Annotated in this window: 41 protein-coding genes and 4 pseudogenes (1 of these 45 only partly in view); 22 read left to right on the forward strand and 23 right to left on the reverse strand. The window is 56.9% G+C overall.

Features of this window, described 5'->3' with window-relative positions; translation table 11 throughout:
* The 4 genes from rfbA to FP026_RS03255 all read right to left on the reverse strand — a co-directional run.
* Positions 1 to 72: the 5' portion of a glucose-1-phosphate thymidylyltransferase RfbA gene (gene rfbA / locus FP026_RS03240; RefSeq protein ID WP_149633201.1), read on the reverse strand. It extends 816 nt beyond the left edge of the window; the window shows 72 of its 888 coding nt (coding positions 1-72); its start codon is at positions 70 to 72; its stop codon lies beyond the left edge, outside the window.
* An 82-nt stretch (positions 73 to 154) separates the two neighbouring features.
* Positions 155 to 1,057 (reverse strand): dTDP-4-dehydrorhamnose reductase, encoded by a 903-nt coding sequence (rfbD, locus tag FP026_RS03245; protein WP_149633202.1) that lies wholly within the window; start codon positions 1,055 to 1,057, stop codon positions 155 to 157.
* Positions 1,054 to 2,121 carry a dTDP-glucose 4,6-dehydratase gene (gene rfbB, locus FP026_RS03250; protein ID WP_149633203.1) on the reverse strand — a complete coding sequence of 356 codons (1,068 nt, stop codon included), beginning with the start codon at positions 2,119 to 2,121 and terminating at the stop codon, positions 1,054 to 1,056. The genes rfbD and rfbB overlap by 4 nt, the downstream gene beginning before the upstream one ends.
* 177 nt (positions 2,122 to 2,298) lie before the next feature.
* Positions 2,299 to 7,155, reverse strand: a complete 4,857-nt coding sequence (locus FP026_RS03255) for an FkbM family methyltransferase (RefSeq protein WP_210247953.1) — start codon at positions 7,153 to 7,155, stop codon at positions 2,299 to 2,301.
* Between the two features lie 333 nt (positions 7,156 to 7,488).
* Here FP026_RS03255 and FP026_RS03260 point away from each other — a divergent pair, with 333 nt between their 5' ends.
* Complete coding sequence (locus tag FP026_RS03260) at positions 7,489 to 8,349, forward strand: sulfotransferase family 2 domain-containing protein (protein ID WP_149633204.1); 861 nt, start codon at positions 7,489 to 7,491, stop codon at positions 8,347 to 8,349.
* Positions 8,350 to 8,620: 271 nt separating this feature from the next.
* Here the strand turns inward: FP026_RS03260 and FP026_RS03265 are convergent, their stop codons facing one another.
* Positions 8,621 to 10,804, reverse strand: coding sequence for a TonB-dependent siderophore receptor (locus tag FP026_RS03265; RefSeq protein ID WP_149633205.1), 2,184 nt, complete (start codon positions 10,802 to 10,804; stop codon positions 8,621 to 8,623).
* A gap of 298 nt (positions 10,805 to 11,102) precedes the next feature.
* On the opposite strand from FP026_RS03265, the gene FP026_RS03270 reads away from it, so the two are divergent.
* The 6 genes from FP026_RS03270 (at position 11,103) to FP026_RS03295 (ending at position 21,473) form a co-directional block, all read left to right on the forward strand.
* The gene (locus FP026_RS03270; protein ID WP_149633206.1) at positions 11,103 to 12,005 is read left to right on the forward strand and encodes an alpha/beta hydrolase; all 903 of its coding nucleotides are present in this window, start codon (positions 11,103 to 11,105) and stop codon (positions 12,003 to 12,005) included.
* A gap of 252 nt (positions 12,006 to 12,257) precedes the next feature.
* Complete coding sequence (bcsN, locus tag FP026_RS03275) at positions 12,258 to 13,241, forward strand: cellulose biosynthesis protein BcsN (RefSeq protein ID WP_149633647.1); 984 nt, start codon at positions 12,258 to 12,260, stop codon at positions 13,239 to 13,241.
* Between the two features lie 60 nt (positions 13,242 to 13,301).
* Positions 13,302 to 15,491: a UDP-forming cellulose synthase catalytic subunit gene (gene bcsA, locus FP026_RS03280; protein WP_149633207.1), complete on the forward strand. Its 2,190-nt coding sequence runs from the start codon at positions 13,302 to 13,304 to the stop codon at positions 15,489 to 15,491.
* Entirely contained in the window at positions 15,491 to 18,016 is a 2,526-nt protein-coding gene (locus FP026_RS03285) for a cellulose biosynthesis cyclic di-GMP-binding regulatory protein BcsB (RefSeq protein ID WP_149633208.1), read from the forward strand. The genes bcsA and FP026_RS03285 overlap by 1 nt, the downstream gene beginning before the upstream one ends.
* Positions 18,013 to 19,062, forward strand: a complete 1,050-nt coding sequence (locus FP026_RS03290; RefSeq protein ID WP_149633209.1) for a glycosyl hydrolase family 8 — start codon at positions 18,013 to 18,015, stop codon at positions 19,060 to 19,062. The genes FP026_RS03285 and FP026_RS03290 overlap by 4 nt, the downstream gene beginning before the upstream one ends.
* Entirely contained in the window at positions 19,053 to 21,473 is a 2,421-nt protein-coding gene (locus FP026_RS03295) for a cellulose synthase (RefSeq protein WP_246665223.1), read from the forward strand. Before FP026_RS03290 ends, FP026_RS03295 begins: the two co-directional genes overlap by 10 nt.
* Before the next feature lie 94 nt (positions 21,474 to 21,567).
* On the opposite strand, the gene FP026_RS30720 is transcribed toward FP026_RS03295, so the two are convergent.
* From FP026_RS30720 to FP026_RS03350, 12 genes are all read right to left on the reverse strand, one after another.
* On the reverse strand, positions 21,568 to 23,505 hold the full coding sequence (locus tag FP026_RS30720; RefSeq protein ID WP_149633210.1) for a M10 family metallopeptidase: 1,938 nt from the start codon (positions 23,503 to 23,505) through the stop codon (positions 21,568 to 21,570).
* Positions 23,506 to 23,647: 142 nt separating this feature from the next.
* Positions 23,648 to 24,958: an HlyD family type I secretion periplasmic adaptor subunit gene (locus FP026_RS03305; protein ID WP_149633211.1), complete on the reverse strand. Its 1,311-nt coding sequence runs from the start codon at positions 24,956 to 24,958 to the stop codon at positions 23,648 to 23,650.
* A complete protein-coding gene (locus tag FP026_RS03310; RefSeq protein ID WP_281408568.1) occupies positions 24,955 to 26,706 on the reverse strand; it encodes a type I secretion system permease/ATPase in 1,752 nt (583 codons plus the stop codon). Before FP026_RS03310 ends, FP026_RS03305 begins: the two co-directional genes overlap by 4 nt.
* Before the next feature lie 651 nt (positions 26,707 to 27,357).
* The gene (locus tag FP026_RS03315) at positions 27,358 to 28,491 is read right to left on the reverse strand and encodes an acyltransferase family protein (RefSeq protein WP_188112482.1); all 1,134 of its coding nucleotides are present in this window, start codon (positions 28,489 to 28,491) and stop codon (positions 27,358 to 27,360) included.
* A 194-nt stretch (positions 28,492 to 28,685) separates the two neighbouring features.
* Positions 28,686 to 28,817, reverse strand: a complete 132-nt coding sequence (locus FP026_RS30725) for a hypothetical protein (protein WP_281408569.1) — start codon at positions 28,815 to 28,817, stop codon at positions 28,686 to 28,688.
* 840 nt (positions 28,818 to 29,657) lie between these two features.
* The gene (locus tag FP026_RS03320; protein ID WP_149633213.1) at positions 29,658 to 30,866 is read right to left on the reverse strand and encodes an acyltransferase family protein; all 1,209 of its coding nucleotides are present in this window, start codon (positions 30,864 to 30,866) and stop codon (positions 29,658 to 29,660) included.
* A gap of 291 nt (positions 30,867 to 31,157) precedes the next feature.
* On the reverse strand, positions 31,158 to 32,210 hold the full coding sequence (locus FP026_RS03325; RefSeq protein WP_149633214.1) for a hypothetical protein: 1,053 nt from the start codon (positions 32,208 to 32,210) through the stop codon (positions 31,158 to 31,160).
* 538 nt (positions 32,211 to 32,748) lie between these two features.
* Complete coding sequence (locus tag FP026_RS03330) at positions 32,749 to 33,666, reverse strand: SMP-30/gluconolactonase/LRE family protein (protein WP_149633215.1); 918 nt, start codon at positions 33,664 to 33,666, stop codon at positions 32,749 to 32,751.
* Between the two features lie 34 nt (positions 33,667 to 33,700).
* Positions 33,701 to 34,651 (reverse strand): ABC transporter permease, encoded by a 951-nt coding sequence (locus FP026_RS03335; protein ID WP_149633216.1) that lies wholly within the window; start codon positions 34,649 to 34,651, stop codon positions 33,701 to 33,703.
* On the reverse strand, positions 34,648 to 35,592 hold the full coding sequence (locus FP026_RS03340) for an ABC transporter permease (RefSeq protein ID WP_149633217.1): 945 nt from the start codon (positions 35,590 to 35,592) through the stop codon (positions 34,648 to 34,650). The genes FP026_RS03335 and FP026_RS03340 overlap by 4 nt, the downstream gene beginning before the upstream one ends.
* Entirely contained in the window at positions 35,589 to 37,052 is a 1,464-nt protein-coding gene (locus tag FP026_RS03345) for a sugar ABC transporter ATP-binding protein (protein WP_432444091.1), read from the reverse strand. The genes FP026_RS03340 and FP026_RS03345 overlap by 4 nt, the downstream gene beginning before the upstream one ends.
* A 107-nt stretch (positions 37,053 to 37,159) precedes the next feature.
* Complete coding sequence (locus FP026_RS03350) at positions 37,160 to 38,176, reverse strand: ABC transporter substrate-binding protein (protein ID WP_149633219.1); 1,017 nt, start codon at positions 38,174 to 38,176, stop codon at positions 37,160 to 37,162.
* 298 nt (positions 38,177 to 38,474) lie between these two features.
* On the opposite strand from FP026_RS03350, the gene FP026_RS03355 reads away from it, so the two are divergent.
* From FP026_RS03355 to FP026_RS03365, 3 genes are all read left to right on the forward strand, one after another.
* A complete protein-coding gene (locus FP026_RS03355) occupies positions 38,475 to 39,713 on the forward strand; it encodes a GAF domain-containing sensor histidine kinase (protein ID WP_149633220.1) in 1,239 nt (412 codons plus the stop codon).
* Positions 39,710 to 40,441: a response regulator transcription factor gene (locus FP026_RS03360; protein WP_149633221.1), complete on the forward strand. Its 732-nt coding sequence runs from the start codon at positions 39,710 to 39,712 to the stop codon at positions 40,439 to 40,441. The genes FP026_RS03355 and FP026_RS03360 overlap by 4 nt, the downstream gene beginning before the upstream one ends.
* Before the next feature lie 101 nt (positions 40,442 to 40,542).
* Positions 40,543 to 42,072, forward strand: a complete 1,530-nt coding sequence (locus FP026_RS03365; protein ID WP_149633222.1) for a UxaA family hydrolase — start codon at positions 40,543 to 40,545, stop codon at positions 42,070 to 42,072.
* 12 nt (positions 42,073 to 42,084) lie between these two features.
* Here FP026_RS03365 and FP026_RS03370 read toward each other — a convergent pair whose 3' ends face one another.
* A complete protein-coding gene (locus tag FP026_RS03370; protein ID WP_149633223.1) occupies positions 42,085 to 43,080 on the reverse strand; it encodes a GntR family transcriptional regulator in 996 nt (331 codons plus the stop codon).
* Positions 43,081 to 44,007: 927 nt separating this feature from the next.
* Between FP026_RS03370 and FP026_RS03385 the strand changes: the two genes are divergently transcribed.
* The 3 genes and pseudogenes from FP026_RS03385 to FP026_RS03395 all read left to right on the forward strand — a co-directional run.
* On the forward strand, positions 44,008 to 45,174 hold the full coding sequence (locus FP026_RS03385; RefSeq protein WP_246665224.1) for a hypothetical protein: 1,167 nt from the start codon (positions 44,008 to 44,010) through the stop codon (positions 45,172 to 45,174).
* Positions 45,175 to 45,526: 352 nt separating this feature from the next.
* A pseudogene (locus FP026_RS03390) lies at positions 45,527 to 45,780 on the forward strand (type II toxin-antitoxin system VapB family antitoxin).
* A pseudogene (locus tag FP026_RS03395) lies at positions 45,780 to 45,950 on the forward strand (PIN domain-containing protein); the annotation flags it as partial. The pseudogenes FP026_RS03390 and FP026_RS03395, both read left to right, overlap by 1 nt.
* 351 nt (positions 45,951 to 46,301) lie before the next feature.
* Here FP026_RS03395 and FP026_RS03400 read toward each other — a convergent pair.
* Positions 46,302 to 46,496 (reverse strand): annotated as a pseudogene (locus tag FP026_RS03400) (TraC family protein); the annotation flags it as partial.
* Positions 46,497 to 46,752: 256 nt separating this feature from the next.
* Between FP026_RS03400 and traA the strand changes: the two are divergent.
* From traA to FP026_RS03425, 4 genes are all read left to right on the forward strand, one after another.
* Entirely contained in the window at positions 46,753 to 50,100 is a 3,348-nt protein-coding gene (gene traA / locus FP026_RS03405) for a Ti-type conjugative transfer relaxase TraA (protein ID WP_149633226.1), read from the forward strand.
* Positions 50,097 to 50,408, forward strand: a complete 312-nt coding sequence (locus FP026_RS30895) for a hypothetical protein (RefSeq protein WP_432444096.1) — start codon at positions 50,097 to 50,099, stop codon at positions 50,406 to 50,408. The genes traA and FP026_RS30895 overlap by 4 nt, the downstream gene beginning before the upstream one ends.
* Positions 50,389 to 51,375, forward strand: a complete 987-nt coding sequence (locus FP026_RS03420; RefSeq protein WP_149633227.1) for a GlxA family transcriptional regulator — start codon at positions 50,389 to 50,391, stop codon at positions 51,373 to 51,375. Before FP026_RS30895 ends, FP026_RS03420 begins: the two co-directional genes overlap by 20 nt.
* A gap of 90 nt (positions 51,376 to 51,465) precedes the next feature.
* On the forward strand, positions 51,466 to 51,813 hold the full coding sequence (locus FP026_RS03425; protein ID WP_149633228.1) for a DUF488 domain-containing protein: 348 nt from the start codon (positions 51,466 to 51,468) through the stop codon (positions 51,811 to 51,813).
* Positions 51,814 to 51,888: 75 nt separating this feature from the next.
* Here FP026_RS03425 and FP026_RS03430 read toward each other — a convergent pair whose 3' ends face one another.
* Positions 51,889 to 52,164, reverse strand: a complete 276-nt coding sequence (locus tag FP026_RS03430; protein WP_149633229.1) for a DUF6522 family protein — start codon at positions 52,162 to 52,164, stop codon at positions 51,889 to 51,891.
* A gap of 74 nt (positions 52,165 to 52,238) precedes the next feature.
* Between FP026_RS03430 and FP026_RS30475 the strand changes: the two are divergent.
* Positions 52,239 to 52,400: pseudogene (locus tag FP026_RS30475) on the forward strand (hypothetical protein); the annotation flags it as partial.
* Here FP026_RS30475 and FP026_RS03435 read toward each other — a convergent pair.
* Together FP026_RS03435 and FP026_RS03440 are read right to left on the reverse strand one after the other, a co-directional pair.
* Positions 52,360 to 53,502 (reverse strand): HPP family protein, encoded by a 1,143-nt coding sequence (locus FP026_RS03435; protein ID WP_188112483.1) that lies wholly within the window; start codon positions 53,500 to 53,502, stop codon positions 52,360 to 52,362. The pseudogene FP026_RS30475 and the gene FP026_RS03435 sit on opposite strands and share 41 nt — an antisense overlap.
* A gap of 52 nt (positions 53,503 to 53,554) precedes the next feature.
* Positions 53,555 to 54,460 carry a LysR family transcriptional regulator gene (locus FP026_RS03440; RefSeq protein ID WP_149633231.1) on the reverse strand — a complete coding sequence of 302 codons (906 nt, stop codon included), beginning with the start codon at positions 54,458 to 54,460 and terminating at the stop codon, positions 53,555 to 53,557.
* Positions 54,461 to 54,574: 114 nt separating this feature from the next.
* Here FP026_RS03440 and FP026_RS03445 point away from each other — a divergent pair, with 114 nt between their 5' ends.
* A complete protein-coding gene (locus FP026_RS03445; RefSeq protein WP_149633232.1) occupies positions 54,575 to 55,306 on the forward strand; it encodes a 5-formyltetrahydrofolate cyclo-ligase in 732 nt (243 codons plus the stop codon).
* 90 nt (positions 55,307 to 55,396) lie between these two features.
* Positions 55,397 to 55,756: a hypothetical protein gene (locus FP026_RS03450; protein WP_149633233.1), complete on the forward strand. Its 360-nt coding sequence runs from the start codon at positions 55,397 to 55,399 to the stop codon at positions 55,754 to 55,756.
* A 197-nt stretch (positions 55,757 to 55,953) separates the two neighbouring features.
* Here FP026_RS03450 and FP026_RS30095 read toward each other — a convergent pair whose 3' ends face one another.
* Positions 55,954 to 56,103, reverse strand: coding sequence for a hypothetical protein (locus tag FP026_RS30095; protein ID WP_188112508.1), 150 nt, complete (start codon positions 56,101 to 56,103; stop codon positions 55,954 to 55,956).
* 194 nt (positions 56,104 to 56,297) lie between these two features.
* Between FP026_RS30095 and FP026_RS03460 the strand changes: the two genes are divergently transcribed.
* Together FP026_RS03460 and FP026_RS03465 are read left to right on the forward strand one after the other, a co-directional pair.
* A complete protein-coding gene (locus FP026_RS03460; RefSeq protein ID WP_246665225.1) occupies positions 56,298 to 56,933 on the forward strand; it encodes a hypothetical protein in 636 nt (211 codons plus the stop codon).
* A 19-nt stretch (positions 56,934 to 56,952) separates the two neighbouring features.
* Complete coding sequence (locus tag FP026_RS03465; RefSeq protein WP_246665226.1) at positions 56,953 to 57,444, forward strand: DUF7674 family protein; 492 nt, start codon at positions 56,953 to 56,955, stop codon at positions 57,442 to 57,444.
* Positions 57,445 to 57,671: the final 227 nt, after the last annotated feature.

The raw sequence follows: 57,671 nt of genomic DNA on the forward strand, positions 1-57,671 counted from the left end.
TGCGAGCGTCACCGGATAAAGGCGCGTTCCCGACCCGCCTGCAAGTATGATGCCTTTACGTGCTTTCTTCATGGTTTAGCGTCTCGTCTTCATTCCGTCCATGTCCACTCGGCCCATCGATCATGACCCGCGCCATTATAATATCTCTCAGTCATCAATTCGCTGCAGGCCGCAACTTGGCAACAACGTCGCTGACGCCCTCCTGCCATGGCGGCAGGGTCACTTCGAAGCGCTGCGTAAGCTTTGCGCAATTGAGCCTTGAGTTGGCCGGGCGCTTTGCAGGAGTTGGATATTCTGAGGTCGAAATCGGCTTGAGCGCATCAAGGGAAAGGGTCAGCTTAAAGTTTGCGGCCGAAGCCTCGCCAAGGATATGCACCGCATAGCCATGCCACGATGTGTTGCCTTGTGCGGTCAAATGGTAGGTCCCCGACAGGTCCTCTGATGCCTGCGAACCAACCATGCGCTCTACGACCGAGCGCGTGACATTGGCGATAAGGGCTGCCGACGTCGGCGCGCCCACCTGATCGGCAACAACATTCAGCGTGTCTCTCTCCTGCGCAAGCCGAAGAATGGTCTTCAGGAAATTGCTACCGTGATGGCCATAGACCCAGCTTGTCCGTAGGATCATATACGCAGCCCCGGCCGCGCGCACGGCCTCCTCGCCTCGCCACTTGCTTTCGCCATAGACGGATTGCGGATTGACCGCATCCTCCTCCACATACGGAGCCGCTTTCGAGCCGTCGAAGACGTAATCGGTCGAGTAATGTACAAGCAAGGCGCCATTGTCCGCCGCCCAGCGCGCCATGATCCCCGGTGCTGCGGCATTGACCGCCATCGCTTGCTCAGCGTCGCTCTCGGCGCGATCCACGGCCGTGTAAGCTGCTGGATTGACGATGATGCGTGGCTTGTGCTCCTGGAGTGCTGCCAAGATACTCGCCTCCCTGGCAAGATCCATCTCCCCACGGGTGACCGCTACCACAGTCCCCAAGATCGGAAGCGAGCGCTGCAGTTCGAAACCGACCTGCCCATTGGCGCCCGTAACCAGAATCCTGCTCACGGTTGCACCTCATATTGCCTGTCGACCCATTCACGATAGGCGCCGCTGGTGACGTTGCCCACCCAATCCTGATTGGCGAGATACCACTCGATCGTCTTGCGAATGCCGGTCTCGAAGGTTTCGTCAGGTTTCCAGCCGAGCTCGCGCTCCAGCTTGCGCGCATCGATCGCGTAGCGACGATCATGGCCTGGCCGATCTTTTACGAAGACGACCTGATCGCTGTAGCGGCCGCCATCCACCTTCGGCTGCAGCTCATCAAGGATCGCGCAAATGGTGTGAACGACATCGAGATTGGGCTTTTCATTCCAGCCGCCGACATTATAGGTCTCACCAACCTTCCCGGCCTCCAGCACGCGGCGGATGGCGCTGCAATGATCCTTCACATAGAGCCAATCCCTGATCTGCAGGCCGTCGCCATAAATGGGAAGGCTCTTGCCCGAGAGCGCATTCAGGATCACCAGTGGGATCAGCTTTTCGGGGAAGTGATAAGGTCCGTAATTATTGCTGCAATTCGTCGTCAATACCGGCAAGCCATAGGTGTGATGCCAGGCGCGAACTAGATGGTCTGACGCCGCCTTGCTGGCGGAATAAGGACTGTTTGGCTCATAACGATTGAGCTCGCTGAACGGCGCATCATCCTTGGTCAAGGTGCCATAGACTTCGTCAGTCGAGACGTGAAGAAAGCGGAAGCCCTGCTTCTCCCCATCTGGCAAGCCGCTCCAGTAACCGCGAACGGATTCCAACAAATTGAAGGTGCCGACGATATTCGTCTGGATGAAGTCGCCAGGTCCATGGATGGAACGATCGACGTGGCTTTCCGCAGCAAAATTGAGCACTGCACGCGGCCTATGCCTTGAAAGCAGGTCGTCGATCAACTGGCGGTCACCGATATCGCCATGCACGAACACATGACGATTATTGCCCTTCAATCCTTTCAACGTATCCAGATTGCCGGCATAGGTAAGCTTGTCGAGATTGACGACCGTCTCGTCATGCCTCTCAATCCAGTCAAGGACGAAGTTTCCGCCGATAAAGCCGGCTCCTCCGGAAACCAAGATTGTCATTTAAATTCCATTCATGTGTGCAGCTTTGGACTTGCGTTTGCGGCTTATACCGAACCACACGAGCGAACGCGAGTTTCTGCTTTTTATCTCATACACTAACACTTTGAAAAGCTTTTCGCTTCGATCGTTTATCGACACGTCTTTCAATGCCACGTCCAAACTGCTGTTGGCTTATTTCTACTGAATACTATCCTTCGATCGAGCATCCTCGATTTCAGCTAGACGAGCCGCGATACGGCGTCCCGCTTCCGATACAGATAGTCGTCGCTCTGCGTCAATCTTGGCTTTTAGACCGAGTTCGTGCGCGAAAGCGGGCTCGTCATATAGACGTCGCAAAAGCTTTGCGGCGTGATCCTCGGAGGGTTGGGCCCATTCATAACCGGCTTCATACGGTGGTATTGGTTCACCCACTTTCACGAGGGTGTAGTCAACGAGCAAACTATTGCTCTCGTCCATGAATTCGGTATTTCCAGAATAGCCGGTCGCCACTACGGGCTTACCCATAAGCATGGCCTCAGCCATCGTCAGACCTAACCCTTCACTTCGATGCAGCGACACGTATACGTCACAGGCTTCCGTAATAGCTAAAACATCGTTGGGGGAGTAAACCTCGTCTATAATGGTTATTCGCGAACCTGCGGCCGCTTGACGCAATTTTTCCATTTCTTTGGGATGGTGACTACCGAATGAGGTTTTGAGTACCAGACGGGCTGGCTCTTCGGGACGGAAGGCCTGCTTGAATGCGCGGATAAGCCCAAGCGGATTTTTACGCTCCATAATGCTCATCATATGGAAAGTAAACAAATACAAAGTTTCGTTCTCGGGAAGTCCGAAGTATTTGCGTCCGCGCGCTTCGTAAGGGGCGAGACGCACACCAGGAAACAAGGTGCGAACCGGAACGGAAAGTTTTTCACGCAACCCTTGCGCCACGAATTCCGTTGCGGCCCACACTTCGTCAACGAGCGATGCCTGCACGCGCCAACTGTCCGGAATTGTGTTAAATTCCCAGTACCAATATGCGATCCGATAGGAACGGGAATCTCGCTCGCTAAGATCGACGCTTTCAAACACATGATCAAAAAACGGCTCGGGCTGGGCGTGCACTATCGTCACATCGTACGTTTCAAAACCGACGAAATGCTCGTGACCTGGATCGTCCTTTGCACCAGTCCGTACGTCACGCAATGATAATCCGATGCCGATTTCCCGTAATCCTTCAACAATTGCTTCGGCAGAAATGCGCAAACCAGATGGATAGCGAAAATGTCCAAACATGTTGACACCCGGCCGCGTAAGTTCGACAGCCATATTGTCACGGTTGATGCTGTTCAACCAGGTGGTGACCCATGGCTCCATCGCAACGGCGCCGGACTTCAGCCAGTCGAGGAATGAAAGAGCAGCTACCTGTTCCTTAAGTGCAAGCGGATGCGTTTTTCGCCAATCCTCCCTGGACCACCAAGCGAGACGTATTTGATCGGCTGGAGATCCTGGCAATACCCAGTTCGTCGGATTGAGCCACGCCCCGTCGGCTCGATAAGTCGCGGCAAACCAACGCGCGAAGCGATCCGCACCAAAAGGCGACGCTCCTTCGGGAAACATTGTCTGCCATGCACGTGTAACGCAAAATGCCGTTACGATCTCTCGCTCCGGACGCTCATTCGCCTCCTGAAACAACCACCAAATTTCCTCAAGTCGAATATTTTCTTCGAAGCGCCCGTGCAAGATAAACCAGCGAAAGAGCTCACTACGACCGGCTGGAGTCAAGCCATGGGGCCACATCTGCCGAATGTCATCGCGGCGCAGAAACACTGACCGCGCCCGTGCGCCCAAATTGGCATCAAACATCGCCTGAAACGCATTAGCCGCCTCATCAGGTAAGCCAAACTGCGTACATCCCTCTTTGATAAGCCAGCGCGCGAAAGTACCCTTCTGGCCATCTGAAAGTGCATGTGGAAAACGGGCGCGTATGTCCGAACGTCTACGCAGCAGATCGAGGGTCCAGCGAGCCGCACTCCAGCAATCTACAACTTTGTATGCCGGTTGTGGCGTCCAAAGCACTTGTGCCCTCGACCGGCCGGTCAATGCCAACACACGCCCATCGCAGTTTAGATCCAACTCAGTGGGTATGGCTTCGTACGAACCAACTTCGGAAATCATTCGTCTTAACGTCTCAGCGGGCCCTTCTCCGCCAGGGGGCCTTAGGCTTGGAATTGCTTCCGCACCATTCAGATCAGGATGCAAATATGGGTCTTCGTCGATACCCAAAATTCTGATGTCATCAGCAAGGCGCTGGACATCTTCTGCGGGATTGGAATGGCCACGCGTAGCGCCTTCGTGATGCACCAAAGCTCCAGCAGGAACATATGCCGTCCGATAGCCCGCTCTCCAAAGCTGTAAGCACAATGCGACATCGCTCATTGCGATTTGGTACGACTCATCGAAGCCACCAACTGCATCAAACGCTTCGCGCGTAACCATTTGACAGGCTCCCATCACTGCCATCCAATTGCGGGGATGGTGAGGGGAACCAAATAATTCGAAGCCCAATGCCTCTCCACTCCGATAGGCTAGCGCCGCGAGATGTGGACCTATAGTAACCCCTCCGTGTTGAAGCTCAAGTGAGGGGAACAATAGTTTTACGCCGACACAACCCACTCCAGGTCGCTGGGCAAAACGAACCATTTCTGCTAGCCAATCTTCTGAAATAACTTCAACATCGTTATTCAAGAACAGCAGAATTTGGCCAGTCGCCGCAGCAGCACCGAAATTGCAAGCCGCCGAATAATTAAATTTGGGACGAAAGTTAAGAATCTTCACACGTGGATCTGCCCCCAGCTCACTATATAATGCGAGCGTCTCGGGATGTGTTGAGCCAGTATCAACGATAATCAGTTCGAGATTGCGATAATTCGTGAGCTGTAAAAGCCCGGTTGTTGACATACGAAGAAGATGTGCTTTGTCCTTAGTGGGAATGACGACGGATACCCGGGGCTCTGTAACAAGCGGCCAAGTCGCCAACTGCGTCCCGTCCGGCTGAGTTAGAGCCTCCGCCTGATATCCATGGCGCTTCCAATAAGCCTGGATTGTTCGCCGCGCATCTGCAGCGGCAGATGTTTCGGCTGCCGGTCTGCCAACATCACTATCTGGCCTGCGATGGCACAACACTTTGGGGATACGCACCACCGTCTGCGCGATATCAGCAATACGCAGATTTAAATCCCATTCGAAGGCAGAACCCGCTCCTTGATCGAATCCACCCACTTCAACGGCAAGCTTATGTCGCAACAGGGTCAGACGACCAAAATAGTTAAAGGCACTTAGGAGATCTGGCGAAAAGCACGGCTTTAGATAAGGCTGTTCGCGCACGCTCCCTGCTGATTGGCGGTCCTCATCGCTATAGAGTATGTCGGCTTCAGGGGAAGCCGCAATTGCGGCTGCGACCTCGTCGAGAGCAGCGGGTGCGAGGAGATCTCCGGCATCCAGAACCGCGATATAGGTGCCGCGGGCTTCCCGCAAGGCACTCCCGCAGGTCTGCTCCTGATCAGCAATCTGAATGCGCTCATCACCGGCGAGGAGACTGCAAAATGACTGCCTTTTCTGCCGAGAAGCAGAAGCACCGCAAACCAAAACCTCCCATGCTGTCCGCTTCTGTCCGCGTAAAGATGCCAAGGTGCGGCTCAACGCCACGTCGTCATCTTGATGGCTCACATCAAGTAAGAAAGAAATTACCGGCGCCTCGCCCCGGGGAAAGGGAATAGCGTTCTCCGTAGGTCCGCGCCCTCGGATCCAAGCCAAATACTTCGATTGCGGAGTTGTGACCATCGGAACAATTCCAGCGGCAACAGTCGCTGCGTTACGTTCCCTAATAAAACGGAAACGCGCAGGAAGCCGCCATGGTGTAACCATCCACCAGGCTGCTTTAACGATACGCCTAAGCCGATTGCGTTGCGTCGGTGTGATATTTTTGTTCATCAATCGCAATGGCTGTGTCAGTCGCCAGCTTTTGGACGATAAAAACACGTGACGTTCGCGCTCTAAATTTGCGGCCCGCTGAAGTAAGTTGGTATTTTCTTCCGCGCGCCGCCTTAGCTCGTTCGTTCTGTGCTCAAGCTCAGCGCGCAGTTTGGCTGAGCTTTCCATGTGCTGTTGCAACTCACCTGTTCTGCGTTCAAGCTCTCCGCGCAATTTAGCCGCGCTTTCTGTCAGTTCTATAACGTCAGATCGCAGCCGTTCAGCAGCATGGCTATCTTCGCTAAGCCTGTCTTTTGCCTCACGCACTTCTCCGTGAAGTAAGGCAATCGCAGAATCACGCTCCGCGATCATAGAATCGCGCTCTACAAGAGCAGCAGGAATATAGTCATCAAAAACATTAGGTGGAGCGGAAAACGCAGCCTGAAGCTCAGAATGCTCGCGGGCGATGTAGAAACGATTTAACCCATCGAAATAGACAAATAAATAATCGGCATCGAGCAGAATACCTTCCCATAGTGCGTGCGTTGGCTCCGCGCTGAGTGGAGCTGTTGCCTCTATCACTACAATCCAAGGGCGCTGTATTGACCAATCAGCGCCAAGGAGCACCTCACGCTCAAATCCCTCAACATCTATCTTCAGAAAGTGAACCGGTTGGTCTTGAGATACGCGCTCCCGCCATATGTCGGCCAAGCGGCGCAGCTTGACCGAACTTATTGTCTCCTTCCAATTTACCCGGTGACTTTCTGCGATGACGTTATCGACCGTAGATAGGCCGGTGTCACCAAACAAATGCATCTCTATCTCGCCATCGTAGGCGCCAAGCGCTATTGGCAAGTTGGTATCCCGTGGACGCCTGGACTGCAGAGCTTCAAAATGCACCGGGTTCGGCTCCACATTGATGCCGTGCCAACCTCGCTCACTAAATAGTTTTGTAACAGACATCTCATCAGGCGAGCATGCGCCGACATCAATATAAAAACCATGCTCGATATGACCAAGAGCGCGCCACAGCATGACATCTTCAAAATTCTGAGCATAAGAAATAATGGTATCGACTGACAATCGCTAACTCGCTCGAAAAAACCAATGGGCCAACAATGAGCGTGCTTCTTATATCATCGCATGCTTCAATGCCAGCGCCTGACGCAAATTTACGACCACCCCGGGCTGCTAGATATTTACTAAGTTCTCCACAGCTGAGGATTGCACCCATCTGATTTAGCTCAATAAATGCGGGGCGCAATTAGAGATTCCATGACGGCCCAAGTTTAATCCACAACTGGGCCTTTAATGACGATTGACTGAAAAAAATAATGCCTGTTACACATCGGAAAGCTGTCGCCATGGAGCTCATTTCAAGGGTGGCAAATCCAGAAATTTTAGGAGCTTTTGCTAGTGGTTGCAGGTGGACTGCGGGATTTTGCACATAAAATGCGTTTCAGTCGTACTAAATGCGAAAACAGATATGCTGAAGCGTTGCCGTCTGAAATGTTAGCGTTAGCGACGGCGGTCTATTTTCTACATATTCCCAAAACTGCTGGCACCACAATTCAACATCTCCTTGCTGAAAAATTCGGAGAAAGGATATATCCAGAGGGACTGTGGGATAACTTATGGAACGAGAATTTTAGCCCCCTCGATAATTGGGACGTTTTCTGGGGCCATTTTGGATTTGCATTTGCTCGCATGCTGGGGCGGCCATCTTGGATCTTTACGTTCCTACGTGATCCATTCGAGCGAACTATATCCCATTTCCTTCACGTGAAGAGAGATCAAGGTCATCCCTATCATAAATACCTCTTGAATAAGACATTTGAAGAGTTTGTATTCGATCCCGTTGCAGTGCCATTGGTTTATAACGTTCAATCTCGGTATCTTGCCTATCCCTTTTCAGCAGACGCCTGTGGCGCAAGAATTCCTCCGGGGCAGACGACAAATGCTGTCTCTGTTACATGGGAGTTGATGAGTTATGGGATGAAGGATGATGAGATCCACTCGTGCGCATTCACCGCATTAGACAAAATAAATTTTGTGGGGTTTGTCGAACACATGGATGAATCTGTTAACCAGCTGGCGCGGCATTTGGATTTAAATGTTGGCGAGATTCCTAAGCTCAATGTATCGGCAATAGGAAATCAGATCGAAGATATTTCCGATCGAGCGCGTGAGCGTGTCGCCAAATTGACACTCATCGACAAGGAACTTTACGACGCGGCACGGGCGAAATTTACCGGCATGGGAGCTTTGCGGCCATGATAGGGCCGCCTTACTTTTAAGGGAATTATCTTCACATACTCATAGTTAGTTAGAAACCGTATTGAACCTTTTCGCCTCCTATGATGCGCACAAACGTTCCGCGGTTGGGCAACTAGCGATTGATGTACGGCAGTTTTCAGGCCACGGCCCTCAATTGAAGATTTCGCATAGACCCATGGCATCAGCTCGTCGATCTGACTATTGCAATGGCCCATTAACGGGCGCCGGCATTTCTGCGCTTAGGCGCCAACGAGGCGCCTGTTACACAACGTTACCACCGATACTTCAACGAAGCTGTGACATTGCGCCCCTGACCGAGGTAGCAATAACCCTCGTTGCAGACCGTCAGGCGACGGTTGGCGACATTGCGGAGGTCGACGGAGGCGGTGAGGCCTTTGTATTTCTGGTCGATCGCGCCGAAATCGTAGGAGAGTGCCGCGTCGAGATAGAAACTTGCGTCATTCTTGGCGGTGTTGGCCGTGCTGGTATAGGTCTCGCCCGTGTAGCGGACACCAGCGCCGACGGTGAGGCCCTTTGCCGCCGAATCCTCCTGGAAGGTATAATTCGACCACAGGCTGGCGATGCTCTTGGGCGTCACGGCAGGCGCATTGCCGGCATTGTCACCACGGGTGATTTCGGAATGGTTGTACGAGTAAGCGGCAATCACATCCCAGCCATCGGTGATGTTTGCCCTGGCTTCCAGCTCGATCCCCTTGTTGGTGACCTCGCCGAGCGAGGCATAGATGCCTGTTAGCGGATCGACGAGAACGGGCTTGTTCTTCTCGACCAAGTGATAGGCGACGGCCGAGAGCAGAATGTCGGTGCCCGGCGGCTGGTATTTCACGCCCAGTTCGTATTGTTCGCCCTTTGTGGGGTCCAGGATGCTGCCGGATGCGGATCGCTGGGTAACCGGGTTGAAGGAGGTCGAATAGCTAGTGAAGGGCGCAATGCCGTTGTCAAAGAGATAGAGCGCCCCGGCCTGGTAGGAAAATGCGTTCTTGCTGAGCTTGTCTTCCGTGGTCGTTCCGGAAGAGACAAGCGTGGTGTCGGTCGACTGCTTGACCCAGGTCTGGCGTCCGCCGAGCGTGAAGCGCCATTTGTCGAGCTCGATCTGATCAAGCGCATAGGCGCCGAACTGCTGCAGGCTGGCGCTGACCCGGCTGAAATTATACTCCGGCGTCGGGCCAGAGACGCCGTAGGTCGGATTATCAATATCGAAGTCGTAGGCGGGGTTGGCCGTCGCGTCCATTCCATATACGAAGGAATCGTTCATGCGGGTATAGTCCAGGCCGAACAGCATGGTATGGGCGGCCGGACCGGTATCGAACTTGGATTCCAGCTGGTTGTCGACCTGAAAGACGTTGATAGCATCGCTGATCGCACTCGCGCCGCGGTGGGCAACGTTGCCGGTCCAGCTGTAGGTGCCGAGATAGCGCGCTTTCAGATCCAGATGGGAGAAGCGAAGGTTCTGGCGGAAGGTGAAGCCGCCATCGAATTCGTGCTCGAACTGGTAGCCGACCTGCTGCTGCCGGGTCTTCTGATAATCGTAGTCGGGATCGCTGCCGCGCAGCTTGAGGACGTCGCCATCGGGACCGGTCAGTGCGCCGACATTGGCGTCGGTTTCGGTCGACTGCGCCGATCCGTAAACCGTAAATTTCGTCGCGTCGTCAGGCTTCCAGGTGAAGGAAGGCTGGATGAAATAGCGATCGTCGGCGATATCAAAATTGGTGTCGCCCTTTCGCGCCAAGCCGACGATCCGGTACAACATGGTGTCGTCATCCTTGCTGACAGGGCCGCCGAAATCGAACATCGTCTGGGCGCGATCAGACGTTCCGTAGAGAACCCCCACCTCCCTGATCGTTTCTTCTGTCGGCAACTTCGAGATCTTGTTGACGATGCCGCCCGGCGAGCCGGCGCCATAGAGCACCGATACCGGCCCCTTGATCACCTCGACCCGGTCGAGCGCATAGGAATCGGTTCGGAACATCCCGTAATTCATATAGGGCTGCCGCAATCCGTCGCGGTAGTCGCCATCGGTGGTAACGTCGTTACCGCGAATATAGATCTGGTCAAAACGCGGATCGAAGCCGTATGAGCCGGTCTGGACGCCGGCGGAATAGCGAACCGCCTCGATGATGTCCTGCGCGCCACGCTCCTCCATTTCCTTTTTGGTTATGACCGAAACGGAGCGCGGCGTTTCAACCAGAGGCGTGCTGATCTTTGTGGCGCCTTGGCTTTTCTTTGCCGCTATCGTCGTATTGTCGCTTGCGTCGCTCGACTGACCGCTGACGACGATCGGCGCGAGCTGGGTCGCGGTACCGCTGTTTGCATTGGAATCCTGCGCAAAGGCATTTCCGCTCAGCGCAAGCACCGTGGCAAGTGCTGTAGCACTGCCAGCAAGGTGGAACCTCTTGCGCGTCAAATTATTGATATAATTATGCGATCCCTGCTTCATGTTCCCTTTTCGCCTACCCGTTCCTGAAAAAGATGGCGCAAACTAGTTCGCGGGTGCAGCCGGCGTCAAGAATACATGAGTTATTAAGTCATCTTTTTTGTTGAATTTCGAATCCTTGTTGCAAAGTGGCTCGTTTAATCCACGGACTGCAGAAAATGCACAGCCGTAACTTGCATTATCGCTTCATTTGAGCGGCTTGCCAGATTGCGCCTCCGATAATATGAGGAATCTTATCATCTTTTTCATTGGAGACGCCGCACAATCCGGCGCTCCAAATATTCGGTCAGCCGGAGAGATCATGCCACAACCGTCATTACCTGAAGCAGCCGCTGCTCCAGCGCCCGTCATGCTTGCTGGCTGCACGTTTGCCGATCTGAAGTTTGAGAATGCCGATCAACCGCACAGGATTTTTCTTTATCGCCCTAGCAAGCCGGCTCCGCCGGAGGGATGGCCGGTCCTCTATTTGACGGATGGCAATGCCTGCTTTGCCACCGCCGTCGATGCGCTGAAGGTGCAGGCGAGCTACCCGAATGGGACCAATGTCGGCGAAGGCGTTGTCGTCGCCATCGGCTATCCAACGGACGAGCCGTATGATCCGCTTCGCCGTTCCTGGGATCTCAGCCCCCCGCCCGGCCGGATCTATCCGCCGTTCTTCCCAGACACACCCGATGTGAGAACTGGCGGCGGCGAGCATTTCCTGACGCTGATCGAAAACGAACTCAAGCCCTGGGTCGAAGAGCAGGTTCCGATCGATCGATCGCGTCAGGCGCTCTTCGGCCATTCGTTCGGCGGCCTTTTCGTGCTTTACGCGCTTATGGCGAAATCAGCGGCCTTCAGCCGCTGGATTTCGGCAAGCCCAGCGATCTACTGGGAAGACGGCGCCATTCTTTCGACCGAGAGCGCATTCCTGGACAACCATCAGAGTCCTCTCGACATCGAACTGCACCTTTCCGCCGGCCAGTATGAAGGCGAGACCCTTGCTCCCTTCCACAAAGGTACGCCGGAGGAACAAAAGCGGCTAGAACGCGCAAAGGAGACGCGCACGGTGGAACTCGCCCGCAATATGGCTGAGAGATGGGCCAGATTGGCGTCGTCCACAGAAACGATTACGTTTGAAGAATATGCCGGAGAGAACCACATGTCGGTCCTCCCGTCCGCATTGAACAGGGCTGTGCAGATCGCATTTCGCAGAGTGAAATAGTTAGCAAATTCATTCGCTTGTCACCTGCGGCTCCAGCCCATTCTTCGGCAACGCGTCGCCTGCTCGTGCAGCCGGCGCGATAGGCTGTATTCGGCGCGGATTTCCAGTCGTTTCGGAGAGCCATCAAGCAAAATTAACCCCTGGTTAACCATAATCGCCTTTCTTTGCTATATTGATTACAAGGGCTTGATTCTAAAGAGCGTCGCGCAATTTGCGATGAATGCGACCACACACGATTGCCGCGATCCCGAGATGCATTTTTCAAAAGCGATAGCGTTGATAATATTAACTTGCCTCGGCGCCGGATGTACGACAACCGGCCAGGTTCGCCAGTCGATCGGCGCGGATACCGTTGCCGCCGACAAGGCGCTTGCCTTCCCGCCCCCAGGCGGACCGGCGATCGTCAATGTGGTGGAGCGCAGGCACGCAAAAGATGTCGAGCAGACGATCTCGCTCTTCACCTCATCTTCAGTTCCCGGTCAGAATTTTCTCAAGGTAGAGTTTCTGGGCATAACAGGCTCCAATCCCGGGCTCGGAAGCAGGCCCTTCGAGACAGTCAGCGAGGGTGCGATCGCTCGTGAAATGGCGGCTGCGATCCCCGGCGTGCGGCTCGCTCGCTCGACGATATTCGTCCAGAACAGCTACGGCTCGTTTGGCTATGCCTCCGGCCAAAGCAGGGCCGGTGATACCTGTCTCTTTGCCTGGCAGCAGGTGAAGGCCGATTTTGCTCCCTCGCAGGAGCAACGCAATTTCGGCATGGTGCAGGTGCGCATCCGGCTCTGCGACGCCCACGCGACGGAACGCCAGCTCTTGAGCACCGTCTATGGCTATACGATAACAGGCCATTTCGCCGGTGCCGCGTTGAACCCCTTCGGCGGGCCACGCGGAGCCGATGCGGTTCTCGGCAAGCCGGGCGAACTGGTCTATCCCGATGCGACGACCTATCGTACAGCGCCGATCGGCATCGGCTACCAGAACCGCCCCGCAACAGCACGCACCGTTGTCATCCGCCGCCCGGCCGCGGTGCAGCCGCAGCCACAAGTCCAGCCAACCCTGCCGCCGATGGTCGGGCCGCGCGTACCTTTGCCCGACGGGCAGGGTGTGCCGCCACAAACGAATGGCGCAAGCGGGCCAAGCTCGATGGTGCAGCCGCCGTCTACAAATACCGCAAGTAATATCATCGTGCCTTTACCCGACTGTAACGGAGAAGCTGGCATATCCCAGCCGTGCCGCTAGCAAACAGGACGGCTGGGGGACGCCAGGATGGCGTCAGGCAATACCTTTGAAGGGACACCGATGCACACAGCACGCAGCATCTTGATATGGGCCGTGATAGCGCTATGCGGCATCGTGCTGATCACATTGCCGGTCAACCTTCAAACTCAGCTGATTGCCGGCACGGTCGTCGTTACCATCATGGCCGTGATCAAGGTCCTCAAGCGCCAGGGAACATGGCGCCTGGTCGCCCTTGCCTTCGGCACCGCCGTCGTGCTGCGCTATGTCTATTGGCGCACCTCCTACACGCTGCCACCGATCAATCAGCTGGAAAACTTCATCCCGGGCCTACTGCTTTATCTCGCCGAAATGTACAACGTCGCGATGCTGATGCTCAGCCTCTTCATCGTCGCGACCCCACTGCCCCCGCGCACCGCACACGCGGCCAAGACACAGAATTTCCCGACGGTGGACGTATTCGTACCATCCTATAATGAAGATACCAATCTGCTTGCCAATACGCTCGCCTCTGCCAAGGCGATGGATTATCCGGCCGACAAGCTCCGGGTTTGGCTGTTGGACGACGGTGGCACCGCGCAGAAGCGCAACTCCACGAAGGTTCTGGAATCACAGGCTGCGATCGCACGCCACAATGAACTCAAGCAGCTGTGCACCGATCTAGAAGTCGAGTATCTGACACGCGATCGCAATGAACATGCAAAGGCCGGCAACCTCAACAACGGGCTGGAGCATTCGACCGGCGAGTTGATCGCCGTCTTCGACGCCGACCACGCGCCTGCGCGCGATTTTCTACTTGAAACGGTCGGATATTTCGAGGACGATCCAAAGCTCTTCCTCGTGCAGACGCCGCATTTCTTCATCAATCCGGATCCGCTGGAGCGCAACCTGCGCACCTTCGACAACATGCCGAGCGAGAACGAGATGTTCTACGGCATCATTCAGCGCGGCCTGGACAAATGGAACGCGGCCTTTTTCTGCGGGTCCGCCGCGGTGCTCAGCCGCCGGGCGTTGGAATCGCAAAACGGCTTCAGCGGCATCAGCATCACCGAGGATTGCGAAACCGCACTTGCGCTGCACGGAGCCGGCTGGAACAGCATCTATGTCGACAAGCCGCTGATTGCCGGCCTGCAGCCGGCGACCTTTGCAAGCTTCATCGGCCAGCGCAGCCGCTGGGCGCAGGGCATGATGCAGATCCTGCGCTTCCGCTTTCCTCTCCTGAAGCGCGGCCTGACGCTGCCGCAGCGCCTCTGCTACATGTCGTCAACGCTCTTTTGGCTCTTTCCATTCCCACGCGTCATTTTCCTATTCGCGCCGCTTTTCTATCTCTTCTTCGATCTCGAGATCTTTACGGCGTCGGGCAGCGAATTCCTCGCCTATACGCTTGCCTATATGCTCGTGAACCTGATGATGCAGAACTACCTCTACGGCTCGTTCCGCTGGCCATGGATTTCCGAGCTCTATGAATATGTCCAGACGGTGCATCTATTGCCTGCCGTCGTTTCGGTCATGCTCAATCCGCGCAAGCCGACCTTCAAGGTCACGGCCAAGGACGAATCGATCGCCGTCAGCCGGCTCTCGGAGATCAGCCGTCCGTTTTTCGTCATCTTCGCCGTTCAGATCATTGCGCTGGCGGTCACCATATACCGCGTCTATGCGGAGCCCTATAAGGCGGATGTCACGCTTGTCGTCGGCGGCTGGAACCTCATCAACCTGATCCTGTCGGGCTGTGCACTCGGTGTCGTCTCGGAACGCGGGGAGCGCGCCTCCTCGCGGCGCGTCAGGGTGGATCGACGCAGCGAGTTCGGGACCGACGGCAATTGGAACTCCGCATCCATCGAGGATGTTTCCGTCCATGGCGCTAGGCTGAACGTCTTCAACAGGGGCATGGAACCGATCAAGGTCGGTTCGGAAGCCACCATTCGCTTCCAGCCCTATAGCGGTGCCGACATGGTGACCTTGTCGGTCGTCATCCGCAATATCGAACAAACGGGCGACATCACGGCCGTTGGATGTCAGTATGTTCCGAAGGGCGCCGCCGACCATCGCCTGATTGCCGATCTCGTCTTCGCCAATTCCGATCAATGGACGAAGTTCCAGCAAGCGCGACGGCGCAACCCCGGCATCATCCGGGGAACGATCTGGTTCCTGGGCCTGTCGTTCTATCAGACCAGCCGCGGTTTGATCTATCTTTTCAGGGGCGTGGGCTCGGATCGCACCCAGCAGCGGCAGGAGGCGAAGGCGAGAAGCTGATGAACCGCATCCTGTCTACTCAGATCCTTGCAGCTCTTATTACACTCCTCGGCGCTGCAGCCGCGCAGGCGCAGACGACACCTTTCGACATGTCCGGCGAGCGGCCGAAAGGGGCGTCGCCGATAGTGCCGCAGATCATCACACCGCGGACGACAGCACCACAGGCCGAACCGCCCAAGACGACGGCACCTTCAGCCACAATTCCTCAGGCCGTTGCACCTAAGACCATTGCTCCACAGGTTACCCCGCCTCTGGTCATAACGCCGCCAGCCGCCACGCCGCAAACCGCTGCGCCGCAGGCCACAACACCCGTCGCCCCGGTTCAGGCAAGCCCGCAGCCAATGCCGAAGGCAAAACCGGCAGCCGCTGTTGAACCCACGCCCGCGTTTCGGCGTTATGTCGTTCCCTTCACCAAATTGCGATTGGCGGGAGAGGCCGATCGCAGGTCATGGTCGATCTATCTGACGCCCGAACAGGCTGCGGCACCGGCGAAATTGAGCTTTGCCTATCAGAACGCTGTCGTCGTTGCTCCCGAAGCCTCGCAGCTTACCGTCCTACTAAACGATCGCGTGGTGCACCAGCAGCAGATCGGCTCTTCCGATAACGAATCGGATGTCACTTTCGACATCCCGCGCGGGCTCCTGCAACCCGGCGCCAATCTGCTGACCTTCGAGGCGGCGCAACGCCACCGCGTCGATTGCGATATCCCCTCGACCTACGAGCTCTGGTCGGACATCGATCCCGCAAGAACCTATCTGAGCTTCGCCAGCAGCGAGGCGGAAAAATTGTCGACCACCGATGCGATCCGTGCGATCGGCGTCGACGGAGCCGGCAAGACGCAGTTCAATCTTGTCGTGCCGGCGCTTGCACAACCCGGAACGACCAAGCCTATACTACGTCTCGCGCAGGGCCTCGCCCTGCTCAGCGGAATGCCGAACGAGACCTTCTCGTTCGATACGGACGCACTGCCCTCACCCGGTCCCGGCAAAATGGCTGTTATCGTCGGCACGCCGGCGGAGTTGCAACCCGTCTTTGCGGTTCCGGCCTCAGCGCAAAATGGAGCTCTGGCGACATTTGCGACCGATCCGCGTAGCGGGCAGCAGCTTTTGCTTATCAGCGGTCCATCCTGGCAGGCGATTTCCTCTGCGATCGATATGGTGGTTTCTCCGACCGACCGAGATCCCGATACCCGCCGGGATCTGCTGGTGACGCAACGATGGTCGGCTCCGGATGCGCCGCTGATCTACTCAGGCACTAGCCTCTCCTTCGAGCAGCTGGGCGTCAAGACCACCGAATTCTCCGGACGGCGCTTCCACACCAGCTTCAACGTAGCAATCCCATCCGATTTCTATGCGAACGCCTATGGGGAAGCCACCATCCTGCTTGACGCAGCCTATGCCAAGGATGTGCGTCCGGGCAGCCATATCGACGTCTATGTCAACGGCAGCATCGCCACGACGAAGCCGATCACGGCGACCGGCGGCGGCATCTTCCGGCAACTGCCCGTCCGTATCACCATGCGCCATTTCAAGCCGGGCCTGAACACGATCACGCTGGAAGCCATATTGCTCGCCGACGAGGATCGAGCCTGCGCGCCTGCGGCAACGTCGAGTACGACTCCGCGTTTTGCATTGTTCGATACCAGCCAGTTCCGCGTCCCGGATTTTGCGAGGGTCGCACAGCGGCCCAACCTTGCCGCATTCGCCGGTACTGGCTACCCCTACAATCGCGGCAGCGAGCCGACCGCGCTCTTCATCGACCGGGCGGATGCCGACACGCTATCTGCGGCCGCGACGCTCCTTGGTCGAATGGCGCTCGTTGCCGGACATCCCATCGCTTTGGACCCGACGGTCTCCTCAAACACAGCCGGAACCCGCAACGCGCTGTTCATCGGCTCCGTCTCGCAACTGCCGTCGACGGTCCTCGCGCAAATGAACATCTCGTCATCGAGCCAGGTGGCATGGCGGACGCCCACTCCGGGTCAGACCGGCACGCCGGAAGCCTCCGTGACGATCGCCGATTGGCGCTCCCGCATCAGCGGCGGACTGCTGCAAGGGCAGATGGAACACTTCCAGCAATGGATGCACCGCAATTTCGATATCACGCTGAGCTCGCTGCGCTTCATGCCCAGCTCGGAGCAGGTGTTCACGCCGTCGAACGTCAACAGCCTTCTCTTCGCCCAGGAGGCAAATCCGACCAATGATGCGACCTGGACCGCCGTGACCGCACCGAGTGCGCAAGACCTGCGCTCCGGTGTGGAGGCAATGACCATGCAGAGCACCTGGCCTGAGATCAGCGGTCGCATCACTGTCTATTCCGGCAAGACCGGAAAGATCGATACGGTTCCCGTCAGCCGCTTCACTTTCGTCACATCCCAGCCGTGGTCGCTGACAAACTATCGGTTGATCGCCGCAAACTGGCTTTCCAGCAACATACTATCCTACGCACTCCTGTTTGTAGCCGCCTCTTTCTTGCTCGGCGTCAGCACGGCTAGCGTCCTTTCCAAGATCGGCAGGCGCGAATGAGAGGCTGGCGCTCCCTTCTTGCGATCTGCACCGCAACCGCCCTGATGGCGGCCCAACCGGTCGCCGCTCAGCGCGCAGCGATCGATCCGCAAGCCTGGGCTGCCTATAAAGCGAAGTTTCTCGATCAGAATGGCCGTATCATCGACAATGGCAATAACGGTATCAGCCATAGCGAAGGCCAAGGCTACGGTCTCCTTCTTGCCTATCTCGCTAATAGTCAGGCTGATTTCGAGCAGATCTGGTATTTTACCCGCACGGAACTCCTGCTCCGCGACGATGGCCTCGCCGTCTGGAAATGGGATCCGGCGGTCACACCTCACGTCACGGACACGAATGATGCTTCCGACGGCGACCTGTTGATCGCCTATGCCTTGGCGCTTGCAGGATCGGCCTGGGAAAGGAAGGATTATCTGCAGGCCGCCGCGAATATGGCCAAGGTAATCCTCTCGCATGTGGTCGTCAATTCCGGAGGGCGGACGCTGCTCATCCCGGGTGTGGATGGGTATCTGCCGCCGGGGCGCAAGGACGGCCCTGTCATCAATCCATCCTATTGGATCTTCGAAGCGTTTCCCGTCATGGCGTTGCTGGCGCCTTCCGACCGCTGGCGGAAATTGAGCGACGATGGTCTAGCCTTGCTGCGCACGATGCAATTTGGCCCACGCAAGCTCCCTGCCGATTGGGTCAGCCTGAGGGCCAAGCCGGAACCCGCCGACGGCTTCGAGGCGGAATTCGGCTATAATGCTGTCAGGATTCCGCTTTACCTGGCGCGGGCTGGCATAGACGACAAAGCTCTGCTCACGCGCCTGCGGCAAGGCATGACTGTCGAGGGAGACGTGCCGGCGACGATCGACCTTGCAACCGGCAAGCCGAAGGACCTGCTTTCTGAGCCCGGTTATGAAATTGTTAACCATGTTGTGGCGTGTGTGGTGAACGGAACGAAACTGCCAGCTTCGGTCAGGCAGTTCGCACCATCGCTTTACTATCCAGCCACCTTGCAACTGCTAAGTCTGGCTTTCGTCGCGGAGAAACATCCGGAGTGTTTATAAAGTCCACCTTGATTATGGCTTTCATGGCTGTCGCCGTGGCGGGGTTCACGCTCGCCACGAAGGATCATGACTCGCCTGAGGACAAGATCAAGCTGGCAAAATCCAGTCGCCTGGAACCGCAAATCACGCTCGCTGCGGATATGACGCAGGGCGACACTCACGGACAGCCTGTCGACCTACGGGCACTCGCCAATCACATACAGGCAAACGCTCCCTCTCCAGTTCTCCCCGAGCCTTCGAGCTCGCGGCAGGGGGGCTCGGCCGAGCCGGACGCAGTCGCACAGACCACGCCGCCATCACAATCGACACCACAGCCGTCATCGCAGCAACAGAGCCAGGCTCAACCCGGCACTAACCCGCCCAAGGTGGATGAAAGTGCACTGCGCTATTTTGCCAGCCGTGGCGACAAGGCAAGGCTGCAGGCCGAAATCTCGCGCTTGCAGGCGCTCTATCCCAATTGGACGCCACCCGCCGATCCGCTGACCGTCCCGCAAAATGGAGACAAGCAGCTCGAGGCCATGTGGCAGCTCTATTCGGAGGGCCGCTATGCAGAAGTGCGCAAGGCCATTGCCGATCGCCAGGCGGCCGAAACCGGCTGGCAGCCGCCCACCGATCTCCTTGAGCGCCTCGATGTAGCAGAAGCCCGCACTCGCCTTGTCAACGCCTCCGACCTCAAGCAATACGCGACCGTGATCGACGTCGGCGCCAATACGCCAAGCCTGCTGACCTGCAGTGACATCGACATCCTCTGGCGCGTTGCCGAAGCATTTATCCGCACGGATCGTGCAGCGCGCGGACAGGATGCTTACAAATATATTCTGAAGACCTGCACCAACCCGCAGGAAAGGCTTGCCACCATTCAGAAAGCCGCGAGCCTGCTGTCATACCAGCCGATGCAGGATCTGCTGGCGCTCGAGAAACCCGACGGCAATGGCGGCCGGGAGTTCGATAGTATCAGGACAGATCTTGCCCGCCGTTTCGTAGCCGAGGGCAATGAAGACCCCAAGCTGACCGTCGCCCAGGATTATCTGTCTCAAGTCGAACGTATCGCCCGCAGCCAGGGTCTGGCATCGGATGATGCGCTCCTTGGCTGGTACTATCTGCGCCGCGCCAACTACAGCGACGCCGAACAATGGTTCAAAGCCGCACATGAGAAAGACGATTCCGCAACGATCTCGCAGGGACTGGCCCTGGTTCTGATCGCCGACCACAAACCGCAGGAAGCAGAAGACGTCATGTACAAATGGCGCAACGAATCCAAGGATGCGATGGCGACCTACCTTGCTGCAACTGCCAATCTGATGGCCCTGCAACCACCACCCAATCTCGGCGAGGAGGTGCTGCAGCGCGTTGCCGGCGAGATCGTGAAAGAGAAATATGTGCCGACGGCGCAGCAATTCGGCTGGTATGCCCGCACGCTGAATCAGCCGCAGGCGGCCGCCCGCTGGTTCGAGACGGCTCTGCGCTGGAAGCCGGACGACGAACCTTCCGCCTATGGTCTCGCAATCACGCGCGATCAGTTGAATGACCGGCAGGGTGTCGCCGAGGTCCAACGGCTTTGGGCCGGCCGCTCGCAGCGCATCGCCGTCCTCGGTGAGCCGGCGCAGCGCGCACCTGTCTCAGCACCATTGCCCTCCCCCAACCAGGCAGCGCAGGCGGCGGAGCAAGCCTCGCCGCAAGCGCTGCCACAGACAACGCAACAGAGTATCCCACAATATGCGGCGCCTGTTGCTCCACAAAGGACAGCTCAAGTCCCCGCAACGGGGCCCAATACCAACGCTCCGATCGCGGCGCAGCCAGTAGCGCCTGGGCGGCGTATCCCACCAGCCAAATATGCTGAATCGGAAACCCGCACCAGATCGGCTGTGCGCCCAGCTCGGCAGCCATCCGGATGCACGACCACCGTCAATGCGGAGCTGCTCACACCTACCAATGCCTTGTCGCGCGGCTGGTGCCTGATGAACCTCAATCGACCGATGGAGGCGGTGGAAGCCTTCGGCGTCGCATTGAACAATGCCGATTCCAAGTCGCGGGAAGAGGCAGCCTATGGCCAAAGCCTTGCCTATCTTCGTGCAGGCCTCGCCAACAACGCAGCGGTGGCCGCAACCAAGGCCCCGATGAGCCATCAACGCGCCGCCGAGCTGCAGGTAGCCATACTCTCCGATCGCGCACTATCCGCCTTCTCGAGCAAGCGCTACCATGAGACGCTGCTCTATCTCGACCAGCGCGCACAATTGCAGCAGGAGCGCGTCGATCTCATGGTGCTGCGCGGATATTGCTATCTCAATCTCAAAATGTACGACGATGCCGAACGCATCTTCACAGCAGTCGCTGCCACCGGCAACCGCGACGGCAGCCGCGGGCTGAGAGACCTCATGCTCGCCAAACATCCCCAGCCGGGCGGTTATTGATACCACTCGGATTCACAACATATCGAAAACCGATAGCGTTTACCGTGGAGCAGAGTTCGACTTAAGAAAATCTATAACGAGCCTGAAGTCCAACTTATGCGAGCACGCCGTCATTAACGTAGGTCCGGCCCTCAAAGATGCCAAACTCCAAATAGTGTACAAGCGGGTTGATCCCAGCGGCGGCGACATCGGGATACAACTTCAGATATCCCGCGGTATCAAAATTGGCGGAGGGATCGCGCCCCTCATGCCAGCCATGCTCCAGATAGTGCGTGAACGGGTTTATTCCAGCTGCCGCCACATCCTTGTTCTTGGCCAAGTATGCTGAGGTGTCAAAAAACGCGTTTGGATCGCGCCCTTCATGCCAGCCATATTGATTGTAATGCTGCTCTGGATCTAAATGAGCCGCAGCCACGTCCGGGTTGTGCTGAAAATAGAATGAACCGTTGTTCAGCAAATCTTTTGCTGTCACAGGTCGCCCTTCATAGAAGCCGTTATTCAGATAATGCTCAAGCGGATCGATCTTAGCCGCGGCCACATCTGGATTGATCCGCAGATATTCTAACGTATGGAAACTATCCGAGGGATCTCGTCCTTCTTTCCATCCGAATTGATCATAATGTTGTAGGGGATCGATTCCCGCAGCAGCAACGTCATGATACTTCGCCAAATATTCGGACGTATCGAAGAATTTGTTCGGATCACGCCCTTCCTTCCAGCCGTACTGATCATAATGCTGGCCCGCATCAGCGCCTGAGTTAAGGACATCCCGATTATGGGTGTAATAGAACATATCATCGACTAAGCCGTCACCCTGAACAACCGTTCTATCGGTAAACTGCAGCTTCTCAATTGAAACCAAGCTTTCCACCGCTCCGGCGCCCTTAACCACCACTGCTTGGTAACGATAATCGACCGATGCCTGTGCAAGGCTGAAGTTGAAGGTTGCCGTATCAACGCCTGCTCCGCCATCGAGCCAATCATTGCCGGCGCCGCCATTTAGCCAATCATTACCGGCGCCGCCCTTGAGTGTATTGTTTGCGGCATTACCAATAATCGTATCGTTGCCCGATCCGCCAATTGCGTTTTCGATCAACGAGCGGCTGTCGCCATTGTACTGAAGGGCATTGTAGACATTACCATGAGCAAAGTTACCATCCCCAAGGTAAGCGGTCTGCGCAAATGACATCAACGACGAGCTGCCAGGTTGCAAATTTATAGACTGATTTGTGGTGTAGTTTGAGAAATCATAGGTATCGTTGCCGCCGCCATCCCAAACGGTGAGAAAAATACGGTTGTCGCCAGGCTTTCCTTGCCCCACTCCGTCGATGAACATTTCACCGGTCGTGGGTGAAAAGGTGTAAGTCGTATCTCCGGAATGCGTTGTAAAATTAGCCCCGTACAACTTCTGGATGGCCGCGATGTCATACATCATTAATGACTGAGCAAAGCCGAAATCTTCGTTTGTATAACCAAAGCTCGTCGATGCCGCAAAATAAGAACGGTAGCTCATGACAGTGAATTCCATGCTGTCATGCCAGATACTCATCCTCGAGGAATTATAAAATGAGGGCTCGAAAGAATGCTTAAGGCCAAGTGCATGTCCGATTTCGTGCAGAGTGGAGATCCAGGCATAATTACCCTTGATCGGATCGGTCATCGCACTTGTGCCGGTCTGCGTACCAAACCAGACGTCACCACCAAGATCAGAACTCGATGGAAAATACGTATAGGCGGTATCCTGCGCCTCATCCGACATGCCAAATCGAATTGTAGCACTTCCCGCATCGGCTTTTTCGTTGAAGGAAAGATTCGAGACGGCCGCATATTGTGCCAACGCTGAATTCACCGCGGCCTGCATGGTTACATTGAGTGGCTGAAATGTCAGCTGCTCTCCGGTGCTATAGCTGCCATACTGCGCGCCGCTGGTCGTGAACGAAAAATCCAGTGAAGTTTGCGCCCAATACTGTCCGTAGATCAAGTCATCGGCATCGTCTCCAAAAACCGAGACCGGATAAGTGAGTGTTAGCATTCAATACATCTCCGAGGAAATGGCGATTTTAACGGCCCTTTTTCACTAAGCTGAATAAACGAGGAATGAAGAGTCTGCAAGTAAGGGTGGCATCAACTTTGGCACGATCCTTGATTTTCCAGCGTCATCCTTTTCCACATCGTTACTGTTCCTTAAACGCACGAACCATCTGATCGGATAGAGGTTTTGCCAAATATGCCAAGACCGTTCGCTGGTCCGTTTGGACGAATGCCTCCACGGGCATGCCCGCTAGCGGTACCAGATTTCCTAGCCGTGCCCATTCGACCTGCGGTATAGCGACCCTGGTATCATAATAGCCCTGTCCGGTGCGTTGATCGGTCGTTAAGTCGGCACCGATGCTTGTTATTCGGCCGGCCAAGCCTGGCGTGGTGCGTTGATTGAATGCCGAAAACCGGACCATCACCTCCTGTCCGATAGCTACTTGATCGATATCCCGTGGTGACAGCTTGAGTTCCGGCGTCAGCGCATCCTTGTCGGGCACGATCTGCATGATCGCTTCACCAGGCGTGACGACTGTTCCGCCCGCATGGACGACAAGTTGATGAACGATCCCTTGCTGAGGCGCGCGAATATCGACATGCTTCAGCTCATCTTCGGCAGCAACGAGCCGCTCGGAATATTCGCCGATATCACTTTCGGCCTGACGCAATTGATCCGAGATTTCGGTTCGTTGATCGTCATCGACTTGAATAATCTGCAACTGGGTTTCAGTGATTTTGCCATTGGTTTGAGCTGCAGAAGCGATCAAGCTGCCAAGCTCACCGGTGAGATCCGCAGCATCTCGCCGCAAGCTGTAGACCCGCGTTGCGGGAATGATGCCCTGTTCCAGCAATGGCTGCAGGCTAGCGAGCTCGGTGTTAATGATCGTAATTGCTTGTCGCTTACCCTCCTGCTGAGCGCCCAGCCCTTCCGCCTCCTTCGAAAGTTGGCGGACCCGCTCGGCTAATTGCGCTTTTCGGCCTATTCTGGATGAGCGTCGGTCTTCAAACAACCGCCGTTCTCCGTCGAGTATCGCTGCAATTTCGGGGGTAGCTTGCTCGCTCAAAAGGTCCTCTGGAAAGGTGATCGTCTCTTTCGCATCTCGTTCTGCCGAAAGTCGAGCCACGCGCGCCGAAAGTTCCTTTAGCCGTTTCGAGATGATGGCACGATTGGCGCGTGCCTGTGTATCGTCAAGATGAACAAGTATTTGGCCGGCTGCAACGTGATCGCCGTTTTTGACGAATACCTGGCCCACAGTGCCACCTTTCTGGTGCTGGACAGGTTTGACATAGCTGTCGACGACCAACGTTCCGGTGGCGATAACGGCGCCCTGAAGACGTATCGTGGCAGCCAATCCTCCTAAAACGCCTACGAGAAGGATAACAGCGGCGAGTGCAATCAGCGTTAGACGGCGGACGGCGCGTTCGGCAAGCGGCGTGTGAGCCCCCTTCATTGGGCCATCTCCTCGCCGCCGATAATCAGTCGGACCGGTTGAAGCCCCGGTGGTCCGGGTTGCGTTGTCTTCCTGAGAACCTCATCTTTCGGCCCGAAAGCCTGCATTTGGCCGTTGGTCAACACGAGCACCTTGTCGATCGCAGCAAGCGCGCTGGGGCGATGTGCAACAACCGCGACAATGCCTCCACGGGCTTTGACGCTCAGTATCGCCCGCGATAACGCAAGCTCTCCATCAGCATCGAGATTTGAGTTGGGTTCGTCGAGAACGATCAGGAACGGCTCACCATAAAGCGCGCGAGCCAGCGCAATACGCTGCCTCTGTCCGCCCGACAGCGCAGATCCTTGTTCGCCTATCTTGGTTTCAAAGCCTTTGGGAAATTGCAGGATCATTTCGTAAACGCCTGCCGTCTTCGCAGCCGCAATGATCTTCTCTGATGTCGCATCCGGATCAAATCTAGCAATGTTTTCGGCGATAGATCCGCCAAACAATTCGACGTCCTGCGGCAGATAGCCGATATGCGCACCAAGCGCCTGCGGATCCCACTGCGACAGCGACGCCCCATCCAAGCGGACCGTTCCCGCGACCGGCGGCCAAAGCCCAACGAGACCCCGCGCAAGTGTGGATTTACCAGATGCACTAGGCCCGATCACCCCAACGGAGTCTCCAGCCTGAAGCTCTATTGATATGTTTCGCACGATCGGGTTTTTGGAGCCTGGCGCCGCAAGATGCAAGCCTTCGACCTTCAAAGCTTTCTCCGGCTTGGGCAAAGAGACCTCTCGTCCGTCGACAGACATCAGGTCGGCGAGCCTCATCAGACGCGACCAACTATCTCTGGCTGCGACAAAGCTCTTCCATTGGCTGATCGCCAATTCGACTGGAGCTAATGCTCGGCTGAGTAGAATGGAGCTTGCAATCATGATGCCGCCCGAAGCCTCCTGACGAATGACGAGGATCGCGCCAACGGCAAGGACGGCTGATTGCAGCATTATCCGCAAAATCTTCGAAATTGTCCCGAGTGCGACAGTTACGTTTGATAAACGCAAATGATTGCCGAGGTAGCGGCTGTTAATTTCGTTCCACTTCGTGCCGAGCATATGGCCGAAACCCATCGCCAATACGGCTTCGGAGTTTCTGCGTGTTGCTTCCGCCAGCGCCATCCGTTCCGAAATGATCTTGGCCGCCTCTTTTGCAGGCCCGCGCGACATCCGTTCGGTCAGGATCGTAAGACCGACGAGGAGTAGCGCGCCGGCAAGTGCCGTAACCCCGATCCAGATGTGAAAGAGGAAACACAGACCAAGATAAAAAGGCATCCAGGGGATATCAAACAGAGCGGTTGGTCCCGGCCCTGAGAGAAATGAGCGCACGACGTCAAGGTCACGTACGGGTTGGAGACCGTCTCCGTGCACCTGCATGCGCGCGGGAAATAGGACGAGAGAATCGTAGACCGTTGCACCGAAACGCTCATCGACTGAAAGGCCCAGACGCACTAAAAGCATTGAGCGGACCACCTCGAGAATCCCTTGGAAGGCATAGAGCGTCGCCGCAATGATACCGAGGCCGACAAGGGTCGGCAGACTACGGGCCGGTATCACCCGATCGTAGACCTGCAACATGAAAAACGAGCCGGTTAATGCAAGAATATTAACTAGGGCGCTAGTCGCTCCGATGCCAAGGAAAGCCATCTTCAGCGACGATAGCACCGCCACCAGAAATGATCGCGGCGGTTTAATTGCAGTATCGAGCACCTCTAAACTCCGCGCACGCTATTGCGACAAAGACGTAAGCCGCGCCGCCTGGAAATTGTTGAAGGCACATCCTCTGATAGAGATGAGTTATTCGCGTCCTTGAATGTAGGAGATGCGCTTCCTGGCTCGTTAGTCATTTAATTTAGTCTTGCCCCAAATTCGGTCGATGAATTAACCCGCTGCCTACGCTGGCCAACCTCCCGAGAAAAAAAGGTCGCATAGATGATCGATGGCATGCAAAAGCGCTGTCCTTCTGCATCATGCGGTATCGACACCTCATTATCATTCTACGACTTCAACCTTAACTAATCTACTAAAAGAGTGCAGGAGAACGCGCGTCTCGCTTTTTTGCCGCGCAGAATGACAATTGCGCAGTAGTCACGCGACCGCGGTTCGTCATGGCCAGACTAATCTGCGACCAAAAGTAATCGCCAGCAAAACGAAGAACATAAGCTCTAACGGCCAACAGATACGGCAGCGAACACCAACGCAAATACAAACCAAATCTAGAAACGCCTGCGCTCATTCTGCGACGATGGATGCATGATCACATCCCGACTCTTTAGATTTACAAATATCCCATAATTGTACCCTCTCGATTCCGCATATACACGTGGTATCCAGAAAATTGATTCACTATAACTTACGGCTCTACATCTTCTTTGCACGCGACTGCTTGGAGAGCTCGAAAGCAAACCAATGGCCAAATTGAATTGCGGGCGCGTCAACCGTCTTAGTCGCAACCAAGGCGACCGCGATTGCTATCCCAAGATATATCACAAGAGCAGATAGCAATCCAATCAGACCATTCCCCATGAAGCAAATCACAAAGCAAGCAACGGACGTCAAAATTGGAAAATGGAATAAATATAAAGAAAACGATATACGTCCAAGGAACAATGACACGGGATTGGATAGTGGATAGGGCGCCTTCGATCCCGTACAGGTCCCCGCAACCACGAGAACGGCGCCGATACAATTGTAGGCCGACTTTGCATCCCTGACAGTCGGCAGCCAAAGGTATGGTAGGGCGGCATTTTGATATGCACCGAAAAAAAAGCCGACAAACAAGCATCCCAAAGCAAGATAGCCTTTCGGCTTCAACCAATTGAGAGAAGCACCTGCTAAAAACGCAAGGTAATAGATCTGATCATCAGAGCGGGAAATTAAAATTCCAAGTGCCGCCAAAATAAGTCCAGCATACGCTTTTCTCGGAGGCGAAAGGCATATGGCCGCCAACAGCAATAAAGATCCGAGGAATTCCACCTTTAATGTCCATAACGGAGGAACCAACGTTCCATCGCCGAGTATACCGCGATACTCGACAATGTTGAGCAACTCTCCAAGAGAAACAGAGTGGGTGTAAAAATTCTCCAACCATTGCGATGACGAAACAGCGGCGGCCTCGATATTGAAGTAGAACCCTCCTTCGAGTAGCAGCCATGAGAAAAAGCAGGCTGCAGCGATGGGAATGTTGAGCCTAAAATAGCGCCCGATCGCTCGTGCCCTGATCAAATCGTATCGATCTTCCATAGCCGGAGAAGCAAGCAAGAAACCCGAAAGAACGAAAAATACTAAGACCGGAAAATGCCCATTGAAAAATAGAGTGATAGGCGGACTGCTTAGAATCTTCTCCGCAATAGACATGGGAGTTTGATATTTCTCAAAACCATCATAATTGTAACGCAGAAGCGATGGCCAAAATGCTGCCACAAAATGCGACAGCGCAACGTTTATAGCTGCTATTCCGCGCAAGCCGTCTGCAGCATCATTTCTACCCGCCACAATTTCCCTCGCCAGAAACAATCAGAAACGCTTGGATATCATTTGAAGCCGGTATGATCCAGTTTTCTGGAGGGTTTATGAATTGACCTTGTTCCCTTTTCCCCTTTGCTAGTTTCTTTTTTGCCGCAGCGGCGCCGACACGTCGTAAACCAACTCGCTTTTAAACGCTTTCCCCAGGGAGATATTTAGGAGTGTCATAGGTGGCCTCGGGCGCTATAATTCAGGTCCTCCATGATCGGAGCGAACAGGTCATCCGTCTCAATCATCGGCATGGCGAGGATATCGGCGACCTGGCGCAGATCCGTGACGCCCTCTGCATTCAGCAATCAACATCCGTTATCAGCCACATGCCTTGCCTCACAGTACCCGCGCCCCAGTGCCGTCGTGTACACCCGGTAAAGCGATTGCGTCGCAATATCCTCAAGCGGCGGGTTGTGCTGGCTCGCGAGGATATTTTGCCCGTTGACTGCCAAGTGGCCGGATGGCTGATTGTAATTACCGTTAGGATCGAAGGGCAAGGAAATGCCTTAATTGAAAAAGGCGGCTCTAGAGAACCGCCTTGATGATATGATTTTTCAGAAGTCGTCCACTTTTGATCGTCAAAAGGTGGGTTGCACTCGAAATGACGCTAGATGCATACGCTGAAGCCAAGGGTCTCACTCGCTCAGGCTTCCTCGTCCGCGCTGCGCGACGCGAAATTGAGCTTAACGCCACCTAGTTGTGTGACAGCGGGCAATCATGCCCGTGGTCTCGCTCATATTTCTATTATGTTCTGGGTGTATCCCAAGATCGCAAGAATCTGCTGATCTGCATCTGCGCTACCATCGCCGGCATTTCCAATACCCCCATGCACTGGAAGCTCTTTGCGGCCAAGGCTTATATCAGGCCGAATTCGGAAGTGAGAGGCAGCCGCAGAGCGCAAAGGTTGGGGTTGACGCAAGGGCCGGCAAGGAGGAGAGCAGCCTGCTGCAGGGAAAACTCGCGGCCCCGCAAGCGGAGCTAGCCGGCACACAGGCGGCGCTGGCCGCAACAAGAGAGCAGCAACGGCACGTAAGCAGCCAGGTCGATGCGCTGCAGAACTCAACAAGTTGGCATGTTACCGCGCCGTTGCGGTCCGTCAAGGCGATGTTGGAAGGTGGTAGGCGCGATGAATGAGTTCGGTGCAACTACAGCGACACGGCTGCGGGTTGCCATCGTGCAGAAACTGCCGCAGCAAGCGCGATGGCCCTTATATCCACCAACCATTCCATCGCCAGCGCAAAAATGAATGCGGTGGGAACGTAGGCAAAAAACGCCATAGCTACCGCGACCGGGTAAGTCGACCCAGTGGCATCTGCGACCATAAAACCAAAACAACCTGCCGAGAACAATGCCGGGATATGCGTCAGATAGAGCGGGAAGGATATCTTGCCCAGATACTTAAAAACGCGACCGGACAGTGCCCTTTGCGCCGCCTCCCAGCCCGAAAGCAATACCACCAACGCCAAAGCGGATATTTCATGCCAAAGGGACACGTTCCCCTGATTTATGAACCCTGGCACGTGCCAATTTATTGACGGCACAAACCCCATCAGCGACACTATAGCATCCCAGTAGGGACCGCGAGCAACAGAAAACGGCACCGTGCCCAAGAAGCAAATCAGCAGCAGGATCGGAAATCGCCATTTTAGGCGAGATGCGAATCGGTGAACTTGCAGAAGATAAACACTGCCGCCAAACAGCATGATGGAGACGAACGTCCGACCAACAACGGCACCAAACAGCAAAAGCAGGATGCCCGCTCCGGTCTTACTTATACGTGATATGCCCGTACAGAACATAAGGATCAACACTATGGACCCTACAAACTCGATCGGCATTGTCCAAAGCACAGAGTTGTAGGAGTTATCCAATGTGGCGTTTCCAAGCAAACTATTCCAAGCCTGATAGAGCCCATCTGTAAAGCTTGGGTCGGATTGGCTGAATTGCTTTGCCAGCCAATCCGACTTGGTAATCGCGGCAATCCTTTGGTTGAAAATAAGCCCAATTTCGAGCAACGCCCATCCAAGAAGGCTCGCTGCAAGTACTGGAACCCCGAGCCGGATAGTGCGTTTCACCAACAATCCAGGCAGCGCCAAACGGCTGTTGTGAAACGAATTCGCCAGCACAAAGCCAGACAGAGCGAGAAAAATGCAGACTGAGAAGTTGGCCCCCGCTCCTACAAAAAGGAACGGATAAGCGGAAAGCGCGACATCCCAACTCCCGTGAGAATTCTCCACTTTTCCGGTATAAATCGCGAAGTCGAACGCAACCAGGAAATGAGACACGGCCACGTTTAAGGCAGCCAGGCCTCGAAGGCCATCGAAGAACACGAATCGGCTATCAGCACTGTGCATAGTTTTGCCTGGGTTTCTACTAGGATATGCGGGTAGCTCAATAAGTTGCGGAAAGCGAGAAAAATATTCCGCTCTCGCTTAGGGACGTGGCCAAACCACCCACAGGTGAAAAGAATGTCCGAGGCCGAAGGGCGCGCGACGTTCTAAGCGGCTGGTCGACCGCCCTTGGGAAGATTCTGCGGAAAATAAGAGATCGCACCGCGACAAAGAACTTCGACCGGTCCATTGTAGGCTCCAACGAAAAAGGGCCGCGAAAGCGACCCCTGTTGCATCATTTATAGATGATAGTTTTCATCTGGAGACGAGACGAGTATTTCGCCAGACCTGGACGCCGTCCGCGGTGATCATGGAGGCGAAATCGCTCCGATCCAGGCTGTAACTGAACCGACACGGCTTTTCATGCTCAAGCGTCCACCCCATGGAGTGGAATAGCGTCAATAGCTGCGCCTCAACGATTCGAGAGTGTGTACCGATGATGACCCAACGGACGCGCTCATTGATGACTTCCTGAGCTGCAGCGCAAACCTCGCCTTCCCAGCCCTGTATGTCTACATGCAACATATCCCACAGAGGCTCTTTTGAGAGGAGGTCCGCTCCGGCCAGAATTTCCACATTCATAAAATCGTTTATGCGCCCGGCGTTATAATCATCATCAGCTACGTCGCCCTCGCGAATTGGTCTTGTCCCCCAATCATTTCGGGGGTCCGGATGCTTGGGCCATTGAGCGCGACCGGGTTCAGGTCCCACCGCTGCCAGATAGACCAAAGTCGGTTCAGGCTCGAAACCATTGTCGCGATAATGCTGCACCATGGTTTCGAAGTGAACGGGATCGGCTTCGACACCATAAAGCTTGATGTCGGAAATCCCTTTATTTCGCGCAGCAACACCACCGGCAATGATCCACGGCCCCCAGCCGGCGCCCCACTCCATTGCGGTATATCGACCTGATGCGCTTCTGACGGTCTTTACGAGGCCAAGCCATTCAGTAGTTTCGGCATGGTAGTCGCCAGGAACCGGAGCGCCTTGGACAGCGCCGCTCAGATGCTGGACTTGGTCATACAGCGACGAAACTCGCGTCCGCACACCCATGAAGTCCACTATGAAGCCAGGCTGCGACTTTCTATTGTGATTGGTGAACTCATCGAAGATTGCAACATCAGAACTGTTGTATCCTCGATAAATCTGCAGCTCGCCCAAAGGCTCAGCCGAGGGCACCTGTTCAGCGGTTGCCCTTGCCGCCTGTGACATATTTTCGATATCGCTTCGGATCAGCTCAAGGACGCGAGGCGCAACGCGATGAGCTATACTCGGCGCTATCGTCTGACGCCATACGGATTTAAACATGACATAATACCCCAAAGATTGTGTCTCTAGAGCACATATCAGCATCCTTGGATTGCTGAAACTAATAAATAGTCGATCATAGACCTCCTCGATGAGAAACTGATCCTCATTTTATTGCAGGTTGGTTTGGGCGTATGGGCTCCTCCGCAATCCATTCTATGTTGGGAAGCTCGTATGGGATCGCGTCTATATAATAAAAACCCTTCCACGGAACGTCGCGTTTCAAAAGCGAACCACGAAGCGGCCATCGAGGCCATCAACGCCCTTCACCTTCGGATTATTGAAGATGAGCTGTCTGATACGGTGCAAAATCGAAAGAATGAAGTCGGCGGCAAGCACTCTTACATTTCGCCAAGAAACAAGCGCCTTCTATCCGAGCTCCTCAAATGCGCGGTCCGCCTCGGCAGTTTATCCACCGTCGGGGTTGATAACGCTGACCCCGGTAGTTGCAGCACCTGGGAGGAAGCCAAGAGCTGCTCGAACAGTGTTCAATATTACCATCAATCGACATCTTATTGTCTATGGCACACCGGCTCGTTCACGGCATCTGCGCACCCGTTGCGGTCGTGAAGACGCGATAAAGCGATTGCGTTGCCGTGATAAATAGCTGGTTACGTCGCTGGCCGCCGAAGGTGAGGTTGGCGACTGTCTGGGGTGTTTTGATCTTGCCGATCAAGGTGCCATCAGGTGCGAAGCAGTGGACGCCGTCGCCAGCGCTTGTCCAGATATTGCCTTCGATATCGGCCCGGAAGCCGTCCGGTATGCCGGTGTCAATGTTGCAGAAGACCCGGCCATTCGCCGCCTTCTTTCCATCGACGTCAAAGACGCGAATGTGTCGCGGGGCGCCGATGTCGTGGCTAGCGGCGGAGTCGGCAACGTAGAGCTTCGTCTCATCGGGAGAAAATGCCAGGCCGTTCGGCTGGCGGAAATCGTCGACGACGATCTCCAATTCGCCCGTTGATGGATGGAGCCTATAGACATTGCGGGTCGGCTGTTCAGGCTCCGCCTTGTAGCCTTCGTAGTTCGAGAGAATGCCGTAGGTTGGATCGGTGAACCAGATGGATCCATCGGAACGAACAATCACGTCGTTCGGCGAGTTCAGGCGCTTACCCTTGTAACTGTCGGCAAGCACCGTGATCGAGCCATTGATTTCCGTGCGTGTGACCCGGCGACCGCCATGTTCGCAGGAGATCAACCGCCCCTGCCGGTCGCGCGTGTTGCCGTTGGCGAAATTCGATGGCGCGCGGAAGATCGAGACGCCGCCGCCCGGCACCCAGCGCAGCATGCGCTCATTGGGGATGTCGCTCCATATCAGGCATCCGGTATCGGCGAACCAGGCAGGTCCTTCCGCCCAGCGGCAGTCCGAATAGAGCTCCTCCAGCCCGGCACTTGGAACGACGAGGTTCCGGAAGCGGGTATCGTAGATTTCGTAGGGGGAGGAGGAGTCGTTTGACATTGCGATTGTCCTAAAAACTGCTGAGGAAACAGTGTCAGCGCCCGCCGACGGGGCGTCCGCCTGCAACGAGAATGACGGCAATGATGATCAGGCCGGTCAGAATGAGCCTCGGCCCGGCGCCGAACCCATAGGTGTTCAGCATGGAGACCACCAGGAACATGAAAAGCGATGCTCCCCATATGCCCGGTACGTTCGAATCGCCGCCGGCGACTGCGGTTCCGCCGATAATGACGACGGCGATCGACATCAGCAGATATTCGGCCCCCATGTTGAGGGCAGCTCCGCCGGAAAAGCTCGCGAGCAGATAGCCGCAGATTGAGGCAAGCACAGCGCAAAGCACATAGGTAGCAAGCCGCGTTCCGTCGACGGGAATGCCCGCCATGCGCGCCGCGAACATGCTCTGCCCGATCGCCGATATCCAGCGGCCGAAGATCGTCCGCTCTAAAAGCACCCAGGCAAGGACCGAAAGCAGAAGAGCAACAATTGCCACATTCGGGACACCGAGGAAACCGGACGTGGTGAAATCGGCCAGTTGATCCGGCGGCTTGATGCGCAGACCGCGGTTGCTCCAGATTGCCGTCGACTGGATGATGAAGCTCATCGATAGTGTCGCGATGATGGGCGGGATGCGCAAAAGCTTGATCAGGCCATAATTGCCGATGCCGATACCAAGGCCGATGAGGATCGACACGAGGAGACCGGGCACGATCATTCCATCCTCGACATTCATGAGCTTGAGCGCGATTGTGCCGGCAAGTGTCATCGTGGCCGGCACCGACAGATCGATATTGCCCGGACCGAGCGTGATGACGAACATCTGCCCGATGCCGACGATCACGGAGAAGGCGGCGAAGGTCAGCGCTGCCTGCGAGAGGCCGATGGAGCTCGCACCGCCCGTGAAGAGCACGGTGACGAGCCAAACGATTATGGTGGCGAAGAAGGACCAGATCCAGGGCTTCCGGCCGAGTGCCCGAAAAGCGATCATGATTGTTTCTCCCGCTTTTCGACTCGGTTGAGCAAGAGCCGCAGCGCCAGCACGATGATCAGGATGGCACCCTGGGCACCGATTTGCCAATCCGGCGAGATCCGCAGAAATGACAGGAATGAGCCTGCCAAAGTCAGGGTCAAAGCCCCAATGACAGCACCGACCGGCGAAACGCGGCCGCCTATGAACTCTCCGCCTCCGAGAATGACGCCGGCAATCGACAGAAGCGTATAGCGCAGCGCGATGTTTGCATCCGCCGAGGTGGTAAGCCCGACCAGTGCGACGCCTGATAACACCGCAAAGAGACCGGCAAGCCCATAAGCAGCCGCGCGCAAGGTGACGACGGACCAGCCGGCGCGCTCAAGCGAACGTTGATTGCCGCCGACGCCACGGATCAGCACGCCGAAGGACGAACGCATGACGATCAAATGCGAAATCAGCGCGATCACGATACTCGCGACGATCGCCATGGGGACGAGCGGTGGCTTCGAGGTCATCAGCCAGCGGGCCCAATCGGGCGCCGTGCCACCCGGCGCGGGAAGCAGCAGCACCGCAAAGCCGCCCCAGACGAAACTCATCCCGAGGGTGACGACGATCGACGGCAAGTCCCTAATGTAGATGATCACGCCGATGACGGCATAGACGGCGATCGCGGTAGCGAGAATGAGGATGCCCAGCAGCGGTGAAGACTGCAGATAGGTCGCCGCCACACAAGCCGTGAAGCTGACGAACGTTCCCATCGACAGATCGAGATCGTTGACCGACATGATCATCATCTGAGCAATCGTCGCGAGCGCGATGGGCACGGCGAGATTGAAAAGCAGATTGAGCCCGATATAGCTCATGGCCCGCGGCTGGAGATAGAAGACCGCGATAAGCAAAACGGCGAGCGATAGCGCCGGGATAAGCAGACGCAAGGTGGCGGACGATGGACGGATCATGCGCCCTCCCCGGCAAAGGAAGCTGCCAGCACGTTTTCCTCCGTGATTTCCTCTCCCACCAGCTCCGCGACGATAGCGCCGTCTCGAAAGACATAGGCGCGGTCGCAAAGGCGGATTTCGTCCATCTCGGTGGAGTACCAGATGAAGGTTCGGCCTGCGGCGGCTTCATCGTTCAGAATGCGATAAACTTCCTGCTTAGTGCCGATATCAACACCGCGCATGGGATCATCCATCAGCACGATCGGCGAAGTGGTCGCGAGAGCCCGGGCGAACAGAACTTTTTGTTGATTGCCGCCGGACAATGACAGGATACCGTTTTCCATCGCTGGTGTGCGGACTTCGATGCGCCCCTTCCACTCGGCTCCGAGGCTTTCCTCTCGTTCCTTATTGACAAGCGACATCTTCGAGAGATCGCCGAGCGATGCGATGCTCAGGTTCTTCAAGATGCTCCATAGAGGAAAGGTCCCGTTCAGACTGCGGTCACCAGCAACGAAGGTAATATTCTCCCGCCTGCCGGGCAGCCAATTGCTCGACAAGGAGCGATGGAGATCGAGCAACATGTCGGTTTGCCCATGACCCGCAAGTCCGGCAAGGCCGACCACTTCGCCCTTGCGGACCTCGAAGCTCAGGCCCCTGCCTCTTCGTGAAGACAAGGTGAGAATAGGAGGCGTGACGGCACGCTCCCCATTCCCGTGCTTGCGGTCCTGTTCCTTGACGACGCTGCCCATGGCCTGGACGAGGCTTCGGACGTTAAAATCGTGTGCGGCACGATCGGCGACGACCCGACCGTCCTTCATGACGAGAATCCGGCTTGCCGTCGAAAGGATCTCGCCAAGGATATGCGAGATCAGCATGACCGCGCCGCCTGCCTGCACGAACGTGCGCACATAGGTCATCAATTGCGCCGCCAATCCGGCATCGAGCGAAGAGGTCGGCTCGTCCAGAATGACCAACTTCGGCCTCTCGCCGACTGTGCAGAAGGTGATCGCAATCTCCACCATCTGCCGTTCGGCGATGGAAAGTTCACCAACGGTGCTCATGACGTCGATCTTGTGCCCAGTGAAAATCTCATTGAGCTTGGCGCGCGCGATCGTTGCCGCCTGCCGACGCCAGTTCCAGCCGGAGAGACCGTGATGAACGACGCGCATGTTCTCGACAACGGTCAGGTTGGGGGCGAGCGACAGCTCCTGAAAAACACAGCGAATGCCGTGCGCACGCGCAGCATTGATGCCGTGCGCTTTGTCGTTGCCGTCGTAGGCAATCGTTCCTTCATGCGGGTTAAGACCGCCGTTGATGACGTTGACGATCGTCGATTTGCCGGCGCCGTTGTGCCCGACAAGGCCGATGCATTCGCCGGCGTGGATGGTCAGATCGGCACCATCGAGCGCCCTGACCGCGCCGAAATGCACCTTGATGCCTCTCGCCGAGACGACAGCTTGCCGCTCGCTGTCTTCCTTCATCGAACTATTGTCTTTGACTGCAATCATGGATCGTCCGGCCGGCCGTTGCATCTAACCGGAGCCGCCCCCATCGGCGGCACCGGCCTTCATTTGCTAATCGATATCGATTACTTCGCCGCGGCGATGACCTTCTTGGCGTCATCGAGCGTGTATTCGACATTGGCGACGCCTCCGGCCTGCGTGGTGGCCAGACTGGCTTCGAGATTGTCCTGATCGATGCGCAGGAACGGCACGACCAGATCCTTCTTCACCTGCTGACCGTCGAGGATCTGCTGGGCCACCCAAAAGGCCAGCGTGGACACACCGGGGGCAATGGAGACGGACATGGTCTCATAGTGATTGGCGTCCTTCTCCTTCTTCCACCAGGCAAGCTCGTCCTGACGGTTGCCCATGACGATCGTCGGCATGGGACGTTTGGCGGCTGCAAATGCCTGCGCAGCACCGTAGCCGTCGCCGCCCTGCGTCACGACCGCAGCAATATCTGGAAGGCTCGGCAGGATGCCGGCGACGGCGCGCTGCGCGACATCCTGCGCCCAGTCGCCATGGACAGAGCCGACAATCTTGAACTGCGGATATTTGGCGGCAGCCGCATGGATACCAGCGGAAATCTCGTCATCGACGGAAACGCCGGCAAGTCCGCGGATCTCTAGTACATTGCCACCTTTCGGCATCTTCTTGGCGAGATACTCGATCTGGCTGGCGCCCATGCCCTTGAAGTCGACGGCAATGCGCCAGGCGCAGGGTTCGGTGACGATGCCATCGAAGGAAACCACGACGATCTTGGCATCGCACGCTTCCTTGATGGCGCCGTTCAGCGCGGTCGGTGATGCGGCGTCGATGACGATCGCATCATAGCCCTGCAGGATCATATTCTGAATCTGCGCAGCCTGTTCCGTTGCCTGATTTTCCGCTGTCGTAAACGGATCGGCGGCAGCAACGACGCCGGCTTTCACGGCTTCGCCCGTGACTTTCTGCCAGCTGGTCAACATGGCCTGGCGCCAGGAGTTGCCGGCATAATTGTTCGACAACGCAATCTTCTTGGATGATGTATCAGCAAAAGCGAAACCCGGCACGGCAACGCAGGCGATGACGGCGGATGCCAGAAGCATCTTGGTAATATTCATATTTTCCTCCCAATGAGCCCGTACTTCATCTTCCAGGCCAAGATTTTCGAGCGCGCTCCTCAACGAACGATCGAAAATATTATTTGCACTGCAGGTTCCCCTGTCAGTACAAGCAGGATGTCCGAGAATGTTTCGATTGTACAGGCGCTTAAGCTGCGGGACCCTGCGGGATCCCGCAGAAAATATGCGCAAGTCCGCAGGACGAACGGCTCGGATCGGCGCTTAATAGCGTCGGAAATCCGTATGCTGCGATCGATCGGAGGAGAAGTGGTCGACGCATTGCCTGGGAGGGCGTGTCTTGCGCGATCTGGCGCCGCAATCGGTCTTCGACCATTATCTCAACATATCGAGGCTCCTCGCCGGCCAGCTCGATTTTCACTCCGTTATCCGGGCAGTCGCTGCCGAAATCAGCCATGTGATCCCGCATGATCATCTCGACGTCTGCATCATGCTGGTGGACGAACAATTTCATACGGCTTATGAGAGCGGGCTCGAGACCGATTGGGGACGCCGTTTTCCGGCGCCGGTCAGCAACAGCCCCATCCGCACGCTTCTCTGGGGCGAGAGCGATTATCTGCTGACCGACGACGCCTGGAGCGATCCGCAGTTCCATTTTCAGGGCGCTTTTTCACACCCGATCTTTCACCAATCGCTGCATAGCCGCGTGCACGTGCCCCTGAAGGTACAGGGTCATGTCATCGGCGCGCTTTCCTGCTCGAGCCACCAGACCGGCTTCTACACCATGCAGCACGTCGAAAGCGCCCGCGTCATTGCCGATCTGTTAGCACCCCATTTCTTCGCTATCCGCGCCGCCGACCAGGCTAAACGCTCTGCAATCGTGGAAGCCGAGGCCCGCGCCCGCGAGGAAGGTCTTCGCCTCGGCGCCCTGAAATTGACCGAGGCATTGGAGGCCGAGCGACAACGCATCGGCATGGACCTGCACGATCAGATTCTGGCCGATCTGACCCGCCTCGCCCGGCGGCTGGAGAGGCTTGCCCGCCAGCCCGACGTTACCGGTGAGGCCCTTGAACCGCTCTTTCGCGGTTTGCAGCATAGCATGCACGACCTTCGCCAGATCATCGAGGAGGCCAAGCCCTCGGTCCTTCAGCTGTTCGGCTTTGCGCAGGCGGTGGAAAACCATCTCGAACGATCAATCCAGGAGAGCGGCGCCACGTTGGCCTGGACGCTGAAAGACGAGACGGGCGGTGCGATCGATTGTCTCGAACAACCAGTTTCCATCGCCCTTTTCCGTATCGCGCAGGAGGCCATCAACAACGCTATACGCCATGCCCAGGCCAGCAGCGTTGACGTTCACCTGAAAACGGCTGGCGGCGCGGTGACCATTGACGTCATGGATGACGGTCTTGGACTTGGAAATGCCCGCAGGCCGTCGGGCGGCGGCATCGAAAATATGCGGACCCGCGCGCGCCTGATCTCCGCGCGATTCGCGATAAAACCGGCCGGCACATCCGGAGGCACATTGGTCAGCGTCACCCTGCTCGCCAAGGCGCAGCCGGTGGGAGGAGCCGCGGCATGAAGGTTCTGATCATTGAGGACGATCCGCTTCATCGCTCCTATCTCAACGAGGCAATCCGCGCCGCACTTCCAGAATGCGACGGCGTGCTGGAAGCTGAAAACGGAAATACCGGCGAACGGATGGCGCGAGATTGCAAATCCGCCCATATCGTCATGGATTTGCAGATGGGCCAGCGCAACGGGATCGAAGCGGCGCGCACCATATGGAAGGAGCGGCCAGAGACGCGCATCCTCTTCTGGTCGAACTATTCCGACGAAGCCTATGTTCGCGGCGTGTCGCGCATCGTACCGGTCGGCGCCGTCTATGGCTACGTCCTGAAATCGGCTTCCGACGACCGGCTGAAACTGGCGCTGCGTAGCATCTTCATCGAAAGCCAGTGCGTGATCGATCGCGAAGTGCGCGGCATGCAGCAAAGAAGCCTTGGGAACGTCAACGGCTTCACCGAAGCCGAATATGAGATCCTGGTCGATATCGCGCTGGGATTGACCGATCGCGCCATCGCCCAAAGACGCAATCTCTCGGTTCGCAGCGTTCAAAACCGATTGCAGCAGCTCTATATCAAGCTCGGAGTCTATCAGCCGCTCGGCAATCAGGACGATGATGGCCGTTTCAACCTTAGAGCACGCGCCGTGGCTGTGGCGTTTCTCAGAAAGCTGCTCAATCACAGCGCTCTGGAACGAGCGGAAACCGACCTTACCGCCTGGCTCGCCCGCCAGCCTCATGATTGAAAGACAGAATCTGCCACCGATGTCGATCATGCTTGACGTCTTCCACCGAATAATTGTCTATTGCTAGCAATAGACATTAATCCAACCATACGGAATTTCTCATGTCCGCCGTTTCTCCTGTCATCCTGCTCAATTCCATCGATGATGTCGCGGTCGCCCGCGTGATGATCCGCGCCGGTAGCGCGACTGGCATTGACGGCCTGATTGCTGTCGACCAGATCCCGCGCGGCCACAAGGTTGCAGTCCGCGACATCCAGTCGGGCCAGGAAATCCGCAAATTCGGGCAGCCGATCGGCGTCGCGACGCAATTCATTCCGGCTGGCGGCCATGTTCATCTGCAGAACCTGGCGGTCATCGAATCCGAACATCCCTATCAGTTCAGCGTCGATATCGAAGAGACGGGCATGCTGCCGCGCGAGGACTGTCGGACCTTCATGGGCTTCGATCGCGGAGCGGGCGGCGTCGGCACGCGCAACTTCATCGGCATCATCACCACGGTGAACTGCTCTGCGACCGTCTCGAAATATATCGCCGAGCATTTCAATCGCACCGGAGACCTGGATGGCTTCGACAATGTCGATGGCGTGGTGGCGCTGACCCATGGCGGCGGTTGCGCCATCAGCACCCAGTCTGAAGGCTATCGCTATCTGGCCCGCACCCTGCAGGGTTATGCACGTCATCCGAATTTCGGCGGCATCCTGATGATCGGCCTTGGTTGCGAAACCAATCAGATCGCGCCCATTCTTGAGCATTACAAGCTCGAGGAGGGAAATCGCCTGCGTACCATGACGATCCAGGATCTTGGCGGCACCCGTAAGACGATCGCGGCCGCTTCGGAAATGATCAAGGACATGTTGCCCGAGGTGAACTCAGCCAGGCGAACCGTTCAGCCCCTCTCGGGGATCAAGCTCGCCCTGGAATGCGGTGGCTCCGATGGCTATTCGGGGATCTCGGCCAACCCGGCGCTCGGCTATGCTTCAGATCTTCTCGTGCGCAACGGCGGCACTTCGGTTCTAGCCGAAACGCCTGAGATTTATGGCGCGGAACACCTGCTGACGCGCAGAGCCGTCACGCCTACGGTTGCCGAAAAGCTGCTCTCCAGAATCGATTGGTGGCGCGACTATACCCGCCGCAACGGCGCGGAACTCAACAACAACCCGTCCTACGGCAACAAGCTCGGCGGATTGACGACCATCCTTGAGAAGTCGCTCGGCGCGGTCGCCAAAGGCGGCTCCATGCCGCTGAAGGCCGTCTACGAATATTCGGAGATCGTCGACGAGCCCGGGTTCGTCTTCATGGATACACCGGGCTACGATCCAGTTGCCGTCACCGGCCAGGTGGCCGGCGGCTGCAACGTGATCTGCTTTACCACCGGCCGCGGATCAGTTTCCGGGTTCAAGCCTGCACCCTGCGTCAAGATCGCAACGAACACCGAAATGTACAACCATATGCGTGAGGATATGGACATCAACTGCGGTGACATCGTCAGCGGCGACGATACGATCGAGGCTGCCGGCGAACGGATTTTCGAGGAAATTATTGCGGTCGCCTCCGGCAAGAAGACGCTGAGCGAGACCTTCGACTACGGTGACAATGAATTCGTTCCTTGGCAGGTCGGCGCCATCACCTGACGCTGTCCCAAATCAGGTGATGAAACTGTATTCGTCTGGCTGATAGTGTTCGCGGATATAGGCGGCACGTGTCTGCACACTGGGTTGCGAATTGCTTATATGGTCGCGCATGGCTTTCCGCAGCCCTTTCTCGTCCCGCTTTTGCACCATCTCGAATACGCAGGCATGCTCGGCCAAAAATGGCTCATAGTCCGGCCTTTTGATGCGACTGCCCACGATGTGCTTGCTCAGCGTCAAGATGCAATGCGTCCGTTTCAGGATGCTGAGGAATTCCTTGTTCGGGCAAGCCTGGAGGCTGCGCAGGTGCAGGTCGAGCTCCAGCTCGTACATGGTGGAGGCGGAGACATCGGGATAGTCCGCAAGTGCCTGCGATAGTCGCGCGAGCATGACGTCGACGTGGTCTCGGGAAAGTCCGTCCAAGGCGCTGGCAAGCGCCACCGGCTCGATCTGCTCACGCACCTCGTAGAGGTCGCGGATGCGCTGAGCGTCGAGCGGTACGATCGACCAGCGGAAATTGTCGTCCTTCTCCGCGATACCGAGCGTCTCCAGCCTTAAGAGCACGTCGCGCGCCACCCCACGTCCGACGCCGAAATGTCGCGCCAATTCGTTTTCATTGATACGATAGCGACCGAAGAAGGAGCGATGCACGACGATGCGTTCGACGTCTTCATAAAGCGCCTGCCAGGCAAATGCGGGCCTGCCACTGTCCTCCTCAAACAAATTGCTGAGATAGTTACCGAGCTTGACGCGTTTCGGCGGCATTCCCGGCGTTCCGACAATAAAGCCGCGACCATCGAACCGAGCGATCAAACCGTCCTTAAGCAACAGCTGCAGCGCTTGGCGCACGGGCGCACGGCTACTACCGACCAGCCCAGCCACCGCGGCCTCGGTCAGCACAAGGCCATCCGGTACCGCTCCCGCAAGTATCTTGGCCCTCAATCGCCCGTGAAGTTCCTCATAGAGCTTAGTCTTGCGTAGACGACCGCTCTCCAAATGCAAAAGGCTCATCTCGTTCCATACTTCACCAGAGAAGACAGCATCTTGGCTGTCCACATTGCCACGCCGAGTTCAAAATCCTCCCTCGGGCGACCTCGCCATGCTTTTCGATTCCCGTTCGCGTGCGTCGGAGGCCCCAAGCAAGAAACGTGCCCTGACAGTGAATATGATCCGACGCCTCCATAAGGCATGGGTATCCCCTTGAGTGCCTTATCAAACCATACCACCTATTCGGCCGTGAACTAAGAGAGCCTGGCCGTCCAGCTGAGACCGATTGGGATTTGCATTCAACGTCATAGGCCATAGGCTGAATTCCACAAACTCAACATCAGACTACAGACTGAAAACAATTGATCGAGCAGCCCTCCATAGGCTTTCTCGAATGGCATCGCTGAGCCGTCATGTAGTTTTACGAAGTAGGTTTCGTATTGAGGTCAAGCGCTTTTCAACTTTCGGCTTCTCGACAGTTTGAAATCTCTCACGAGCCCTCGCGTCTCTTCGGAATCGCCACACGTCCTCTGACCATGGGATCAGTAGAATGAGATCGCCCAATCTGTTGCGCGTTCCGACGATGGTTACTCAATTTCGCGTTCGCCAGTCCCATCGGTCTTCGGTGGGTCACCCTCCCGGCGCGCTAGCTCATTTTCGACGGCCTCACGAATGAAGGTAGCGATGCCGTAGTTTCCGACTAGAGCCTTGATCCGCTCTTTCGTCGCCCGTGGGAGACGAACTTTCGTTTCCTTCAGATTTAGCGGCGGTCGCCCCATAAAATGTATTCTTCCCCGTCGCCAAATATCAAAAATAAACCGGACCTCCATAAACGGCCCCTTTATTGACGGATTAAACGGGGACGTTTATTGTCAGGTTGCAGACGGCTGGATCGCGTGTTCGCGCACGCTACCCAGCCTAACCACAATCTGGCTGGTTGGAGCTTGGATCATGGCTGATTCTGAGAATAGCAGAACTTTGCCCGTATTTGCCCGCGGAAAAATAAAGCCGTTCCCTCGGACGTGTGAAACCGTCCCGCGCTTGATCGACCGTCGAAACCTGCTTTCCGTCGCTTCGCGCCTCTTAAACTCTCGCATCGAAGATCCTGAGGGTCGGCGAACAGAGCCTGGCCCAACACCGGTCAGAGAAATGTGGCCGAAATGGCATGCTCTCTATCAGCGCCAGGTGAAGGCCACTCGTGTCAGAGAAAAACTTGAAAGGGAATTACTCGAAGAGGCCGGTGGTCTTCCGGTAGCGACGCTGCCCAATGTTGGAAAGGATGGCGCCGTCGAGGTTCACTCTTTTGCCGACATCAATCGAATGGCAACGCAGCTCATTGCCAGAGACCTATCTCAGGCGCGAGCCGAGCTTCGCAGGCGCCGAAAACGATGGAAGGAAGCGGATCAGCGTTTGGGATACAGCGCGGCGGTCGCCCTCGAACAAGAGATCGCGGAAAGGGCCGGAATATCGGGACGTGTCATGTGGATCACACCGCCCTCCTCCCTGATTGAAGTCACCGCGAAACTTCATTGTCTAATTGTCATGCACGATCCCGGCCTGAAGCTCGAAGATGCACCTTGGCCCGAGCTGCGCACGATGCTGAAAGATCTTATCCGCCTAGCTGAGAAGCGCCGACCGACATGCGATGGATTTGCACATCCTGGCAAAGCTGCGGGCGTGGGAAGCATTCTGAACTTGGCGACACAGTACCAAGATGCGGCCAGGAAGCTTGGCGAGGGCTCGTCCAAGCTCAACCCGGCTTCGCAGCGTCTTCTGGCGCTCCATGCGATGGAACTTTATCTGAACGCATTCCTGCTCGCCAAAGGCGTGGATCCCACAACAATTTGCGGTTTTCGGCACGACCTCGACCAGCGAACGCGTATAGCATCCGAAGCTGGCCTTGTTCTGCGCAAACGTACGCTGGCGCACCTGGCCACGCTCTCCGCAGACAATGAGTATCACATCATCAGGTATGCAGGGGAGCATGCTTCCACGTTGTCACAGTTGAACCGAGTTATGGCGACTGTCGATGAGCTCTCGCGCAAGGTGCGAAAGGCATTGCGGGTTACGCCAGCGCAGCCCCGAGAGCAATGCCTGGGAAGCACTCAGAAGGATTAGCATTCCGTTGGGCTGGCGTAGGCAGGCGAAACCTCTTCCCTCGCGGGACGATGGATCAGGTGGGCTCGCTCGGGCTCTTGTCGATCGCTTCCCGCTGTAAGAACGCGCAACAGATTGGGCCATCTCATTCAACTGATCCCATGCTCGGAGGGCCGTGTGCCGACCCCGAAGAGAAGCGAGGGCCTGCGAGGGACGTCAAACTGTCGAGAAGCTGAAAGCTCAAAAGCGCTTGACCTCGACACCCCGAATAGAGAAGGGCCCAATGCAGTGCGGCAGATCGATTTTCGTGCAATCTCCTCGGTTATGAGCTATTTAGGTGGTAGCATCCTATCTGGATAGAAAGGTACCTACCGTGGCCCTGAGTACTAAAGACGCAGAAACGGAACGGCTTGCGCGGGCGCTCTTCGCCTAAACTGGCGAAAGTATTACCGTTGCCACTCGCACGGCACTCATCGAGCGGCTGAATCGACTAAGTTCTGATGTTCAGAAAGCTGCGCCGCTTGAAGATCTAGCAGCAAGCCGCCGTGATTGGAAATCGCTCCCCGTTCTGGATCGCGTAGCGCCGACGAAATCCTTGGCTATGACGAGAATGGGCTACCCAGCTGATGGTCATCGATACGTCCGCCATCGTTGCAATAGCCTTCGACGAAGCTGAGGCAAGCTCATTCGAGTCGCGCATCGCCGACGATCCTGTCCGTCTGATTTCGGCAGCAACCATCTTCGAAACATCGATGGTACTTGAAAGCCGTTTGGGCGAGCCAGGGGGAAGCGAACTACCTTCGGAGGCTTTCTCGATTCGAACAGCGCCGTCGGGGCAATAGCTCTCCTCGTAAACCTTCAGGACAGTATCGAACGCGGCTCGCTGCTGCTCCAGGATTGCGATCTCGCCGCGAAGAGCCTCGATCCCAGTTCCCAGTTCTTCCCGCTTCTTCTTTAGCTCCTCCATCTGCATTCGCAATAACCTCTAAAAGCTACGCTTTCAGACTATCTGATCATGGGATGGAAGTCTGGTACTGGGTCCTACATAATTGCGCGCGATTTTCTCGCGCGTGTCCTTCTTGCAGGCATCGGATGTCGTCATTCGCGCCATCCGCTCAAGCCTCGCTATCCAAGGCCCTGCTCTTGTCACCTTGGCCGCCGTGAAACCGCTTCGCCAGATCTTCAAACGCTGCCTGGAGCGCGGCTTCCTTGATCTCGATTTCGCCAAGGCCTGCCTTGAGCGCGATCTGGCCAATCCGCTCGACGTCACGGGTCTCCACGGCCCTAAGCTGTTCCTGCAGTTTGGCGATTTCGTCGCGAATCCTTGAAGAAGGTTTCTTCATTTCCGATCGTCTCCCTGACTGAGAAAGCATGTCATGCGAGCCCAGTCTTTCGGATGGGCGTGCGCAGCGCACTACTGTGAATCCTACAATCGCCAAGGCGCAAGCTTTGGTGAATGATCCCGGCCGTTCCGAAGGAGCGGGTCCAAGGGGGCGCAGTTATATACGTCGCTGGCGCGACGTGCTGCTGAGACACCTGGCAGGCCGTGGCTCCCGACGAACGCGTGGATTTCGCTCGCAACCAGGAAAGAATTTCGTCGTGGCCGTTCCTTATTTCTCCGTCAGCATCGTGGCCCGCGGTTCCGGCCGCAGCGCCGTTCTGTCGGCGGCCTATCGGCACTGCACCAAGATGGAATACGAGCGGGAGGCGCGGATGATCGACTACACCCGCAAGCAGGACCTGCTGCACGAAGAGTTCGTGATCCCTCCCGACGCTCCCGACTGGTTGGGGTCGATGGTTGCCGATCGCTCGGTGTCTGGTGCATCGGAAGCCTTCTGGAACAAGATCGAGGCTTTCGAGAAACGCTCCGATGCCCAGCTCGCCAAGGATGTGACGATCGCGCTGCCGATCGAACTGACGGCCGAGCAGAACATCGCACTCATGCGTGACTTCATCGACCGGCATGTCACCGCCAGGGGCATGGTGGCGGACTGGGTCTATCACGATGCACCGGGCAACCCGCACGTCCATCTGATGACGACGCTGCGGCCGCTCACCGAGGACGGGTTCGGCGCCAAGACGATCGCGGTCCTCGGCCCGGACGGCAATCCGATCCGCAACGAGGCCGGCAAGATCGTCTATGAGCTTTGGGCAGGAGGCCTCGACGACTTCAACGCCTTTCGCGACGGCTGGTTTGCCTGCCAGAACCGGCATCTGGCACTGGCCGGCCTTGATATCCGCATCGATGGCCGATCCTTCGAACAGCAGGGCATCGAATTGGTGCCGACCATCCATATTGGTGCCGGCGCGACGGCCATCGACCGCAAAGCGGAACAGGCGAGGACGCAGTCGTGGGCGGGGTCAGCAAAGCTTGAACGGATCGAGCTGCAGGCGGCACGGCGAAGCGAGAACGCACGGCGCATCCAGCGCCGTCCGGAGATCGTCCTCGAGCTGATCACGCGGCAGAAGAGCGTCTTCGATAGCCAAGACGTGGCAAAGATCCTGCATCGCTATATCGACGATGCCGCCCTGTTCCAAAACCTGATGGTCCGCGTCCTGCAGAGCCCCGAAGCGCTCCGTCTCGAGCGCGAGCGGATCGCATTTGCGACCGGCGCCCGGGTGCCGGCCAAATACACGACGCGTGAGCTGATCCGGCTGGAAGCGGAGATGGCCAACCGCGCGATCTGGCTCTCGAGGCGATCCTCGCATGGCGTTCGAGACGCGGTGATCGAGGCGACGTTGACGCGCCACTCCCGTCTATCAGAGGAGCAGAAGACAGCGATCGAACACGTCGCGGGACCGGAGCGGATCGCGGCTGTCATCGGCCGTGCCGGCGCCGGCAAGACGACGATGATGAAAGCGGCGCGCGAGGCGTGGGAGCTGGCCGGATACCGGGTGGTGGGCGGCGCGCTCGCCGGCAAAGCGGCGGAAGGTTTGGAGAAGGAAGCGGGGATATCGTCGCGGACGCTGTCGTCCTGGGAGCTTCGCTGGAAGGAGGGGCGAAACCAGCTCGACGCAAGGACGGTCTTCGTTCTCGATGAGGCCGGCATGGTGTCGTCGCGGCAGATGGCGCATCTGGTCGAGGCGGTGACCAAGGCCGGCGCCAAGCTTGTCCTCGTCGGCGATCCGGAACAGCTTCAGCCGATCGAAGCGGGTGCCGCCTTCCGCGCCATTGCCGATCGCATTGGTTACGCCGAACTCGAAACCATCTATCGCCAGCGCGAGCAATGGATGCGCGACGCGTCGCTCGATCTTGCCCGCGGCAATATCGGCAAGGCCGTCGATGCCTATGCCGCTCAGGGTCGAATGATCGGTCTGGGTCTGAAGGCCGAGGCGGCCGCAAGACTGATCGCCGATTGGAACCGCGACTACGATCCGGCGACGACGACACTGATCCTCGCCCATCTGCGCCGCGATGTGCGCATGCTGAACGGCATGGCGCGGGCCGAGCTCGTCGAGCGTGGCATTCTCGGCGAAGGATTTGCCTTCCGGACGGAAGACGGACATCGCAACTTCGCGGTTGGCGACCAGATCGTCTTCCTGAAGAATGAAGCATCGCTCGGCGTCAAGAACGGCATGCTCGGCAAGGTCGTCGAAGCGCGTCAAAACCGCATCGTCGCCGTGGTCGGCGAAGGCGAGCATCGCCGCCAGGTCACCGTCGAACAGCGCTTCTACAACAATCTCGATCATGGCTATGCCACCACGATCCACAAGAGCCAGGGGGCCACCGTCGACCAGGTGAAGGTGCTTGCGTCGCTGTCGCTCGATCGGCATCTGACCTATGTGGCGATGACGCGTCATCGCGAGGATCTCCGCGTCTATTACGGCACCCGATCCTTCGCCTTTGCCGGCGGCCTGATCAAGCTCCTGTCGCGCAGGAATGCCAAGGAAACCACGCTCGATTACGAGAAGGGCAACCTCTATCGCCAGGCACTCCGTTTCGCCGAAGCGCGCGGCCTGCATATCGTCAACGTCGCCCGCACGATTGCCCGCGATCGGCTCGAATGGACGGTCCGCCAGAAACAGAAACTGGCCGATCTGGCTCAGCGGCTCGTCGCCATCGGCGCCAAGCTCGGCTTCGCCACCCACACCAAACTCGGCCTCAGTACCAGCACCAAGCCAACCCACTCGCAAAGCAGCAAGGAGGCCAGCCCCATGGTTGCCGGTATCGCCACGTCTACGAAAACGATCGAGCAGGCGGTCGCCGACAAGCTCGAAGCGGATCCCGGTCTGAAGAAGCAATGGGAGGACGTCTCGACCCGCTTCCATCTCGTCTATGCGCAGCCGGAAGCCGCTTTCAAGGCCGCCAATGTCGATGCCATGCTGAAGGATGGAGCGATCGCCAGATCGACGCTCGCGACGATCGGCAACCAGCCGGAGAGTTTTGGCGCGCTCAAGGGGAAATCCGGCCTGCTCGCAAGCCGCGCCGACAGGCAGGATCGCGAGAGGGCGGAACGCAACGTTCCAGCTCTGGCTCAAAGCCTTGGCGATTACATGCGCCTGCGCAGCCAAGCCGAACAACGCCATCAGGCGGAGGAAGTGGCGGTCCGCCGCAAGCTCTCGATCGACATCCCGGCGCTGTCACCGAATGCACGCCAGACGCTCGAACGCGTGCGTGACGCCATCGACCGCAATGACCTTCCCGCAGCACTCGAGTTCGCGCTGGCCAACAGACAAGTGAAGGCGGAACTGCAGGGATTTGCCAAGGCGGTCACTGAGCGTTTCGGCGAGCGGACCTTCCTGCCCCTCGCCGCCAAGGACGCGAATGGCGAGACCTTCACGGCGATCACCGCCGGCATGAGCCCCGGTCAGAAAGCGCAGGTCCAGTCGGCCTGGAGCCTGATGCGCGCCGTGCAGAAGCTCGGTGCCCATGAGCGAACCGTCGAGGCCCTGAAACAGGCCGAGACGCTTCGCCAGGCCAAGGGCCAGGGGATGTCGCTGAAATGAACATGCGTCTTTTGAGAATGGCGCCGGCGCAGTGGCCGCATACCCCGCTCCTTCCGGCCATGACGGCGGTCACAGCAACGCTGCTCAGTGCAATCGTGGCCGCCGGGCTCGTGGGCTATCGGATCAACCTCACCCCGAGCGAACCGCTCGGTCTCTGGCGGATCGTCAAGCTCGATCGCGCGGCTGGGCGCAGATCATCGGTCACAATACGATCTTCGTCGACGATCGTGATCCGCTGGCGTATGGTTTCCAGATCAAGTAGAAGGGCTTGGTCAGGCGAGGCATTTGATGAAATCCGGCAAGCATGAATTGAAGCATGGCCCGTTGAAGGTCGGATTTGTTCTCGCGCGATCGTTTACCCTTTCCGCCTTCGCGCTGTTTATCGATACGCTAAGACTGGCGAGCGACGAGGCCGACAAGTCCGGCCGGGTCCTGGCCGACTGGCAGGTGTTGGGCAGTACCCGGCATCTCATCACCGCCAGCTGCGGTGTTCAGGTGGCGCCGACATCGGACTTTATCGAGCCGCGCGAATTTGACTACATCGTCGTCGTCGGTGGACTTTTGAACACGGACATCACGATCGACAACCAGACCGCCGACTATCTGAAGAAGGCCGCGGCTCAAAAGATCCCGCTGATCGGCGTTTGCACCGGCACCTTCATTCTGGCGCGTCTCGGCCTGATGAAAGCGCACCAGACCTGCGTCAGCTGGCTGCACTACCAGGCCTATCGAGAACAGTTCCCCGACAACCCTGTCCGTTCCGACCGCCTGTTCAATCTCGATCGCAGCAGAGGATCGTGCGCCGGCGGAAGCAGCGCAGCCGATATGGCCGCCTTCCTTGTTAGACGGCATATCAGCAGGGACGCCGAACGAAACGCTCTGGAAGTGCTGCAAATCGAGCGGGCGCGATCCGGCCTGGATATCCAGCCGCGCAAGCCGCTCGCCATCGAATGCCAGGACCCGCGTCTGAAGGCTGTGCTCATCACCATGGAAAGCCACATCGAAGACGTCGTGCCGACCGAAGACCTTGCCGCCTCCGTCGGCCTGTCTCGGCGACAACTCGAACGCCTGTTCCTGGAGGAAATGAAGACCTCTCCCGGAGCCGTCTACACGCGCATTCGCATGGAACGCGCCAAGCAGCTGGTTCTTCAGACACAGGCGCCGCTCATTGAAATCGCACTTGAAGTGGGTTTTGACAGCGCCTCGCACTTTGCCAGGTTGTTCCGAAGGCTATTTGGGCAATCACCGACGGAGCTACGCCGCGCCCAGGCATGAGGTCCGCGTGACGGCCTAAGGCGACAGCATCCGCAAATCCCAAGGGGTGGTGGCGTCACCGGAACTGCTCTTGACCGACGGAGATCCGATATGTCCGTACACATCAAACGAATTTATGAGCCTGCAGACAAGCATGACGGCAAGCGTATTCTGGTCGATCGATTGTGGCCGCGCGGCATCGCCAAGAATGATGCCCATGTTGACGTTTGGCTGAAGGATATCGCGCCAAGCCCTGACCTACGGCGCTGGTTCGGTCACGATCCGAACAAATGGGACGAGTTTCGCCGTCGCTACCGGGATGAACTCAAAAAGAATTGCAAGGCGGTGATGGAGCTCAAGGACCAGATCGGGCACCAGACGGCGACACTTCTTTACGGTGCGAAAGACAGCGAGCACAATCACGCCCTGGTGCTCATGGATTTCATCACCGGACAGTAGAACCGTGCAGTATTCGCGCTTCGCGACCTGATCGCATGGAATGCCTGAAAGACCTCCGCCAATGCTGCGATCGCCTCAGAATTCGGGCGACCGCGCGCCCAAACGCAGAAATGTCATCTCCTCGTGCCGAACCCTGTTCTCATCATCCAGAACAGCCCGCCATATGCGATTGCCCAATCGCAGCGACAGGCGCCTCGTGCCTTCATGATTCGCCGTGCCCACCTCGACGCAAGAGGTGATCGAGCCGCGCTGCATGTAACGGCGGAACTCACTGAGCGACAACCCGAAGCGATCGGCAATCTCGAAGGAGTCGACGACAAAGTCGCCATTTTCCGCGCGCCCGACGAACATATCCCTGCCCTTCTTCTTCGGACCCGCAATCATCTTTCAATAATGGAGAATGATTTATCATTGTCATTCCCTAAATGGAAATTACGGTCGCATGGAAGGCGTCGACCTGCGCCAGGCGCGTCCGAAGGTTACGCGTCGGCTCGCGAACCGATCAATCCTGGGCTGCGCGCCGCTTCGTGGCGGTGCTGAAGATCTTCACCCTTGCCGAATCCCTGGGTGGCGTTGAAAGCCTCGTGGCGCATCCTTGGTCGGCAGAAGCCGGGCCATGGCACTCAAAAGATCGGTCTGCGATATCAGGCCAAGGACGCGCCAGTCGGCATCGACGACGATGACCGCATGCGTGCGTCCATCCGTCAGAACGGGCAACAGCGACAAGGCGGGATCTGCGGCATCGGCCACGGCCGGTTTCGATACGACGCTCACGATGGTATCGGAGCTTTCCGAAAGTTCGCGCAGGCCGACCGCGCCGACCAGACGGCCTTCCCGATCTTTCACCGGCAAGGTGCGGATATTATGCTTCAAGAGAAGATGCCGTGCCTGATCCGGCTCGGCATCCTCGCCGATGGCGATGACATCGCGCGACATGATATCGGCACAGCTTATGTCTCCATGCGATCGTACCGCCGCCTGCAGTTCGACCTGCCGCAGGAGACGGCTAAGGTCGGCCCGATCGATATCGAAGGTCTCGTCGAGCACATCCAGGGCAGCGTCGACATCCTCCTCGCGAAAGCCCACCCGCAAGGGCGGCGGCAGATCGCGTGTCTGATGGATGTTCTCGGCCGGCTTTGCGACGACATGCGGATAATTGCGCCTGGAGATTTTGTGAAACACCAGCCCGAGGCCGACGAGTACGCAGGAATTCAAAGCGACCGGCACGAAAGGAAACAGGAAGCCCCAGCCAGCAACCACCGGTCCGCCGAGAACGGCGGTCAAGGCAGCCGCCCCACCCGGCGGATGCAGGCATCGCGTAAACGACATCGCTCCGATCGCCAGCGAGACGCCGACCCCGATCGCGATGATCGGATCACGGATGAAATAGGCTGCAATGATACCCATCATGGCGGAAATGGTGTTGCCGCCGATGATCGACCAGGGCTGGGCAAGCGGGCTTGCCGGAACCGCAAAAAGCAGCACTGCGGACGCCCCCATCGGGGCGACGATGAGCGGAAGGTGCGGCCCCTGTCCGAAAAGATAGCCGCTGATGACCCCTGTCAGGCCAATACCGATCAAGGCGCCAAGGCAGGCGATCAGCCGCTCGCGTAGGGTTGCTCCGGCAAGGATTGGCGAGAATAAGCGGAATCGGCTGAATCCGGCCTTTGGAGAGTCTTGATGTTGCATGATGAAACCAATTTTCCGGAAGCGTATTTCGTGGCTGGGCGACGCAATGTGATTAGTTCGGTACCAGCCGCGGCCCCTTGCCCCTGGTGGCGCCAAGGACCTCATGAAACGCGTTGAAGGCGCTCGGACGATCATTTTTGCGAGAAATCAGGATCGTATCGACCGTGGCGAGTTGGTGTGTCGCCGACGTCATCGGCCAGTGCATGAGATCAAGGACCGATTTCGGCATGACACCGGCAGCATTGCCGGTCGCGACACTTGCCAGGATGGCATGATAGGAGCCTAGTTCTGTCGTTGGCAACGTGCTCGACTTGCGCGCCCAGTTCTCCGCAATCCGTCGATAGGTGCATCCGGGTTCCAGGGCTGCAATCGATCCGACCCGCAGATCGGCGGCCGATCGGATTGATGGATGCCCGGACGGCAATAGGAGCAACAGATCCTCGACAAAGACCGGTGCGGCCTCGAGTTGTCTGAGCTCGGCCTCAAAACCCTCATCGCCATCTGGCATCGCTTTTGGCGGCAAGGCGATCAGCGCGCAGTCCAGAACGTCGTTGAGGACATCTCGGGCAAGGTCACGGGAGGCGCCAAGGGTCAGTTGGATCGATACATCCGGCCACATGTGATTGAATTGGCTGAGCGCTGCGGGCAGCCGGCTTGCAGCCGTGCTTTCCATTGCCCCAACCCGCAATGTGCCCGATGGAGGCACCGGCCTGACCGCTTGGCGTGCTTCGAGCGCCAGCGCAGCAAGTCGATTGGCATAGATCTGGAACGTCTCGCCTTCTTTCGTCAGCGTCATCTTCTTGCCCTCGCGGCTGAAGAGCAGGACGCCCAGGTCGTCCTCCAGCTGCTGGATGCGTGTCGTCACGTTCGATGGTACGCGGCCGACGGCTTTCGCAGCCTTTGTCACGCTGCGATCACCGGCGACGGCCAGGAATATCTCGATCGATGAAAGGTCCAATGAAAAAATCTCGATTCAGGAATTAAGCTGCCCTATCATTCCCTATATAAAAATCATTCTCGCAGCTCAAGCATGTTTCGATATCGAGCCGTAGGACGGAGCGTTAAGGAGCGGATGGCAAAATCAGATCGACATCAATCGGACGAAGAACCCCGCGAATACGCATCCCCCGCCTGCTTGCTGCACGAAGTCGACCCGGCTTATAGCGGCATCACATCCAACGAGAGCCAGGCCTTGAATATCTCCGCGTGGCGAAAGGTGCAGCGGCAAAGGCTGATCGACGACCGGAAGGCCCTGCCATTCGCAGAACGCGAGGAATATACGCGCTCGATTGCAACCCACCTCGATCAGGTAGTCGCCAACGTTGCGGATCAACATATCAGCCTGTTTTGGCCGTTCCTGGCAGAGCCGGATCTCAGAGGATGGATGGCGGCCGCAACGGCTCGTGGCGCGGTGTGCCTATTGCCCGTCGTCGTCGCCAAGGCTAAGCCCTTGATATTCCGCTCATGGAAAATGGGAGAGCGACTTGAACGCGGAATATGGAACATTCCGGTTCCGGCCGGGGGCAAGGAAGCTGTTCCAGATATCGTCATAGCACCCCTGGTCGGCTTCGATCCACATTGCTTCCGCCTTGGCTACGGAGGCGGATTTTTCGACAGAACCCTCGCCACCCTCGATCGCAAGCCGCTGATCATCGGTGTCGGCTTCGAATCACAAAGGATCGAGACCATCCATCCGCTTCATCACGACATTCCGATGGATGTCGTCATCACGCAAAACGGACGTGCTGTCGGTGATCCCTCATCATGTGAGACCTTGAGGCCGTCAGTTCCGCCAGAGTGCTGAACAGAACGGCAGATCGCCACCCAAACGGGCAACCGTTCATGCCCCCATGACGATTTATCCAGCCGAACCGCCGCCTGCGGTCATTGGCACGTGAATTGCGTCTCTTTCATCACCCTACTGGAAGAGACGATCATCATGCTGCCCATTCTGCCGTCGCTGCTTTTGAGCATTTCTCTCGGTCTGAGCTGGAATAGATTCCTGCTTACATTTGCAAGCCGGGGTGAGTGTCTACAAAAGCCGATGGCGGTGACGATGGTCGCAGCCGCCGTCAGCCTGTCCGCTCTCGCACTGTCTGTCGCCGATAAGGGCTTCCTGCTGGGAGGCGCCATCATCCTGCTCGGTCTGATGCTTGCGGCCATCAGTAAGAGCCTTTCCCATCCGGTCGTCATAGTAGCGCTTTCCGCCATTAGCCTTGCAGCCTATCTGCAGTTTACGGTTCACGCGCTCTAACCGCGACCGCCGTCGCAAAATGCAGGCGGAACGCGCGTCTCGATCCAGCATCACTCATCAAATCAGCATCCGTTTGTGTGCAGTGTGGTTAGCCTGAGCCAATGTATCATTCGGCAATATACGGCACTAACCAATTGAAATCATTCGCCGCGTTACGCTGGAAGGGTTTGATTCCCCGCCAAGCGGCTGAAACATAGTCAACTCCTCAGCTTGCCGAGCCAACGCATATCGAATGGCGCCGCACGCCACGCGACCAGAATGGCCTCCATGCCGTCCACCTGATTTGCCGAAAGCCGCCCGCCGAACAACGACGAGCGTACCGCCGCGAAGAACTTCGCGTGATCCATAACTTCTCTCCATATTTTGGGGTAAAAATTGCACCATCTATATTTACATGGCGCATAAAATGCCCTATGTTTTCCTCATCGCAGTGAGGGCACATGGGCAAACTGTTTCAAATCGGGAACGTCATTATTCGGATTTATGCGAACGATCATCTGCCTCCGCACTTCCACACTCTCACCCCTGAGGGGATGCATTGGTGGAGATCGCGACACTGGAAATCCTGCGTGGTAAGCTCGCACGCAAGGCCCAAGGTACCGCCCTCGAATGGGCAGCAAAGAACAAGGCAGCTATTGCCGCCGAGTGGAACCGGAGCAATCCCCGCTTTCCAATCGCTTGGGGAAGGGAAACAGAAATGGATATGCCGCGAATTGAAAGAGTAACGCCAACGTCAAACATGACGCTGGCAATAACGTGGAAGGGTGGCGCTGAAACTTCTGCAAACCTAATTGGCTGGATTGCGACCGGTGGCGAATTGCTCGCCCCTCTCAAGTCTCCCGATGTTTGGAAAACCGCCGCAGTTGCCGACTATGGCGCAACGGTCGAATGGGCCGGCGAAGATTTGGCGATCGATGCCTATCACCTGTTCCAGATCGCCGAAGAACAACGCGATTTTAATGCCGAGGATCTGCGGAAATGGCAGGAAGACATAGGGCTCTCGAATAACGAGGCAGCGGACTTCCTTGGAGTTACCCTCCGCACATGGAAGAACTATCGTGCGGGCGCTCCCGTCAGCCATGCCGTCAAAATGCTGCTGCGCGCAAGCCTGCGCGACCCGCTCTTGATGCATGCGCATTACCGGCCGCGTCAAAATGGCCGGCCGAAAGCGGCCTAGCCGATCCTGATGCCCTGACATGTTGCCGGATAGCGGCAGCGGCGGGGCGCACCTACATCTTAACACCAGCCATCACGCGGACATGAGCAAAGACAAGACCAACCAAAGTTCTTTTGAGTTCGACCGCTCGAATATGTTTGAACCCCTTTTGGAGGCCGACCCCTCGTTTTGTGGCATGTGGGAAAGCTTCAAACGAACCTATGAATCTGACGACGACGAGTTGCCGAATTACATCGCATTGGCAGAGCTTGCACGTCATCTGGTGCAAAATTTGGAAACGGGCAATACGAACAGGTTTAGCGCTGTTTTCGATGTCGTCGAGCGCTGGCATCTCACGGGCGACCCATATGTTAAAGAAACGGCTACTATAGGCCTACTCGAAGACCTTCAAAACACGAGGCTCCATCGCAACACCCGGCCCGAAGACTTTCTTTCGTGGCTACAACCGGAAACCCGCATCTGGTGGGTCAAAGTTCAAGAGTTTTGGACCACGGGGAAGCTAATAAGATAACCTGTTCCGAAACGGCCTAGTTCTCATCAATCCGCCCGAAGCGGCGAGGCCTAAGGAAAACCGGAGGCGTAGCGGGCGTGCCCGGCGCGCTACTTGGTGCAACCTTCCCGGCCGTATCGGCGGCTTTAAGCGGTTCGACACCTTTGCGCCTGCCGCCGCTTTCGTCTTCGCCTGTTTCCCGTCGTAAAGCTGCCCGGAAACGTCAACCTCAAAGCCGGTTGTCTTCG

Origin of the sequence: Martinezella tropici (assembly GCF_008370325.1) — a bacterium.
Classification (GTDB): Bacteria; Pseudomonadota; Alphaproteobacteria; order Rhizobiales; family Rhizobiaceae; genus Rhizobium; species Rhizobium tropici_B.

Coding starts and splice junctions, on each gene's coding strand:
- FP026_RS03265 (WP_149633205.1), bottom strand. CDS start 10,804: ATGAAGCAGGGATCGCATAATTATATCAATAATTTGACGCGCAAGAGG.
- FP026_RS03385 (WP_246665224.1), top strand. CDS start 44,008: ATGGCTGATTCTGAGAATAGCAGAACTTTGCCCGTATTTGCCCGCGGA.
- FP026_RS03360 (WP_149633221.1), top strand. CDS start 39,710: ATGAAGGTTCTGATCATTGAGGACGATCCGCTTCATCGCTCCTATCTC.
- FP026_RS03270 (WP_149633206.1), top strand. CDS start 11,103: ATGCCACAACCGTCATTACCTGAAGCAGCCGCTGCTCCAGCGCCCGTC.
- FP026_RS30720 (WP_149633210.1), bottom strand. CDS start 23,505: ATGCTAACACTCACTTATCCGGTCTCGGTTTTTGGAGACGATGCCGAT.
- FP026_RS03335 (WP_149633216.1), bottom strand. CDS start 34,651: ATGATCGCTTTTCGGGCACTCGGCCGGAAGCCCTGGATCTGGTCCTTC.
- FP026_RS03425 (WP_149633228.1), top strand. CDS start 51,466: ATGTCCGTACACATCAAACGAATTTATGAGCCTGCAGACAAGCATGAC.
- FP026_RS03325 (WP_149633214.1), bottom strand. CDS start 32,210: ATGTTTAAATCCGTATGGCGTCAGACGATAGCGCCGAGTATAGCTCAT.
- FP026_RS30895 (WP_432444096.1), top strand. CDS start 50,097: ATGAACATGCGTCTTTTGAGAATGGCGCCGGCGCAGTGGCCGCATACC.
- FP026_RS30095 (WP_188112508.1), bottom strand. CDS start 56,103: ATGGATCACGCGAAGTTCTTCGCGGCGGTACGCTCGTCGTTGTTCGGC.
- FP026_RS03350 (WP_149633219.1), bottom strand. CDS start 38,176: ATGAATATTACCAAGATGCTTCTGGCATCCGCCGTCATCGCCTGCGTT.
- FP026_RS03420 (WP_149633227.1), top strand. CDS start 50,389: ATGAAATCCGGCAAGCATGAATTGAAGCATGGCCCGTTGAAGGTCGGA.
- FP026_RS03365 (WP_149633222.1), top strand. CDS start 40,543: ATGTCCGCCGTTTCTCCTGTCATCCTGCTCAATTCCATCGATGATGTC.
- FP026_RS03445 (WP_149633232.1), top strand. CDS start 54,575: ATGGCAAAATCAGATCGACATCAATCGGACGAAGAACCCCGCGAATAC.
- FP026_RS03285 (WP_149633208.1), top strand. CDS start 15,491: ATGAACCGCATCCTGTCTACTCAGATCCTTGCAGCTCTTATTACACTC.
- bcsN (WP_149633647.1), top strand. CDS start 12,258: ATGCATTTTTCAAAAGCGATAGCGTTGATAATATTAACTTGCCTCGGC.
- FP026_RS03340 (WP_149633217.1), bottom strand. CDS start 35,592: ATGATCCGTCCATCGTCCGCCACCTTGCGTCTGCTTATCCCGGCGCTA.
- FP026_RS03435 (WP_188112483.1), bottom strand. CDS start 53,502: ATGCAACATCAAGACTCTCCAAAGGCCGGATTCAGCCGATTCCGCTTA.
- FP026_RS03320 (WP_149633213.1), bottom strand. CDS start 30,866: ATGCACAGTGCTGATAGCCGATTCGTGTTCTTCGATGGCCTTCGAGGC.
- FP026_RS03430 (WP_149633229.1), bottom strand. CDS start 52,164: ATGTTCGTCGGGCGCGCGGAAAATGGCGACTTTGTCGTCGACTCCTTC.
- rfbB (WP_149633203.1), bottom strand. CDS start 2,121: ATGACAATCTTGGTTTCCGGAGGAGCCGGCTTTATCGGCGGAAACTTC.
- FP026_RS03305 (WP_149633211.1), bottom strand. CDS start 24,958: ATGAAGGGGGCTCACACGCCGCTTGCCGAACGCGCCGTCCGCCGTCTA.
- FP026_RS03290 (WP_149633209.1), top strand. CDS start 18,013: ATGAGAGGCTGGCGCTCCCTTCTTGCGATCTGCACCGCAACCGCCCTG.
- FP026_RS03465 (WP_246665226.1), top strand. CDS start 56,953: ATGTTGCCGGATAGCGGCAGCGGCGGGGCGCACCTACATCTTAACACC.
- FP026_RS03330 (WP_149633215.1), bottom strand. CDS start 33,666: ATGTCAAACGACTCCTCCTCCCCCTACGAAATCTACGATACCCGCTTC.
- FP026_RS03345 (WP_432444091.1), bottom strand. CDS start 37,052: ATGAAGGAAGACAGCGAGCGGCAAGCTGTCGTCTCGGCGAGAGGCATC.
- bcsA (WP_149633207.1), top strand. CDS start 13,302: ATGCACACAGCACGCAGCATCTTGATATGGGCCGTGATAGCGCTATGC.
- FP026_RS03370 (WP_149633223.1), bottom strand. CDS start 43,080: ATGAGCCTTTTGCATTTGGAGAGCGGTCGTCTACGCAAGACTAAGCTC.